This is a genomic window from Vibrio sp. V15_P4S5T153 (assembly GCF_963874485.1).
Lineage (GTDB): Bacteria > Pseudomonadota > Gammaproteobacteria > Enterobacterales > Vibrionaceae > Vibrio > Vibrio anguillarum.
This window is the reverse complement of sequence record NZ_CAWNHR010000011.1, coordinates 880,357-938,027: the sequence shown is the minus strand read 5'-3', so window position 1 is coordinate 938,027 and position 57,671 is coordinate 880,357. Positions and strand designations below refer to the sequence as shown.

Here is a 57,671-nt window from a genome sequence, read left to right as displayed (position 1 = left end):
CAATGTCATTGGAGTGCAGCACGAGACTTTTTATGCTGTCACTGAAGCTGATATTCATTGGACCAACGGTGACAGAATAAAGGCTCACTAAGATTACCAAAACTAACAGCGTTGCATTCACCACATTTTTTGAGAGATGACGTAACAAAATAAGCTCCTTAAGGATAGAGCAATGCGTTTAGACGTTGCACTTCAGCCAAGCTTTTAAGGCCTAACCCGCCGACGAGAGCGTGGCCATCGATGGTGATGATCTGCTTATTTATCCCAGCCGGAGTTGCTACTAACGTCGGTATGGATTGCAAAATGGCGTCTGCTCCTCCGAGTTTTTCATAACTGCGGCCACTGACTAAAATCACGTCCGGTTGCATCTCAATTATCGCTTCCATCGACAGTGGTTTATAAGACGTCACTTGTTCAGCGGCTGGGTTAACCGCGCCAGCCAACTCAATAATGCTGTTTGGCGTGGTGTCACTGCCCGCCACGTTAGCTGCTCTTCCTTCGTGGATAAGAAGAAATAGCACCTTTTTCGGAGTCTTGTGGGTAGATTGATGGTGGATTAACGCCGCTATTGTGCTTTGAACTTGCTGTTTGAGCGCTTTAGCTTGAGGCTTTGCATCAGCGAGCGTCGCGATTTGGTCAATGCGTGCCAACAACCCCTGTGGTGTGGATTCATCATTCACCACCTCGACGTTAACGCCAGCGCCTTTAAGCTGTTGCAATGTGCTTTCTGGCCCCATTTCACTAGAACCAATCAATTGTGTTGGTGCTAAGGCTAATAATCCTTCTGCGGATAATTGGCGATGATAACCGATTTTTGGGAGAGCAAGATCGTTTGGAATTTCACTGGTGACATCGACCGCAACAAGTTTATTTTGTGCGCCTAACGCAACGAGGATTTCGGTCACCGCGCTGCCCGCACTGATAATCCGTTCTTGCGCGCAGAGCCAAGGTGATAAGATGAAGAGCGTTATGGCAACAAGCCAATGAGAAAGAGATTTGTGTGTCATCGTGTTGTACTCATGAAAATCATACGGTTTTTAAAAGCGTGTATGAATAGGCTATTGGGGATGGTCGGTTAATAACTGAGTGGCAGCGATGCCATTGTCTTGCAAGAACGCCAGCAATTTAACCAACTGCTGCACTTCGGCGGTTTTGTCTGCGCCAATCACGATGGGGCGATCACTCGCTTTGCTTTGTTCTAACAACGCCAATGTGAAGTTATTCCAATCGATATACTGCTTGCCATCGATAGCCCAGTAAGGTTCGTGCGCCAGAAGATTCACTGTGATTGACTGCTTGTTCACTTCACTCACGGTGGGTGAGTCGGTTGTTGGCAGTGAAACGTCTAATGACTCAAATTTAACCGCGGCTGTAAGCAGTAAAAACACCATGACAATAAAAATGATATCCAACAATGGCGTTAAATCTGGCATTAATGCGGATGAGTGAGAGTGCGGCGTTTTAATCATGAGGCATTAACCACATCATTATCAGAGACGTCTTCATACTTAGCTACACGCTCTTGTTTGGTGGTGCAATCATGCTGTAAAGAAACACCTTCGAGCCATAAGTTGACATAATTGAGTGTGTGCTCAAGTTTTGCCATCACTCTGTCAGCCCATACGCCAAGCAATTGAGCGCCGGTAATTGCGGGAAGCGCGATCAGCAAACCTGCAGCCGTGGTTCGCATCGCAATGCCTAGGCCATCCGCAAGGTCGTTTGGCGTAATATTGCCAGAAGAGAGCGCCACCCCCTTGAACATTTCAATCAAACCTAACACAGTGCCAAGTAAGCCTAGCAGCGGGCTGATCACACCAATCAAAGATAAAATACGCAGTCCAGAATGCAGTTGATGACGCTTTTCTTGCAACCAAATGCCCGCCGCATCTTCACGTAATCCTTTAGAGAAATCGTGATGAGCAAGTAGCATGGCAACCCCTTTATAAAGCAATGGGCGCTTGCTGGAAAATTCACTGGCTAACGCCTCAATTTGCGCTGTATTGGTCGGTGATATTTGGTTGAGCGCACTACCGATCGCACCTTTTCCAACACCAAGGCTAAGCAGTACTTGGAAAAGCCGTTCAGTAATGATCATTGTCGCAAGTGCTGAGCAGACAAAAAGAGGCCAGGCCATCAGGCCAAGTTGTTGTTCTAGTTGAGTAAGTAGTTCCATTATCCTTCCAATTTAAAACGTACTGGGATTTGCACTCGGTGGGCTATTTTTTCACCGTTCACCACTTGAGGAGAGAATTTCCATTGTTTGATGGCATTAAGAGCCGATTCATCCAGCAGCGCCGCGCCCGACGAAGAGAGCAAAACCTGTTTGATTTGACGGCCGTTTTCGTCTAACCACACCTCATACATAGCGACCCCTTCAATTCCTCGTTTTTGTGCAAGCCTTGGATAAATAGGAGGGGCTGGGCGAGTAACAAAAGATGGCGCATCGACTAATTTCGGTTGATTAGTTGCGCCGCTGCTGCTTGGGGCGGCGGCGGTTTTCGGTGTCGATTCAGCGCTATTTTCATTCTCTGTAGAGGATGTCACAGCTTCCTTTACAGGAGTTTGCACTTGTGCTGATTTTGTCGGTATTTTAGGCACCGGTTTGTCTTTTACCGGTTTTGACAGGCTCTTTTTCTGCACCACTTTTTGCGGCTCTTTTTTTGCTGGTTTGGGTTTGTTGGCTCTCTTTTCTGGAGGTGGGGTTTTTGTTGCTTGCTCTTGTACTACCTGAGCTTGAGGTTGAGCCACAAAGTTAATCGACACTGAGGTGGATTGATTTCCCGCAGGCATGGCAAACACTTTTGATTCGTCATCAACAAACAAGATCGCCGCGTGAATCGCGAGAGATAGACTGCCAGCGACAAGATATCTAGTGAAATTCACGTTGTACTCCATATAAAAACAAAGTGTTCAGAGAGAGGATTATTACTTATCATTCAAATAAGATCAATTATCAATTGCATTATCATTTGCATCAAATTATGATTTTACGAATTAAAGAATGCGCGTAATAACCTCTCATTACGCCTAGGTTTTCTATGAATATTGTGATGAATTTAGATAAATATGATGAATCCGTTTTGGGGGCGAGAACAGACGACCCACTGCGTTTTGCTTTTGGTCAAAAACACTCCGCTCATGCGGGAGGAGTGGCGACTCCCATTGGTGCGGAGCAGCAACCTCGATTATGGCAACAATTAACGTCGCAGAGCAGTGAGCGCGCCAATAAACGCTGTTTATACATCCATATTCCCTTTTGCCGAGTACGCTGCACATTTTGTAACTTCTTTCAAAATGCCGCGAGTCGAAGTTTAGTTGATGATTACTTCTTAGCGTTGATGCTTGAGCTTGAGCAAAAATCCCAATTGGCTTGGACACAATCAGGTTTATTTCATGCGGTTTATATTGGTGGTGGTACACCGACCGATCTCTCAGCGCAACAAATACAGCAGTTAGGCCAGAGCATTCGTCGTCTATATCCATTATCAAATGATTGTGAAATCACTTTAGAAGGGCGTATTAACCGTTTCAGTGATGAAATGTTTGAGAGTGCGCTTGAAGGTGGGTTCAACCGTTTTTCATTTGGTATTCAAAGCTTTAATACTCAAGTTCGCCGCAGTGCAAAACGTCTTGATGATCGTGAAGTCGTGTTAGAGCGCATCACGAATTTGAGTGAAAGAGAAGAAGCACCCATTGTTCTCGACTTATTATATGGCTTGCCTTATCAAACCTTGGACGTTTTCGAGCAAGATTTGCATGACTTCGTCAGCACAGGGGCACAGGGTATCGATTTGTATCAGTTATTAGTTTCAGGTAGCGCACCAATGTTGAATTTGGTTGAGAAAGGGAAAATACCCGCCCCTGCTACCACACCAGACAAAGCCAGCATGTACCAAATTGGCGTTCAATTTTTTGCCAAACACCATTTCAAGTCGCTGAGTGTCAACCATTGGGCGAAAGATAACCGAGAGCGCAGCCAATACAACAGCCTAGCAAAAACCTTTGCAGAGGTGTTGCCAGTAGGTTGCGGCGCAGGAGGTAATGTTGGTGGATACAGCATGATGCAGCATCGCAGTCTTGAAGCGTATATGGAAGCGATGAAACAGCAACAGCCTCCGCTCGCCATGATGATGAAACAACACGCACTAGAGCCTGTCTTTGCCGCGATTAAATCAGGCTTTGACCGGGGCGTGTTAGCGCGTAAAGCCTTACCCAATTTTATGGGATTGGATTGCTTTGACTACCTAACGCCGCTGCTTCAGCATTGGCAGCAGGCAGGTTTAGTTAAACTAGAAGAGGATTATCTAGTCTCCACTTTGGCGGGTGGATTTTGGGCCGTAAGTTTGGCGCAATCATGCATTAAAGTTTTACATAACGAATTTACGGAACGCACGGATTTAACACACAGTGATTCAACACTGATAGCAAACTGGAAATGAATATGGATTTACTTGAACAGAAAGTGGCCTCTTTATTAGAGCAACAACCGACCTTATTGCCGGCAGCGATGGCGCAAGAGTTGAATGTGACTGAATTTGAAGTGGTGCAGGCATTGCCTAAAGAGATGGTTGCGATTGTTGATGGAGCTCAAGCTCAATCGCTGTTGGAATCACTAGCGGATTGGGGAATGGTCACAACGATTGTCCACTCTTTTGGCTCTATATTTGAAGTGAAAGCGCCTTTTCCAAAAGGGAAGTTGGCTCGTGGCTATTATAACTTGATGGGTAAAGAGGGCGAGTTACACGGCCACTTAAAGTTGGAATCCATCCAACACGTTGCTTTAGTCAGCAAGCCTTTTATGGGACGTGAAAGTCATTACTTTGGTTTCTTTAGTGAGCAAGGCGATAACATTTTTAAAATTTATCTAGGCCGAGATGAAAAGCGCGAACTGATTGCAGATCAAGTCGCACGTTTTAGAGCATTACAACAAGACGTTCATTCCAACCAATAATATTGATATAACGATAAGCCCTGAACGCAGTGCGAAAGGGTCGAGGAGAAAGTCATGGATCAGCAGATCAAACAAGAGCGATTACAAGGACGATTGGAACCTGAAATCCAAGAGTTTCGTCAAGAACGTCGTACATTGCAATTGGCTACAGTGGACGCGGAAGGCCGTCCGAATGTGAGCTACGCGCCATTTGTGCAAAACCAAGAAGGTTACTTTGTGCTGATTTCGCACATCGCTCGTCATGCGCGTAACTTGGAGGTGAACCCGCACGTCTCCTTGATGATGATTGCAGACGAAGGTTCATCAAAACAGATTTTTGCCCGTCAACGGTTGACGTTTGACGCCGTTGCGAGTGTTGTACCACGTGAAACGCCATTATGGCAGCAAGTCATTGGCCAAATGCAAGCTCGTTTTGGTGAGATCATTGACGGCTTAAGCCAGCTACAAGACTTTGCTTTATTCCAATTGAAAGTAGAAAAAGGTCTTTATGTGAAAGGCTTTGGCCAAGCGTATCAAGTGTCTGGTGATGACATGGTTGATTTTGTGCACCTTGATGAAGGGCATAAGAAAATTTCCAACGCGTAATCTTAATCGCTCAAGATACATTGGACATTGGAAGAAAAGGCTAGTTATCTAGCCTTTTTTGATAGTGATTTACCGTTGTTACGAGTTAATGATTTATCTGTGACTTCGTGGGATCGTTAATCGAGTATGAGAAATGTAGATAAAACAAAGCCAAGCGTAGAGCTTGGCTTTGTTGCTTGGATGAGAGAACGTTAGAATTGATAATCTACATTTAAACCCCAGTTACGCCCAGGCTGTGATTTGCTATCGATGTTAAAGGTTTCGCCAGTAGCATCTCGACCCGTGAGATCGCTATACAGCCAATATTTTTTATCGAGTGCATTGAATAGACCAGCGCGGATGGTTAGGTCTTGCATTGGTTTATAGTAGGCCGTTAAATCGATAAGTGTATAACCAGCGGCATCTGCATTTGTATTTGATTGCCAGTTCGTCTTACTTGCGACCATCTTAACATTAAGCAGTGCTCCGTATTGGTCGCGATCCAGCCCTAAGCCTACATTACTGGTTAGAGGCGCGACTGAATCTAAAGCATCACCTGTTTTCTTATCTTCTCCCTCAGCATAAGCAATGGCTAGACGGGTGTAAGTCCCTTGTGGGGCATTAAACGCTTTATCTAAGTCAATTCGAGAGCTAAATTCCGCACCATAAATCGTGACTTCATCCAAGTTCTCTTTGGTAAAGATATCCTTGCCACCTTGTTTGCCTGTCTTTGACTGAGTAATAAAATCGGTGTACTCGTTATAGAAGGTGGTGATTTCAAAATTAGTTGAGTCATTTTGACCACGTAGCCCAAGTTCATAGGACAAACTTTTCTCTGCTTTAAGATCTGGGTTCGCATCAATGATTGCCCCCTGATTATAGAAGTAGTAAAGGTCGTAAACAGTTGGTGCCTTGAATCCTTGACTAATTTGACCAAATACCGCTAGGTTAGGATTGACGTGGTAAACAGAACCTAATCGAGCAGTGAATGCGCTGTCTTTATTGGCTTCATAAGACTGAGTGTAGCCAGCATCAACGCTGGGTGTCGCTTCAAAAGAATCGTATCGAAGACCAGCGGTTAATATTAAACGGTCTTGCATGAAGTAGGCTTGGTCTTGTAGGAATAGCCCCCATTGCACGATAGTCGCATCAGGAATGCCAGAGCTACCCGGAGTCGATGTACCTGCATCTAATTTATAGTCAGTATTATCGAGGTCGAAGTCGTTGTTGATGTAGCTGGCACCATAGGTAAATTCATGAAGGTTGCCATTGAGATCTACGGCTTTGGAGAGTTGTCCATCAAATTGAATCGATTGATCTGATGATTCCCGTTCACGTAACCGGCGGCCATTAGATGGCGTTGTGTCGTAGTTCTTAGCGAGAGCGCTAGAATCTTGGAAATTCAATGACCAATCTAAAGAGTCAGCAAGCAGGGTATTCATCAACCATTGATGCTCTATACCGATACGAAGGCGCTCATTGGTATCTTGGTTGTAGTTATCGGTATAGGTAAAGCCGGGCATAATGGAATAACCGTTATAGTTTAGCTCGTCTTCATCATACCGTTTGTTGTAATACTCGGCGGTTAGCCCAAGTCGATGGTTATCATTGGCTTGATAAAATGCTTTTGCCAACAGGTTGCCAAGTTTGGAGTCAGCCGGGTTTTGAGCGCCGCGATCAGGGCCTTCGATTTCTGAACCTGAGCCATGAGTTTGAGTCTCACTGCCATTGGCATAAGTTGCCATCAGTAAGGTTTCAAGCTTATCTTGACGTATTGCCCACGTTAATGTCGTTTTAAATTGCTCGTTAGCGGACGTATAACCAGACTTGATACCGAAGCGTTGCTCATTCCCTTCTGTGACGAGAACGTCTTCTGGATTTTTAGTGCGTAGCAATACCACACCACCTAAAGCGTCGGATCCATAAAGTGTAGACGACGCACCTTTGTTCACTTCAATAGCTTGTAGAGTGTCAATCTCTATTGCGTTTGGATATTTTCGTTGCTCAGTTGCGCCAGGGTTATAAGGTACAGGTTGCTGTACACCATCAACCATCATTTTTACACGGCTTCCATCCATGCCGCGAATATTAAATCCTGCTATTCCAAAGCGGCCATTACCTTCCGCTTCAACACCTGGGGTGGAATTTAGAGCTTGCTGAATATTATCAGCCATTACTTCTGCAATCTCAGAAGAGGAGATACTTTCAATGGATGACGATACATCTTTTTTACTCTGCTCGGTTCGCGTTGCCGAAACAACGACCTCATCGAATCGAGAAACTTCTTCTGCGAGAGCAGCAGGGGAAAGCGCTAGCAATATGGAGGCTGATAGTAGTGTTTTAGTGTACATCTGAGTTATTACCTTATTCATCAATAACAGATTCAAGCTGTGCGCAATGATATTGGATCTAAATGGTAATTACTATCATTTGTATTTATGCGCGGAGTGAAGTGTAAACAGAATTAGGGATATATAGTTTAAATATCAATTGGTTGATATGTAAAACACTTGCTTTACTTAATTTTTCGATGACTAAAGTTGTGACTTTAATCACTTTCTGCTAGTTCAAACCTAGCCAAGCTGCACCACGGATGCCGCTGCTGTCACCATATTTTGCTTGGGTAAACACAATCTGTGCACTATCAGAAAAAACGTAGTTCGCTGTTGCCCGAGGTAGATCAACATACAGCGATGCTACGTTTGATAATCCTCCGCCAAGCACTATCACATCAGGATCCAACACATTAACGATGCAAGCAAAGCTGCGCGCCATTTGATCAATCAATTGTTGATAAAGCTTTGTTGCTTGTGGGTCTTGCTGCTGGTAGCGAGTGATTATTTCGGCTGCATTCCACTCTTGTTGACCAATCAACTGAGCACTCTTTGTTAAGCCAGAACCGGAGATAAAGAGTTCAATACAGTTATCGCGTCCGCAATAACAGTGGCGAGTTGGCCCATCACGTTCACTGGTAAAACTTGGCAGCGGATTGTGCCCCCACTCACCGCATACGGCGTTCGCACCGACCAATACCTGCTTGTTGATCACAATACCGCCACCGCAACCTGTGCCCAAAATCGCGCCAAAGACTACGTTGCCATCTTTGGCGGCACCATCGACCGCTTCAGACAGCGCAAAGCAATTGGCATCATTGGCAATCACAACGTTGCGCTGCAGGCGAGCGCACAGATCGGCTTTTAAATCTCGACCATTTAAAAAAGTGCAATTGGCATTTTTGATAAGCCCTGTCGCTGGGCTGATGGCTCCGGGAAGTCCAATCCCGATTTGGCAGTGAGTTTGCGTTTCGCTTTCGGCCATTGCAACCAGTTGGCATAAGGTACTTAGAAAAAGCTCGTACTCATGTGGGGTAGGGGTTCGGTGTTTAAAGAGGGTGTTTCCTGATTTATCCAGTACGCAAATTTCAATTTTGGTGCCGCCAATGTCGAAACCTATCAGCATGATTTTTCCTTATTTTGGATGTTGAGTGTGAGTCCTGACTATGGAATATAGTCTAATAATCAACGTGTTTTGTCTTTGAACTGAACAAGATAACGTGAAGTGGTGAGATTTTTTCTTTTGATTGCTGAAAATTGTTATATTATAACATTTCTCAGCAAGTGATCTTTTTATTGAAAAGGGGAGTATCTATCCCCATAGTTAGGTCATCAATGGGTCAATTCGAATGCAAATCAATTCAGCATTGCAACAAGCAATTATTCAAGTGAGTGTAGATATGGCGGAAGTACGAGCCAGAGTGGATTTCAAAGTCGGTCTAAAAAGCAATATTGACGCCGAAATACTCTCTTTTAGAGGACTGAAAACAGACAAAGAACATGTTGCGGTCATTTTTAAATCCGCTGATGTTACTCAGGAAACTCCTTTAGTCCGTATGCATTCAGAGTGTTTAACGGGCGATGTTTTTCACTCATCACGCTGTGATTGTGGTGAACAATTAGAAGAAACCATTAATAAAATGGGTGAAGTTGGCGGCATTATCCTCTATTTGCGTCAAGAAGGTCGAGGCATTGGTCTGTACAACAAAATTGATGCCTATCGCTTACAAAGTGCGGGGATGAATACCTATGAAGCCAACAATCATCTTGGCTTTGGTGACGACCTGCGTGATTTCACTGAAGCGGCGCAGATGTTGAAAGCGTTAAATGTGACCAAGATTCGTTTAGTCACTAATAACCCTAAAAAAAGTCGTGAGCTGAAGGAGCATGGTATTGAAATTGTAGAGGTCGTGAATACCGCGGCACATATTAAGTCGGGTAATGAAAATTACCTCAAGGCCAAAGTCTCCCATGGCAAACATAACTTAAAACTATAATTCAGATTTATAGATGATAGCCAAAAACCTCATTTCGGTGAGGTTTTTGGCGTTTTTACCTTGCAAAAAAATGGATAATTTGTATTATCGGCGACTAAAAGTGCAAATGATAATAATTAGCACTACCATAAGATAACGCTCAAATCGCCTCAACAAGGATGCTCCCATGAAAGTTAACACGCCTCTTATTCAGTCAATTGCTGCCTCACTTGCCATCGCAAGTAGTGCGTCATTTGCCGCTACCGTCACTAAGGAGCAGGTGGTCGAACATTATGCCAATATTGCCCATGCCGTGTTTGCTGATTCGCTGACGACCGCTCAATCATTAGAAAAATCAATTGATCAGTTCTTGATGACACCCTCGGCGGCTAAATTGGAAGAGGTGAAACAAGCGTGGTTAGCATCGCGAGTGCCTTACCAGCAGTCCGAAGTCTTTCGTTTTGGCAATGCCGTTGTTGACGATTGGGAAGGGCAACTCAATGCTTGGCCTCTTGATGAAGGGCTGATTGACTACGTCGCTACCGATTACCAATATGAACTGGGCAATGAAGGCGCCAGCGCTAACATCATTGCCAACCAAACGTTGAAAATTGGTGCGACAACGATTGATGTCTCCACTATCACACCAGAGCTGATTGCCAGCTTAAACGAAATCGGTGGCTCTGAAGCTAACGTCGCTTCAGGTTATCATGCCATTGAGTTTCTACTGTGGGGCCAAGATTTAAATGGCACCAATGCGGGAGCTGGTGCTCGTGCTTACACGGATTTTGTCGTGGGTAGCGAATGCACCAATAACCATTGTGATCGCCGTGCTCAATACTTAAAAGCGGCAGCTCAGCTGCTCGTGCAAGATTTGGCATGGATGGAAAAACAGTGGTCTGCGGATGAAAAAGCCAATTACCGTCACGAATTACTTGCGGAATCAGCAGACAATGGTTTGCGTAAGATGCTATTTGGTATGGGGTCTTTATCACTGGGCGAATTAGCGGGCGAGCGTATGAAAGTGGCGCTAGAAGCAAACTCGACTGAAGATGAGCACGATTGTTTCTCGGATAATACTCATAACTCTCATTACTACAATGAACAAGGTATTTACAACCTTTATACGGGTTCTTACCAGCGTCAAGACGGAAAGGTACTAACAGGCCCAAGCCTGAATGATTTAGTGGCACAAAAGGATACACAAGCAGCCAAAGAGATTCAAAAGCAGTTTGACAGTGCGCGCGCTGAAGTCGGCAAATTAGTCACGTCGGCTGAAAAAGATAATCAGCATTTCGATCAATTGATCGCGGCTAACAATCCTCAAGGCAACGCGATAGTCAATGGAGCCATTATGGCTTTAGTGGCTCAAACCGCTTCGATAGAACGTACCGCTTCAGTGATTGGAATTGATAACCTTAATCCAGATACTGCAGACCACGAATTCTAATAATAAGATGAAAAATCCAAGGGCTCAGATGAGCCCTTTTCCACGTTTACACTGAATAAAGATGTTGAGAAAAGCCCAATGAGATCGTTTTTTACCGTCGCGCTCCTAACCTTGTTTGCCAACCCCGTTTATGCCGATGAGGTGAAATCGGGTGGCAAAACCAGTACAACCAAAGCTGGGCCGAATGCTTACTCGCTTCCTGCGGCCAATTTGCCGATGAGCAAACGGCTCGATTTTAGCGTGGGAAACAGTTTCTTTCGTAACCCTTGGGTGCCAGCGCCATCATCTACCGATGCAAGAGATGGTTTAGGGCCGCTTTTTAACACCAATGGTTGTCAAAATTGTCACATCAAAGATGGTCGCGGCCATCCGCCAGAAAAAAATGACACACATGCCGTTTCGATGTTGGTTCGCCTGAGTATTCCAGCGCTGACGGATGAACAAAAAGCGATCTATGCCAAAGAAGGGGGGATCCCCGAACCCATCTATGGTGGACAGTTACAAGATTTCGCTTTGCCCGATCAAAAAGCAGAAGGACAAATCCACATCACTTATCAAGAGATTGCGGTTGCTTTTACGGATGGCCACCAAGTGATGTTACGCAAACCTAATTTAAAAATTACTGAACTTGGTTATGGTGATATGCATCCTGATACCCAGTTTTCGGCGCGTGTCGCCCCGCCAATGATTGGCCTTGGCCTACTTGAAAGCATTGCTGATGCCAGCTTATTAGCAATGGCAGACCCTGAAGATAGTGATGGCGATGGTATCTCTGGCAAAGTGAACCGTGTTTGGGATGTAGAAAAAAAAGATTTTGCCATCGGGCGTTTTGGTTGGAAAGCCGGGCAGCCTAGTTTAATGCAACAGAATGCCGCGGCGTTTAACGGCGATTTAGGATTGACCAGCCGTTTATTCCCCAAAGAAAACTGCACCGAGAAGCAAACACTCTGTCAAACCTTACCTAACGGCGGCGACCCTGAGGTCAGTGACAACATTCTTGATTTTGTCGAATTCTATTCTCAGCATTTAGCCGTTCCAGTGCGTCGCAATGTCGACGATCCACAAGTGAAGCTGGGTCAATCATTGTTCAAACAAGTTGGCTGTGAGAGTTGCCACCGCACTGACCTTAAAACGGTAAAAAGAACGGATCACCCAGCCTTGTCAGAGCAAGAAATCCATCCTTACAGTGATTTACTACTGCATGATATGGGCGAAGGGTTAGCCGATAATCGTCCTGAAGCCTTAGCTAATGGACAAGAGTGGCGTACCCCGCCTTTGTGGGGGATCGGCTATACGCAAGAGGTGAGCGGCCATACTTATTTTTTACATGATGGCCGAGCGCGTAATCTCATGGAAGCGGTACTTTGGCACGGTGGTGAGGCGCAAGGTGCCAAAGAGAAAGTACGTCAATTCAATGCCAGCGAACGCAACGCGTTGATCGCTTTTCTTAATTCTTTATAGGGTGCGAGCATGAAATTTCCTCTGCTATTTTCGATAGCGGTTACCAGTGTACTTTCGGCTTGCCAACCCACGCCGAAATCAGCGCTTGAGCCGCAAAAAAACAATCATGTTAGCCAAGGTGTTTATGAGGTTGAATTTGCTGCGGCGCAGCGTTTTGCTCAACAATCGCACCAGCTTGCTCAATTATTTGATCAGCAATGCCAGCCGGGCGATGTTGCATTGCCCTTGCTGAAAGAACAGTGGCAGCAAACTATTGGGGCGTGGATGTTTTTACAAGGGCAAGAGAGAGGGCCAGCTAAAGCACTCGAGCAAAGTTGGAACGTACAATTTTGGCCAGATAAAAAAGACACTACCGGGCGAAAAATGAGCCTGTTAGCGAGCAGTAGCAAGCACTGGAGTGAGGAGCAGATTGCAAACCAGAGTGTCACAGTGCAGGGGATTGGCGCATTGGAATGGTTACTCTATGACCCTCAATCGCCGCTTCTGAAAAACCAGCAATTAGAAACGGGCTGTATGATTGGACAAGCGATCAGCGCGAATTTGGCGACGAAATCTCATTTGATTGCTGAGCAATGGCAACAGAATCCATGGTTGATGCTGGATCTGAGCGCTTGGCAAGCCGAATACATTGCGCTGCTCTCCAATCAGCTTGATTACAGCATGAAAAAACTGAGCCGCCCCTTAGCCAATATCGGCCAGCCACGCCCTTATTTTTCAGAATCGTGGCGCGCCAAAGTCTCTTTGAATAACCTGCAAAAGAATGTTCAAGCGATGCAAACACTCTATTTAGCAAAAGACGGTTTAGATCAGATGTTGCGGGAAAGAGATCAAGTCGCTATGGCCGAGCGCGTAAAAGCACATTTATCCTTGATGTTGGAAACGTGGCCGCAAACGGCCAGCTTATTTGATTTATTGCAAACGAAAGCAGGCTACCGTGAGGTGCTTGCGCTCTATAACAAGTTCGAACAACTCAATTATTTACTGCATGACGAAGTCGCGGTAGAGCTAGGCGTAGTGATAGGATTTAATGCAACCGATGGTGACTGATCTAACAAGACGTACGCTGCTGAAAGCGGCGTTATTGAGCACTTCAACGCCTCTGCTGCCGCTGGGGTGCGCCACTACTCGTCGTGACGACCCACAACCCGCTTTGATTGGTTGCGCTATTCATAAAGGCTCGCAGTTTCGCGCCGTTGTAGCCGACGCCCAAGGCCAAGCGATTCACCAATTACCTTTGCCTGCAAGGGGACACGGTGTTGCTATCCATCCTACCTTGACGCATGCGGTCGCTTTTGCCCGTCGTCCCGGTGAGTTTTTGATGGTGTTTAACTATCAAAATGGAGAACTCATCAAATTGCAACTGGCGCAACCCACGCGACATTTTTATGGGCACGGCGTTTACTCAAATGATGGTGCGTGGCTTTATGCAACCGAAGGCGAGAAAGCGACAAGTCGCGGCATTATTGGTGTGTATGATGTGCAGCATAGCTACCAAAAAGTGGCTGAGTTCAGTGGTTTTGGTATTGGCCCTCACGAAGTCATTGTGATGCCAGATGGCAGGCTCGCGATTGGGGTAGGTGGGGTGCATACTTTCGGCCGAGAGCCACTCAACGTAGAGAGCATGATGCCGAGCTTGACCTACCTTTCTCATCAAGGAGAAGTGCTTGAGCAACGGATATTGAACGACCACCATTTGAGCATCCGCCATCTTGCTCATGATGGTGCAGATACTGTGCTGTGCGGCCAACAATACCGAGGTCAGCCGGAAGAGTATCCACCTTTGGTAGCGCTACATGACCAAGGTGGCGAACTCATTCCGCTCTTGGCAGAGCCTGAACAATGGGCAAGATTCAACCATTACATTGCCAGTATTGCGGCGACCGACCAATGGATTTTAGCGACTTCTCCACGTGGTAACTGTTACGGTATTTGGTCAAAAGAGACATTGCAACTGGTTGAGTTGGCCTCTTTGCCGGATGCTTCTGGCGTGGTAGTGCAAGATCAGCAGTTCCAAGTCAGTTCAGGAGCTGGCTTGGTCGTTAATTCACCCTATCCTCAACCTGAAATACGCACGCGTAGTAATGTCCAATGGGACAATCACTGGTCTGCCATTGATTACTCTTGCCAAAAAAGCTGAGTAAGCGAACTAAATTTGTTTAATGATAATTCTCATTGCATGAGAGTTTATGAATATATTGTTGATATCGACAACAACGTTTAGCAGATAGCCGTTTCTTTTGCCATACTGAAACGTGAATCAGCGTTGTTGGATAGATCGGAATGAGTAAAAGCATCCTATTTGCTTTAGTATTGATTTTTAGTAGCTTTTCTCTTTACTCTGCCGAGAAGGTACAGCCTTTTGCTGTCTCGCAAGAGAATGCCTCGTTGCAATCTTTTATCCAATATCCGCATTTAGTCGAACGAATTTACCAAGAGAATGAGAATCGGCGCATTTGGCAAGATGAGCAGATTGTTCGTCAATTTGAACATCAATTGGAAGTGATTCGCCGAGCGGGGTTTAGCCCTTTATTTTCACGCCAGTTAGCGCAAATGAAAGCGTACCGGAATCAGCAAGCGTTCAACGAATACGATCTGCTGGCGACCGATACTTTACTTTTGTATTTGAGTTATGCCGAGCAAGCTCCCAAAGTCGGTATGGCTTGGTTCTTTGAACGTAAGCTCAACTCTGCGATTGCTCCACCAAGCCAAGAAGCCTTGTTCGCTCTTCATGTTGCGGTGGAAGTTAACAGTATCGGCGATCTGCTCAATGGTTATGCGCCCAACAACGCGGCTTATGATCAACTGCTACATGCCTATGATTTTCTGCTCAGTACTGAAAATGCAGCGCTCTCGTTGTACAGCCAAAAAGGGTTAAAAAAACCTGGCGATAAGCTCTCACAACGTAGTGTGCTTATTGCCCGCTTATCATTAGTTAATATCGATGTTAGCACAGTGCGTGACGACGTAACTTGGTATGACAACAGCTTGGTCAAACCTGTGAAAGAGTTTCAAGCGATGCACGGTTTAAAAGCTGATGGCATGATTGGCCCCGAGACCTTAAAGTGGTTAAATTTGTCTTTGCAGGCACGCCTGTCTATGTTGGCATTAAATGCAGAGCGAACTCGTTTGTGGCCAGAATCAAAAGAGACACAGATCGTAGTCAACGTTCCCAGTTTTGATATGCGCTACTGGTATTTAGGTAAAGAAGTCTTTCAGTCTAAAGTGGTGGTGGGCCGAGTTTCACGCAAAACGCCACTCATGAGCACCAAATTAGATTCTTTGATCCTAAACCCGACGTGGAATGTGCCACACAAAATCATGGTTGAAGATATTCTGCCGATGGTAAAAAAAGATCAAAACTATTTGCGTCAACACAATATTGATATTGTTTCGAGCTGGCGCTCGAACGATCAAATTGACCCAAGCAACATCAACTGGTCTGCGGTGAATCCGGCCTCTTTTCCCTACCGAATGCGTCAGCAAGCGGGGCAAGATAATGCATTAGGTCTGTATAAATTTAATACGCCCAATCGTAGAGCGATTTACCTACATGATACGCCGAGTAAATACCTATTCAATAATACGTCGCGAGCCTTTAGTTCGGGTTGTATTCGAGTACAAAATGCCGATAAGTTTGCTTCGATGATATTAGAAACCCAAGGTATTAATGGTGATAAATTAACGGGAAAAGAAGGGCCTGCGAATGGCACGATCCCATTAAAGCAGCGCATCCCCGTACACATTATCTATCAAACCGTTTGGTATGAAGGTGGGGAACTGCACTACCGAGATGATATCTATCGTTATGATGCATTCAGTACCAGTAATGGGTGAATGGATACCGCTAAAACAGTGGTCACCTAAGTAAGCAGGGATGCGTCTCTCAATTTACCAAAAAATGACTTAATAAAGATCTCTTTTATGTTCAAAGAGTAACGATGCTGTGGCTCTCTCTTGAGCATTTCGAGCACAATTTATGCATTTGATCTTCACAATGGAGTCCGGTAGTGTCCGGGCTTGTTGAAAATAAATTCAGTTGTGAAGGTATCAAACCTTGTTAGTTTCTCGTCGTCACTTTATAAAATTGGCTGGTAGTGGTGTAGTTGTAGCGGCGTGTGCCCCCCAAATAGTATTGGCATCGTACCCTGAAACCTCTCGCATACTCGCGATGAATAATTTACATACCGGTGAAACACTTGAAACCTGTTATTTCAACGGTGTTCGTTATGTTCGATCTGAGCTTGATCGGCTCAACCATATTTGCCGTGATTTCCGCCGCAACGAAGTCCATCCAATGGACAAAAATCTATTTGACCAAATATCGAAAATTCAATCTCTACTTGGCACTCAAGCGGAAGTACAAATCATCTCTGGTTATCGATCTCCTGCCACCAATGAGATGTTGCGCACTCACTCCTCTGGGGTTGCTAAGAAAAGTTTCCATATGCTAGGCCAAGCAATTGATTTTCGGTTAGATGGTGTTCAGTTGAGTCAAGTACGCGAAGCGGCGATCGAATTGGGCGCTGGCGGTGTTGGTTATTATCCTAGCAGTGATTTTGTGCACATTGATACTGGGCCTGTACGTCATTGGTCATAAGGCTGTTCGTGACTTGTCAAATGAAAGTGTCAATGTCATAGTTCGGCCAACTGCGAATTCGAACAAGGTTTTAGTATGTCGTTAAAGTATCAAGTGGTGCCCGTCACTTCCTTCTCTCAAAACTGCTCTATCGTTTGGTGTGATGACACCATGGAAGGGATCGTGGTTGACCCTGGCGGTGATGTGAAACAGCTCGTGATGTTGATTAATGAACTCGGGGTAAAAGTGGTCAGTTTGGTTCTTACTCATGGTCATTTAGATCATGTCGGTGGAACCGAACCGCTGGCGCAGCAGTTGGGCGGCGTCGATATTATTGGACCACATAAAGCGGACAACTTCTGGCTACAAGGCCTCGAAGGTCAAAGCAAAATGTTTGGTTTTCCACTGACGGAAGCCTTTGAACCTACCCAATGGCTTAATGAGGGTGATGAAGTGAAGTTTGGCCTTCAAACTCTACAAGTATTGCACACGCCCGGCCACACGCCCGGTCACGTGGTGCTGTTTAGCCAGCAAGCGAAATTGGCGTTTGTTGGTGATGTATTGTTTAACGGTAGTATCGGCCGTACGGATTTCCCGCAAGGTGATTTCAATACCCTTATTCACTCGATCAAAACTAAGCTATGGCCACTTGGCAACGATGTGACGTTTGTGCCCGGCCATGGTCCGCAATCGACTTTTGGCCGTGAACGTGCCAATAACCCTTATGTCGCAGATGAAATGCCCCTGTATTGATCTTGATTAGGCTCAGAGTGTTCCTTCTGCGCCCATTAAACCATGTCTTAGTCTGGTTCGGCCGCCGCGAGGTAGCGCCGAATCAGCCCCACAAACGCCTCGGCGTCACGATCCAGATCGTGCGCTGAGATAAAAATATCATAATCAAAAAATTGCCGTTGATAGCGCATCCGATTGGCTAACATTGCCATAAGACCATGATAGTAATTACCGTTTGGCGCAGTGTAAGGTGCGTTGTCGAGTACCAAGTCTTCAAATTGAGTCTCTTTGCGCTGTTGTTTTGCTCCTAAGTAGAGCAGCGCGCGCTGGCTGAGCAAGATCTCACTAGCGATTCTGGGGCATACACTCTCAAGGTAAGGTGAATAATCCTTCAGTTTGATCCCAATCCAAGGCAAAGGTTGGTGCCAACCATGATATTCATAACTGCACACCCCAATGCGGCTGATATTGTTCCATTTTACGACCCAACCTCCTTTAAAGAGATGCTGCTGAAAATGGGTAGCGGTTAGAGTGTAGCTAACTTTTCCTTTCAAAATCAAAAGATAGAAGGTGATTAGAGTCACTGCCAGTGCACTTACTAACAGCAGCGCATGAATAATGTTGGATGAGAACATGACAATGCAAATTGAAGCGATGATACAAGTCGTATTTATCCATTTCACTAAAGGTGATTGCAGAGAAAAGCGCGTATTAGACAAATGTTGGGTGTGCATAAAACAGTGAAACTCCTTCGAGCTACAGCATCGTTGTTGGCTGTTGCGACCTGTATAAATTGTAGTCAGTTACCGCATCAAAATGCGTTTTTGCCCCTCAATCTGTGCTATGCCCTACAAATCGAGGACGATTTTTGATATAAAACGCGCTTCAAATTTTCACCACTGCTTGAAACGCAGTGAAATGGAGAAATATTCGATGAGACTTGCTCATAAGCGTAAGGTGCAGGCAAAATTGCAAAAGCGTATTAAAGCGACTGTTGCAAACTTGATCGCCTCTCAATCAGCAAAGCCTGTAACAGCGCAATCGACCGTAGCAAAAACCGCTGCAACAAAAGTAGTTGTGGAGAAAGCTGCGGCGAACTCTAAAAAAGTGGATGTTGCGTTAACGCCAAAACAGCAACAGGTTTTAGATATCGTCGCTAACCACGCCGAAGGTATGAATCCTAAATCGATCGGCTTAAGTGCTGGTCAAGAAGATGCGAAAGCTGCCGCTTGGGCCACTGGCGCACTCAAGAAACTAGTAGAAGAAAATCTGGTAGTGAAAGAGCAGTTAGCAGGCAACAAAGTTATCTATAAAGCCATTTAATCTGCTGTTCGTTGTGAATGAATTAGCCTCGGTAGCCCCGAGGCTTTTTTACGATCAAATTTTAAAATGCAATCAAAGCTACTCTTCTTTGGTAATAGAGCCAATTTCGAGCATCGGTGCGACATCGATGTTTTCGGCATTCATCATAGAAGATAAACGTTGTACTGATGAGAGCAACAAGCTTTGCTCCCACTCTTGAAGCTGCCTAAATTGTTCGACAAAGCTTTCTTGCAATGGTTGCGGTGCCTTTTCTAGCAGCTTCTTACCTTCGTCCGTTAAATGGGCGTGCACTTTTCGTTTATCGGTATTGCTGCGAATTCGCTGTACGTATCCGTTGCGCTCTAATCTATCCAAAATGGTGGTGGCAGTGGCCTGGCTCATGTTCGTATGATCCGACAATGTGCGGATAGTCACCTCACCAAGGGTTTGAATTGAACGCATTAGAATAAGCTGGGGACCAGTAAGCCCAGCGTCTCTATTCAGTTTTTTAGAGTGCAGATCAATTGCGCGAATAATTTGTCGAATTGAGATCAAAACTTCTTCATGTTTTTCCAAACTCATTGTCCCAAAAAGAAAGTTATTAATAAGCGGGGACCATAGCGCAGTTCTTTTCACTTGAAAAGTAGCATTCGACCTCTTTTGTTTTGGTCTAAGATGATGAGTGTATAAGTTGAGATGTAAAATGATTAGTGCTCGAATGTTTTTGTTTTCGATTTTTACCCTAAATTGGTTGAAGTTTAACCTTTAAGGCTTATTTTTTGCCTTTCATGGCATTTTATGTTGCTTTTTAGTGGATTTTTTCTGTGATTTTGGTAGGGTATTCAGCATATTGAAAAAATAAATTGCTATGAGTACGAAGTTATTTTTGGTTTTTGTCTTAAAATTGTTTCGTTCTCATGGTTATTAATCTCAACTGAAAAATCATGTCTAGATTTCTAGAGAGGTAAAATGACAAAAGGTATTGATAAGTACAGTATCGACAGTACTGACTACACTGTCGGGCAAGATAACGTGCAAAAGTGGGGGTTTGATGTTCATAACCCAGTGTTTGGCTTTAGCGCCGGATTTATTGCGCTATTTTTAGTCGCCGCTTTAGTCGTTGATCCTGAGGTTGCGAAGAGCGTGCTTGATGGCGTTAAATGGAAAATTATTGGCACTTTTGACTGGCTGTTTATTTGGTCGGGTAATCTTTTTGTGCTGTTTTGCTTAGGCTTGATTGTTTCTCCCTTTGGTAAAATACGTTTAGGTGGCCAAGAGGCGACAGCAGACTACTCTTTTATTTCTTGGCTCTCTATGCTGTTTGCCGCAGGGATGGGTATTGGTCTCATGTTCTGGAGTGTCGCTGAACCTGTGGCGTATTTTACCGGTTGGTATGAGACACCCTTAGGTGTTGCAGCCAACACACCCGAAGCGGCTAAACTAGCATTAGGTGCAACCATGTACCATTGGGGTTTACACCCTTGGGCGATTTACGGTGTGGTAGCGCTCTCCCTTGCGTTTTTTACTTACAACAAAGGGCTTCCGCTTTCTATTCGCTCTATTTTTTACCCGTTGCTTGGTGATCGCGCTTGGGGCTGGGCAGGGCATATCATTGATATTCTGGCTGTATTAGCAACATTGTTTGGCTTAGCAACGTCATTAGGGCTGGGGGCTCAACAAGCGGCTAGTGGTATTCACCATGTGTTTGGCATTGATGCCGGAATGGGCTTACAAATTGTCGTGATTACCGTCGTTACTTTATTAGCGGTGGTCTCCGTGGTGCGTGGTATTGATGGTGGTGTTAAAGTCATCAGTAACATCAATATGATCGTTGCATTCTTGCTGCTGATTTTGGTTGCACTGATTGGCTATACCGTAACCTTTTCATCCATTCCAACCACATTAATGGCGTATATTGAAAATATCATCCCACTCAGTAACCCGCACGGTCGAACTGATGAGGCTTGGTTCCAAGGTTGGACAGTGTTCTATTGGGCTTGGTGGATTTCATGGTCACCATTTGTTGGAATGTTCATTGCTCGAGTATCAAAAGGCCGTACTATCCGCGAGTTCCTCACCGCCGTATTATTAGTACCTACTGCTGTTACCTTGATTTGGATGTCTGTATTTGGTGGTTTGGCGATTGATCAAGTCATCAACAATGTTGGCCAATTAGGCGCGAATGGTTTGACCGAAGTGCCACTGGCGATGTTCCAAATGTTTGATGCGCTGCCTTATGGCACCTTACTTTCAGTGATTGCGGTTGTGTTAGTGTTGGTGTTTTTTATCACCTCATCAGATTCAGGGTCACTGGTCATTGATAGTATTACTGCTGGAGGTAAAGTGGATGCCCCTGTCCTACAGCGTATTTTCTGGGCGTTGATGGAAGGCGCTATCGCCGTAGCCTTGTTATGGATTGGTGGCACCAATGCTATTGAAGCGTTGCAGGCTGCGGCAATATCAACGGCGCTGCCATTTACCATCGTCTTACTATTGATGTGTGTGAGCCTACTGTTAGGTATGCGAACCGAATTATCTAAGCACTAATTCAGATATACCCAAGGCTGCTTTAAGTGGGAAGGGTATGGACGTTCAATCATCAAGGCGACTTTTAGTCGCCTTGATGCTGTTTTTTTGACAGTCGTCATGACAACATTAATTAATAACTTTAGTAAAAGCAAAAGGTTATATTGTGTCAAAAATAGATACATAATTAGTGCAACTTATGCGAAATCTGGTTAATATTCGCCACCTTTTCCGCTTCATACATTTTGTAACCCAATGAAATTGACCCTAAAGCAAAAGCTAATCGGTGCCAGTCTTTCTGCCGTCGTCGTTATGGCGAGCGCGTTGACTTGGCTAGCCGCTGATCAACTCTTTGAACAAACTCGAAATGGCGTATATTCGCGGGCAGAAAGCTTGTCAGCTGCCGCTGCGAAAGGCATTTCGGACTGGATTGTGGTCCGTAAAGAGATCTCAACCGCTTTTAATGACTACACCGCTCAAGATGATGTCGTCCCTTTCTTACAGCAAGCTCGCAAAGCGGGTGGCTTTGATGATATTTTCTTTGGTACACCGCAAGGTGAGATGTATCGTTCACACCCTGAGCGTAACCGTGCTGACTATGATCCTCGCCAACGTCCTTGGTATAAAGATGCCGTTTCAGCGAATAAACAAATTATCACCACCGCTTATAAAGACGCGATCACCAATGCACTGTTGGTGACAATTGCAGATCCTGTGCGTCGCAATGGGCAATTTGTCGGCGTCGTTGGTGCCGATGTGTTAATCGATCAGTTGATCCAAGATGTCATCAGTTTAGATGCGGGCAAAAATGCCTACGCGATGTTGATTGATGCGCAAGATGGAACCTTTTTAGCGCATCCAGATAAAAATTTCTTATTAAAACCAGTGTCGTCATTGTCGAAGACGTTGACGATGAACATGATAGAGCAAGCAGTGGCTTCAGGTACCGTTGAAGACGCGTCATTACAAGGTGTTGATAAGCTATTTTACTTCGCCAAAGTGCCGCAAACCGATTGGATCTTTGCTATCCAAATGGATCGTGCAACGGAAGAAGCAGCGCATACATCCTTGCTCATTGACCTAATTGTGACTGCACTTGTGATTACTATCGCTGTGATTGTGATCGTCTCTTGGTTAGTGAGCTTTTTGTTTAGAGATCTTAGCCGAGTATCCAAAGCCTTAGAGGAAATTGCTTCCGGAGACGGTGATTTAACTCAACGTCTTGAACCAAGAAGTGATGATGAAGTTGGGCAATTAGCACAAAACTTTAATACCTTTGTCGGTAATATGCACACCATGGTTTCTAAACTCAGCTTTGTTTCTGCTGCGTTGTCTGAACAGTCAAAACAGACGGCCGCTCAAGCCAAAGAGCGTAGTGCGCGTATCCGTTTACAACAAGATGAAATTAATATGGTGGCTACGGCCATCAATGAAATGGCCGCAGCTACACAAGAGATTGCCGGTAACGCGGATCATACCGCTCAAAACTCTGGCGAAGCGGTAACGGCTTGCGTACATGGTTCGAATCAAGTTTCACAAACACAAGGTTCGATTCAAAACCTGGCCAAAGAAGTTCAAGTGGCCACTGATGTTATCCTTGAGCTGGAAGCACACGGCAAACACATCAATACGATTCTGGCGACCATTCAAAACATAGCAGAGCAAACTAACCTGCTAGCATTGAATGCGGCGATTGAAGCTGCACGTGCTGGTGAGCAAGGTCGTGGCTTTGCCGTGGTTGCCGATGAAGTTCGTGTGCTTAGCCAACGTACACATGCTTCGACAAAAGAAATTCAGCAGATGATCGAAACGTTGCAATCAACGACGGGTAAAGCGGTTGGCATTATGGGTGATAGCCGTATGCTTGCTGGAACCAGTGTAGATGATGCGAACGCCGCTGCAGCAAGTTTGATGCAAATTCATAATTCAGTTGAGCGCATCAGTGACATGGCGACGCAAATTGCCTCGGCCGCTGAAGAGCAAGCTTCTGTGACGTCGGAAATTACTCGCAACACGGAAGGGATCCGCGATGTGTCTAACGATCTTGCACAAGAAGCGCATGAAGCAGCCGCACAAGCATCACAACTTTCTGAGCTTTCGCATCAGTTAGAAAATGAAATTCGTCGCTTTAAGCTGTAAGTTCTAAGCGTAAAAGCAGCAAGGCGAGATGTGATTAAAAAAGAGGAACCTAACATGGGTTCCTCTTTTTTTGCTCGTGTCGATCACGGTACTAAACCTTGAAAGAATCCCTTGAAAGGATAATCAAAAAGTTATAGCCACAACGTTCGGACACTTTGCTGCCGATCAAAATGATGAGCGATTTGTGCTTGGAATAATTCCGCGGTGGCAATAGCATCAACTAAAGCGTGGTGTGGAGTGTACGCTGGTAGCCCATAACGCGCTCGCGCTTGCCCTAAACGCACTGATTGTGGTTTTTGCCCTTTTAACTGGTTCCATAAACCTCCATGTAACCGTTGTTGAATTTGCGTTTCCAATTGCAAAGTATCGATCACCGGGAACTCAATGCCTTCACCCAATCGCACTTTTAATGCTTGATTGAGAAAGCTACGTTCAATATGACGGTAATGAACCACAACAATTTTTCCAGATAAGGCCTTCAGTATCGACTCCTGCACTTCTGCCAAATCTGGCGCATCTAAAATATCGTTGTGTGTGATGCCATGGATAACCACCGAATCCTCTTTTAACGCTTGGCGTGGCCGAACTATCCAATGTTTAGAGCGGTTGAGATAGATACGGTTTAAGGTAAAAGGCACCAAGCCAATGGTGATAATGTCATCATGCTGCGCACTTAACCCGGTTGTTTCCAAATCTAAAGCGACAAACTCTATTTCATCGATTGGCGTGCAACCCTTAGCAATCGGCCTTGAATAAAAATCTTTGAGTAACGGATGGTTAACCAACGACTGCTTATTGGCATATTTTGCTACCCAATCGATGCTCGGTTTTTGAAACCATTGTTTAATCATCACTCTCACTTAAAGTTATTGCTGGCTTGATAACGGAATTTCAAGAAATTTTGCGCATTGCTTAGGATTTGAAACGCATCTTTTAAGTTACGTCTTTCAAAATCAGATAGGTTTTCTGGCTCGATATTGTTATCTGGCTCTATTTCTTGTTCAACGTCAGCCGCTTGGTGGCGAATGCGTACCATCGCGATAAACTCCATTGCATCACGCAGATCTTGCGCCCGTCCTTTGGGTAGAATTCCGGCTTCAATGATGTCATCCAAACGTTCAAACGAGTTGGTAGAACGTGAACCGACAGCCAATGCATGCACACGGATTAAATCCGCTAACGGTGCAGTGCCGCGACGTTTTAAATTGATGGTGTTATTGTGTCGTCCATCTTTTTCCATCACAAAGTCTTTGAAAAACCCCAATGGTGGCGTGCGGTTCAGCGCATTTCGTGCAAGGCATGCAAGAAATCGATTATTTTTGCGTGCTCGACGGACAATAAACCCATTCAGTTGTTCTGCCCATTTGGTCCTGCCACACACCCCGTATAAGTCAAAAAAGATGGATGCATTCAATAGCGCCTTAGGGTTAGGGTTATCTATCCAATCGGCAAAGCAGGCTTCCCATTCTTTACGAGTCATACGCCACATCGGGTTGCTGGCCATAATGTCCCCCGTACAGTAGCTGTAACCGCATTGATCTAAGCTGTCGCAGACAAATTTGGCGAACGCTTCGAAATAAGCACCATGCTGTGTTTCTTCATAGCTATCATCCAAAATTAAAGCGTTATCTTGGTCCGTGACAATTAACTGTTCGTCACGGCCCATAGAACCCAAGGCTAAAAAGCAGTATGGAATAGGCGGCGAGCCTAGTAATTCTTCAGCAAGTTCAATGATTCTTTGTTTAAAGCTACGGCCAATCACTGACATCGCCGTGCCGATCATATGTGAGTTTGCATCTTCATTGACTAAACGAACAAAACTGTCTTTGACTTGGTGCGACAGTGTGGCTAACTCTTCAACGCTTTGTTGCTGGAAGATGCGACTGACGAGCAGCAATGAGTTTTGTGATTCGTAGCGAACAATGTCGGTCGCTTCAATGATACCGATCGGCTTTTTTTCTTTGAGTATAGGAAGATGATGAACATTGTACCGAAGCATTTTTAGCATGGCCTCATAGACATAAGCATTATGATCTAATGAGATAACCTCCGTTGTCATCACTTCCGTGACGAGGTGATTAGGATCGATGCCAACGGCTAATACACGCGTGCAGAGATCTCGGTCAGTCAGGATGCCGATTACTGGGCTGTTATCGTCGTCACTCTCTTGCAAAATATCAGGGTCAATCACCAGCAGTGAAGAGATACTCTCTTCCGCCATCTTGATCGCCGCATGTTGAATGGTTTCTGTTTTGTAAACGAAAGGGGCTTCTCGGCTGAGTAAGGTTCGCACTTTCGAGGTGGTGAGATCATTCTGCTCTGTTTTACTCAGTACGGCTTGGCGAAGGCGTGCGTTATCTTGCACTTCAACGAAATCAGCAAAGGAATCATAGTTGTCATATAAATCCTGAAACCTTGCCTCTGGAATACAATAAACCAGCGTATCTTCAATCGCTGTGACCGGAAAACGAACACGGTTATTGGTCAATAGCCCCATTTGACCAAATAAACCGCCTTCGGTTAGGCGGTTGTATAATTCGCCTTTGCGACGGTATACCTCGACGACGCCGCTGCGGATCAAATATAAGTCTTGGATATGATCACCAAAATGAATGATGGGTGTACCTTGTCGAAAATAGGAGATTTCTACGCTCTGCGTCACTTCGATCAGTGTTTCTTCAGGTAGTTCATTGAACGGTGGATACTGAGCAAGGAAGTTCTTGATTTCAATTAATTCTGCTTCCATGGAGGCTTCCTTGTGTTTCGGAATTCATATTGTGGGATTCTGACGTCGTGAGCCAGCTAAACGATGTAACTTGTCAAAGGGATCCGGTTACATCGGTGGCATTGGACATAGGATTCAGAGAGTTATAGTACATGAAAAGAACGTGCTTTGCAGGCAAGAGGGGAAAGTGTACGCGCTTTGAGGTGAATCAAGTGTCATTTCAGTGAATTGAAGATAAAAAAATAGCCGACAAGTGGCGGCTATTGTTGTCTATTTCTTATCATTATCGATTATAGAACCGCTGCAATACCTTTGCACAGTGGGCCCATATTCGATTTCGTCATGCCTGCCACACTGATACGGCCGGAACCGACGATGTAAATTGCCAATTCATCTTTCAGACGAGCAACTTGTTCCTTGTTCAAACCAGAAAAAGAGAACATGCCATTTTGACGTTCAATAAAGCTAAAATCAGCCTTCACACCTTCTGCTTTTAGGGTGGTAACAAACAGCTCACGCATCTCTTGAATACGTTCACGCATTTCCGTCACTTCGTTTTCCCATTCTGCGCGTAGTTCGGCGTTGTTGAGGATATAAGTAACGACCGCAGCACCGTGCGCTGGTGGATTTGAATAAATGGAACGAATGATCGCTTTGATTTGTGAGAAAGCTGTTTCAGCGACATCTGTTGAGCCAGCAACGATGGTAAACGCACCCACGCGCTCATTGTACAAACCGAAGTTTTTAGAGAATGAGCTCGCTACTAAGATCTCTTTATTGTATTTCGCAAAAGTACGTAGGCCCTGTGCGTCTTCTTCAACACCTTTCGCAAAACCTTGATAAGCAAAGTCAAACAGAGGAAGAAGCCCTTTATCAGCGACTAATTTTGCTAACGTTTCCCACTCTTTATCGGTTGGATCAATGCCAGTTGGGTTGTGGCAGCACCCGTGTAGAAGAACAATATCACCCGCTTGAGCTTGCTCAAGATCGGTAAGCATCGCTGCGAAATCTTTATCTTTCGTTTCGGCATTGTAGTACGAATACTGCGTGGTTTCTAAACCAGCCGCATTAAAAACACCGTGATGGTTTGCCCATGTTGGGTTGCTGATCCACACTTTCACGTCGCCGATTTGACGCTTAATAAATTCACCAGCTACACGCAGTGCACCAGTACCACCCGGCGCTTGCGCCGTTTTTGCGAGCTTTTGCGTCACAATCTCAGATTCATCGCCAAACAGGAGTTTTTGTACCGCGAGCCCATATTCAGCAGTACCTTCAATGGTGAGATAAGATTTGGTTTTTTCAGACTCAAGCAACGCCGCTTCCGCTTTCTTTACTGTCGCAAGAACAGGTGTTTCACCTGCTTCATTTTTGTAGATACCAACACCGAGGTTAATTTTTTCAGTGCGAGGATCTTTTTTAAACTCTTCGGTTAAACCAAGAATAGGGTCAGCCGGAGCTGCGACAACTTTTTCAAACATAATCATCATCCATGTAAAGTGTTAGAAGGGATTTTAGAAACATAAAATTAAGGTATTTATACCTTTATGAAATATCCGTTACAACACACAAAACAGAAAAACTGAAAATAATTTGTGTTGGCTAAGAATCATGAACAAAAAGGCGATTTTTTTAAAAAAACTCTATCATCCACCGTTTTCAGGCGGGGAGATTAAATAGGTTTTACTTTGAGAAGTAGTCAGCTCAACGGCAAAATTCATCATCAAATACGATATTTTGCCATTGAGCGGAGGAGCTACTGTAATAAGAGATTAATGTTTATCCTGATGGCGAGCGGCAATGGCGACAAATTGTTGTTCAACGCTCAAAAAAGCCTCTACGACTTGTGGGTCAAAATGTGTCGCTTCGCCCTGTAGGATGATGGCTTTTGCTTCATCATGAGAAAACGCGGGTTTGTAAACGCGCTTTGAGATGAGCGCATCATATACATCAGCCAGTGCCATTAAACGGCCTGAGAGTGGAATCTCTTCCCCTTTGAGTTGTTTTGGATAGCCCGAACCATCCCATTTTTCATGGTGAGTGAGGGCGATTTCTTTTGCGATTGCTAAAAAGGAACTTGTGCCAAGGTGCTGCTCGGCAATCGACAGCGCTTGTGCGCCGATCTCAGGGTGCCCCTTCATAATAGTGAACTCATCATCGGTGAGCTTGCCGGGTTTCAGTAGGACGGCATCAGGGATACCGACTTTGCCAACGTCGTGTAATGGGGCTGATTTGTAGAGTAAATCAATATAAGTGGGCGTTAATAAAGGCTGATATTTCGGTTTTTGGCTTAGATATTGCGCGAGTACTTTGACATATTCTTGAGTACGTAAAATATGAGCGCCAGTTTCATTATCGCGAGATTCAGCTAAAGCAGCTAGGCTAACGATGGCGACATCACGCGTGGTTTTTACTTCATCCTGTGAGTTTTGTAGGCTATCCAACATTTGATTGGTCAACCAAGCCACAGAACCTAACTCGTTATTTTCAAAAATCGGTAAGCGTTGCGCTATATCACCTTGAGTTACTTGGCATAGCGAATGCTCTTGAGCGTGCAATATTTGCTTCATCAGCTTTCCCCACTGCCAGAGGATAGCGATTACATAACCGCCCAAAACCAAAGAAACATAAATAAACTCTTTAATAATACTTATCTTGCCATGTCCATTGATTAAACTGGCAGGATTATGTTCAAGCCAAAAAAGATCTTTCACCGCGACCATGGTGAGTGTGGCTGTCAGAGTGATGATCATCAGCATCATTAACCCGATCATCTGCTTAACAATCGAATGCCTTTCACCTTGGAGTTGTTGACGATTCAATTGTACTGTGTGCTGGCGATATTGAGCTCGTTTAGCGATGAGTTGTAATAAGCTTCCGGTAAAGAAACCAAACAGTGTTAAACCAAACAGGACTTTTACGTTGCTATCGATGGTGAATTGATAGCGCTGATTGTAGTAAAGGGATAGTGGAATGCTGACAAGAAAAAACAAAACACTATCGAGCTTCGCATACTGTTCTGTTTTTGCCCACTGGTGGTGAATAAAGAGATATCGACGCATTACCCATGCACAAAATACACTAATCGTCACATGGGCTGTGATTTCTAATGCGCTTAAACTGGACAACATTGGACAGATTCGTCCGCCATAGGTGGCAAATAGCAGCGCAGCTAAGAGGTAGAGCATTGCGGTGAGTTGGCTGTTGTTTCGCTTGGTATTATTCATGAATTTGATTTCATTACAGTATGTGATGCTTAAGTTTAGGTGATTAAATTCGTTCAATGTTGTGTTTTCGTGATTAACCGATGTGCGGAGGATCAGAAAAGCGATGGATTCTAGTGATGTATTTCTAGGAAAGATAGCTAAATAAAATAAAGCCAATGTGATCCGATCAGTGTGTCATGTTATGAGTACAGAGGAGAGGGCTCAATGACGTTACTCAGTTGTGTGATTCATAGAGATGGTTTCAATTTTCTTAGCTGGAGATCGAGCTTGCAATTCTGCTCTTGAAACCTCTCTTTTCTGATCTGGTAGTGCTGAGATACCCCTTCAGACAGAGGTGTTTGATCAGAGGTCTCAGTAATCCTGTCTATCGGTGTTAGACCCTTTAACGAGCAGTGAGGCCGTTCCCAGTTGTAGTAGTGTTGCCATTCAGCTAGTAGCAGATCCAGCTCTTCCAGCCTCACAGAAACATCTATAGTTGGATAGAACTCACTTTTATCTGTTTTCTGTGAGCGTTCAACTTTGCTATTCAAATGAGGCGAACCTGGCTTGTTGGGGCGAAACTTGATTCCATAAGTCATAAGTTGTTTCTGGACTTTCTCTGCAAAGAATTCACGCCCTCTGTCCGTCTGAATGCTCTGGATAGGAAATGGCATCTCCTCTACTACGCATTCAATAAAGTCGACTGTATTTGCTGCTGTGCGCCGAGAGTAGCACCTCAGAACTCGATAGCGAGAGCAGTCATCGATAGCTGTGTACTGGTAGAGTCCAGGTGCTATTTTACAGGTGTCCATCTGGACTCTATCACCAGGGATTGGGCGCTCGTATCTTTGGAAATCTTTTTGGCGTCGGTAAGTTACGATGGGTTTGACTGATGCTTCGGACAAAACTTTATGGAGTGTCGTTGTGCTTAGGTGTACTTGGTGAAGTCGGATTAACTCTGTTTGTAAACGCCTCGCCCCTAAATTGCGTTTCTCACGCATCTCAAGGATCAATACTCTTAGTTCATCAGTGATCTTGGCATCTGGAGAAGAATGAGAGCGTTTGCTCTAATACCGTTCACTTAAAGTGAGCGGTATTGTATTTTCTAGGGTATCAGCTTGGCTTTTTCTTCACGACTCTAGGGAAGGCTCTTTCTCGCCTTGGCTCAAGTATTAAGCTCCCACTCATTGCATAGAAGTTTTGGAGTTGCCTAGGTATGGCTCCCGGTGACGAGTAGGGAAGTCCCACTATTAGGTAGGCGCATGATGTGGGTTAAGGCTCCATTGAAGCTATTACGCGCTTGCGGATTACTCTTCAGTTTTATCAGCTTATCTTGTCGGCCAAAAGACTGAACGACTTCATAAATCAGCCCTTTTTTCATCGGGATAAGCCAATGGCGATTGATGCCGTGCGAACGCCATGCTTGAAGTAAACCTAGGGAGTAAAAGCCTTTGTCGAAGAGCGTTAAGCTGTTATCGGGGGTCGTTTCGATAAGCTGCTCTGCCAGCTTCATTTCATTGACGGTATAACAGTCAAAAGCACTGCCTGTGATTAAATGACTGCTCAGCTCCATCTGACAGACCATGCGCACCTGTGGGTACTGTGTTTCTTTACCATCCCGATTAGTGGGCTTAGCAAACGCTTCAGCATTGTCTTTCGAGTCTTCTGTTCGCCATAAAACCCCATCAACACCCAGTAACGTAAGTCCGTTCCAGTTTGGTAAGTTAGCCTGTTTGAACCAATGACTTTGCGTACACTCAAAGAGCGCTTTAGCCGCTGATTCACCAAGATTTTTTCTTCGCTGTGTTAATGCACTTGGAGCAACAAATGGCTTACCTGTGCGGTCAACAATATCGAGCATGTTTACAATGTCAGCCATGGATTTATCGTTATAGATAGCCATGCCAACCAGTAACCATGCCATCTACTCTAAAGTGAGCTTTCGTTTTCTTAGAGTAACGGTATCAGTAAGCTCATAAGCACTATTGATGAGCTCAATGGGCAAGAGGTCTGCGAGTGTTTCAACTTGATTGGGTTTATAACTGTTGATGATATCGAGGGCTTGAGAAACGTGCATAAAAAAATCCGATAAACAGGGTCTATCGGATTTTTACATAAAGGTAGGATCATTCAACTGATCTGCCGATTAAAGTCTTAACTGATCGGCATTAGGGCGTTTGCTCTGGCTTTCCAGACCTGTGATTCCACGCTGCTTATACCGCTTCATCTATTTACGTAATGTCGGTCTAGAAATACCACAGCGTCGACATACGAGACCTGCATCACCACATCCCTCATACATTTTTAGCCACTGTAATCTTTGTTGGATTTCTCTGTCCATAGACATCCAGTATAGTTGAAAGGATGTCTATGAATCATACAACTAAAGGTACATTTTGGCCAAATCTGCAGGTTCTACTTCTTTACCCTCTAAGCTTGCATTCCAGTTGGTGCCAATTAATACACCATCTTCGTCAAGGGTAATCAACCAATCTTCTACGAAAATATCGAGAGGGATTTCTAACACTTCGAAGTCAGACCACTCTTCAACGTTGTGAGTTTGTGCATCTTCTTTGGTTGACCAAAAGGGCATAACTTCACTACTTTCAAATTCTGTCGAGTCGCATGCCAGCCAACCATCTTCATTTTTTAAGCCCCATACTAGTTGGGTCTCTTTTGTTTGTTCAATAAACAATTCTAAGTTTGCTTGAAGGTCAGCAGTTAATTTGCTCATTATCTTTATCTCATAAGGTGATGACGCGCAAGGATAGCATTTTGTGCTAGTAAACTCATTACAATTTTAGACAGAAAAAAGGGGCGAAAACGCCCCAATCCTCGATAAATATCGATTTCAACGCTCGCGTTTGGTGAAAATGGTCCACTCTTCTTTCACCGAACCTTTGTGGCCGACGACAGTAGCGACAACTTTTCTATTCATCGCATGGCTAATATCATCATCACCATTTTCTGTCAGTTCAGTATCACCAAAACCAACAATACGGACACGAGTATGGCTAATGCCGTAACTCACAAGCGCCTTCTCGACATTATAAGCTCGGTTTTTCGATAACTCTAAGTTATAACCTGGATTCCCAACCTTACTGGCATAACCTTGTAATTCAATCGAAGCTGAAGGGTATTGCTTGAGAAAATTGGCCATTGACCGTATTTGACTTAGAAACACAGGGTTGACTATTGCTGAATCATTCGCAAACAGAATTCTAAGCTGGAGTTGCTCTTCGGTTTTAATGAAAGTGCCACAACCATCATTATCGATCTCTGACTTCAATGGTGTTTCGGGGCACAAATCTCTGGCATTAATCACGCCGTCAAAATCATCGTCACGTAAATCGTCTATTTGATCAGCGAGTGGCATATCAATGTATGGATAATCATCTCTAGCAGATGAAGCCGTCGAGGTGATAAAGAGTAAGCTCGCTATCATTGGCCATAAGTATTTCAACATGTTAGTACTCCACCGCATCATGCCACTCTTTGGGTGTATCCACTCTCAACGAACTCAACAATGACCCAGTTGCATTCATAACACGGTATTTTGCATACTGTTCATCGTATTTGGCATCGAGATAACCTTTTCTTGCTTCGAAAAGCTCATTTTCAGTATTCAACACATCCAATAGTGTTCGCTTGCCGAGCTTATATTGTTTTTCATAAGCAATAACCGTATCTGAAGCAGAATCAACATGATCGGCTAAAAATTCTTTTTGTTGTAATGTCAAATCAAGAGCGCTCCAAGATAAACGCAACCCCTCTTCAACACTACGATAAGTCCGATCTCTTAAATCTTTCGCTTTGTTCATTTGGTAGGCTGCACTGTCGGTGCGCGCAGAATCTGAACCACCATTGTACAGGTTGTAACGCATCCTAATCATGGCCGAGAATTCATCGCTGCTACCTTCTATCCCACCGGCATCATCACGCCATGTTTGTGCAGCTTCGAAAGATAATGTTGGGTAATTTGTTCCCTGAGTTTGTTTATATTGAAACTTTGCAGAATCAACATCGGCTTGCGCTACTTTGATGACCGGGTGATCTTGGTAGGCCTTTTCTAAAGCGTCATCAACGGTAAAAGGCAAAGCAGAATGGTCTGCTCTAGGGAAAATTAAATCTTGAGGAGGTTGACCTACCAACCGTTTAAACTGGGTATGTATATCAAACAGATTATTCTGTGCAGCTAAAAGATTGCCATGGGCTTTAGCTAAACGAGCTTCAACCTGAGAAAGATCAGCGGTTGAACCAATGCCTGATTCCACACGCTTTTGTATATCACGATATATTTTCTTATGTACTGAGAGGTTGCTTTCAGAAAGTGTCAGTATTTCAAACGCTTTCGTTGCATCGAGATACACCTTAGTGACCTCTAATGCGATATCTTGAGCGTCAGCTAAGAGTTGGAAACGAACCGATTCGGCATCAGCCGAAGTACGATCAATATCGTTTAAAGTCGAAGAACCATCCCAAATCAGTTGGGTTAAGGTAATGGTGGCTTCTTTACGGGTAAGTTCATTTTCAGTACCAGAGGCTAAATCAACCGCTTCGTAGCCAATACCAGCATCGAGATCGATCCTTGGAAGGTAAGCACCAGAAGAGGCTTCGCTATTATAGCGCTTACTCACATATTCGTTATATGCACTTTTAATATTTGGATTGGTTGCAAGCGTTATTGACACCGCTTGCTCAAGAGTCTGGCTATATACAGAGATCGGGAAGCTGAGTGCGATGGCGTAGCTCAACGTTTTCATATTCATCCAATTCACTTGGGCACTCCTCTAGGGACTTCTACTTCTTTTAAGCCGCAATAGTACGGCATTAGCTGTTGCATTATCGAGACGCTTGATGGAAAAACGCAACAAAATAACATTAAATTCTTATCAGTAAACAGTAACATATTCATTACATTCGTGATTTTAGCAAAGAATCATACACTAAATCATCAATTAACATTTATTAAACATTGTTGATTGTTTTTATAATAAAGTACATCTTTAGTGTGATATTGATTCAAACTATAAATGTGTGACTTAAGTCTCCACCTACGTCACATAAGAAGGTGTAAAAATGGTTTTTCCTTTGTATTACAGGTGTTAAATGCTAATTTATTACCATTAGAAATGACAAATTACGTAGCAAAGATGTAGGAATGTAAACAGTCGCATCGTTGTGAATTCGGAAGTTATTAGAGGCATTATATGGAACTTGGTTCTTTTTCTTTAGGTACAACATTAACTTTCGGTCAGATGATCGTTGTGGATGCAAATGGCAATGTACGGGTGCTTCAGCCAGGAGAAAAAACCTTGCCTGGTGAAATAATCATCAGTGCCAGTAACGCTACCCAAGACGATGTAGGCAATAATAATGATGTACAAATGTCAAGAGTTAACGCCGATGGTCGCAACGTAGACATAACCAATGACATCAATGAAATTTTCGCAGCATTAGAGCAAGGCCAAGACCCAACACAGCTAGGCGAAGATCTTGCAACTGCAGCGGGTGAATCGAACGGTTCAAGCCCGACGGGTTCAGTCAGCATCGCTCGCGACGCTTCGGAAACCATAGCCGCAACAGAATTCTCCACGTCAGCACTCACCGCGCTAGGCCTCTCTGAAACACAAAGTTTAACGCTATTAGAAGGCTATTCTCAAAGTGTTTTAGGGTCAATTGTGACGGTCGGCTCTGTAGATGACGCGAAGAACGACGTCCTCAATACCGATGAAGACACCGCGGGCAGCATCAACGTGCTGGATAATGACACCTTCGGTGACAACGCGAGTGTGACTGGCGTGACTCAAGGTGCGAACGGCACCGTGACCTTCAATGCTGATGGCACCGTGACCTACACACCAAATGAGGACTACCACGGCAGCGACAGCTTCACTTACACAGTGACGACGGCGGCGGGCAATGTTGAAACGGCGACCGTGAATGTGACGGTCGGTGCGGTGGCGGACGGACCAATACTTGACATAATAAATCCTAGTACTCTCTCCGAGGAAGGCTTATCTGGTGGACTTCAAGATAATATTGGATCCTCAGATACAAGCGACGCAGTTAAGGCATCTGGCACCATCACAATTGATGATGTAGATAGCGATTCCGTAGAGATCACTCTTTCGGGCCCGGAGGGCATCACGTCGGGAGGTATGGAAGTCGTTTGGGAATGGGATGCTCAAAATCACAAGCTGATAGGCTCTACATCTGGGAGTGATTCTAAATCCGTTATTGAAATCGAGCTTACTGCTCCTAATGCAAGTGGCAAGGGCGAGTGGAACTATACGGTCACTTTACTCAGCCCTGTCGACCATCCAGATGGCTCCCAAGAAGATACACTGAGTTTAGATCTCGGCGTATTTGTTTCAGATGGGCAAGCCACAACGGAAAGCAAACTATCTATCATCATTGAAGACGATGCACCTAGTGACCATGCGATGGATCCAGTTTCTGTCACAGCAACTGACATCCCTGATGTGTTAACTGGCCAGTTTGATCTAACGAGTTACCGTGGTAATAGGGCCACGATTGACGGTGGTCAATTTACTATTACTGCAAAAGGATTCTCTTCAGCTTTATCATCCACGTTAGTTGGTGCAAATATTAATGGTGACAATGAAGGTATCGGCGTTAGTAGTAAGGATTCTCCGTACCATAACCTTGCTAATGAAGTTGATTTTCGTAAGTTTTCAGATGGCAGTTCAGCATCCGAAGAGTTGGTTATTAAACTCGATCCTAACACGGTAGCTTATGGTGCGAAAATTGAGTTCAGCAAAATGTTTGGCGGTGAGGGCGAAAGCGGGATTGTTGAGTTTTGGCGAGATGGAAAGCTGATTGCAACTCAAAGTTTTACCTCTGATGAAAACCGTGGAGATTACGCTAAAGACTTTTCTGTGCAGCAGGGTGGCTTTGATACGATGGTTATCAAAGCTACTGATAATGGTAACTCGTTCAATCATAAAGATAATAGTGACTTTACCGTTAAAAATATCGAGTTTCTTGGTTCGGATGCGCCGCAGCCAATTGCTTATGGTTCTGGTGTCGTTGAACCGCAATGGGGGGCCGATGGTCGAGGGGCACTGCAATTAGTTGGCCTGGATGAATCTGCGACACTCAAAACGGTTACTGGCTCTGACATTACTGTTGGATTAGTAGGAGCAAATACTCTTACTGGTAAAGATGCAGAAGGGCATTTAGTCTTCAAACTCGAGTTTACACCGACAACGGGAAAATGGGAGTTTTACCAGTATCAAAATATACAATCGCCGTTAGGTGATGGAGATATTGATTTCCAAGTGAAAGTTACTGATGCCGATGGTGACAGTGCTGTGCTTGGTTTTGCGGTCAAGCCTGTGTCTCCACCGGTTATTGGTGAATTGACGCTCAATGTTTCTGAAGAAGGATTACAAGGCGGGATTGCGGATGACGCATCTATCACTGGTTCACAAGACACGACTAACCAGACCTCAGCGGAAGGGCAGCTTAATATTGCGAACACCTCTGAGCTTTCTATGGGGATCCCGGTTGGTACTTACACTTCTAATGGTGTAGCTATTACCTGGAACTTATCTTCGGATAAACAGAGACTGATTGGAACGGTTGCTGACAATAAAGTGGTCGAAATTACCGTAGATAACCAAGGCAAGGTGACTAGTCAGTTGCATGCTGTATTCGACCACACGAATAATGGTGGAGAAGATGACCTTGTGATTGATATTCCCATTGAAGCACAAAATTCAAGTGGTATTTCGAGCACAAGTACAATCACCATTGTTATCGAAGATGATGCCCCTATCGCTAATGCGGATGTTGCTTCAATCAATGTATTAGCCGATTCATTTAATTTTAACGGTGTTTCGGCTAAGTGGAGCAATATCGCAGGTGGTTCAAATATTACAATTTATGATTCGCGCGATGCTGACCCTGATTTAGACCAAGTACGCTGGGGAACGAGTGCAGGGTATGGGCAATCAGGGTATGGTTTTATTGATAACGATAGTGGACTGGCTGGAAATATAGCTCTCAATGAGCTAGTCCAACTAGGAACCTTTACTCACTATAATTACCCTATCTATGACTCGATTACGGGGGCAACACTAGATGTAACGTTTTCAGTAACCGATGCTTATGGTCGAGTAACGCCTGTGACGATTACGGTGAATTTTGCCCATAACGAAACACCAAATAATCAGTCTGATCCAAGGGATATCATTACTATTGAAAGTCAATCTGTGACTTTTGAATTTGAAGGTAAGATGTATACAGTTGAAGTCTTAGGTTTTGTTGATAAAAACGGTAATGTTATCAACTCGATAAAGACAGACGAAAATGCATCCAACCAGTTTGACTTGGTGGCAAAGATTGTTGAAGGAAGTGGTTACCATTTGCCAAGTGCTTTAGGTAATGTAATGCATAACGATTTGCACGGTGCCGATGGATCATTGACTGTCATAGGGTGTGTGAATGGAGAAACATCAAGCAGTATTAATACCGGTGTTGGCACTAAGGTTATTGGTTTGTATGGCGAGCTGATTCTGATGGCTGATGGTAGCTATACTTATCAAGTGACTGAGGATGCCTCTAAGATCCCCCTCAACGCACAGGAAGTTTTTAGTTATACTGTGAGAGATAATGATGGTGATGCTGCCAATAGTACTTTAACGATTTCGGTCAACGCTGTAGATAAAAATGGTGTACCCGTAGGTTTACCATTGACGGTTGAAGGCAATGATTTAAATGACATGATAGTTATTAGAAATGGTGAAAACTCACGGCACCCAGATAGATTCGATGTTGCTTTCGGGGGTAATCTTTTGGGTACGGTACGTGATATTCATGGCAATGAAAACCATATTTACGCGGGGAAAGGTTACAATAATGGCTCTCAAAACCAAACTGTTAGCAGCGGGTCGGGGAACGACCATATTGAGACTGGCTCTGGAAATGACGTCATTTATGCAGGAATGACGGGATCTCATGGTTACGGTAGTGATGATGATTTGGAGCTTTCAGCGTCTGATATTGCCAATCATCACGTAATGACAGGCAATCTTTCTGGCGCTGATTCAATGTTAGATAGTGATGGATTGTTATTATCAAACGATGTAGCAAGCCGTAATGCTGATGTTGTCAATGGCGGTAGTGGTAATGATCGAATATTTGGTCAATCTGGCTCTGATATCCTTTTTGGTCATACCGGTGATGATTATATTGATGGTGGTTCTCATAACGATGGTTTGAGAGGCGGTGAAGGTAACGACATCCTCATTGGCGGCCTTGGTAACGATATTTTAACGGGTGATAGTGGCGCAGACATATTCAAATGGGTTGAGATGGAAACCGCGACTGACCGCGTCACGGACTTCCATCGTTCGGAAGGGGATTCGTTAGATTTCTCTGATTTGTTTGAAGACATGTCCAAAGACGAGATCACAGTATTACTTGATGGGCTGAGTAGTGCAGATCATCAAGGTGTTGTGGACGATGTATCTATTCGTGTTACAGGAAATGAACATGAATCGCACCTAACGATTGTTAAGTCGGGTCAAACATTGACCGTGGACTTTGATGGTGCGTCAGCTGCGGATATCACCAGTAGCTTGATGGATAACCTAAACCATTTAAAGGACTAAAATAACGAAAACCGGAGCTTGATAAGAGCTCCGGTTTTTCTTGCTGTCTATAAATACGGCTTACAAGACCTTACAAGCGAACCCTTTTAGATAAAACCCTTCAGGGTAGGCTGAATCTGTTAAGTGGTCAGCGGCTTGCTCGAACCTTTCAACAAATTTAACGCTGCGACCTGCATCAAGCGCCGCATCCGCAATGATTTTTTGGAAGAGATCTGTGCCCATAAGGCCAGAGCATGAATAAGTGAGTAAAGTGCCACCGGGTTTTAAAATTTGCATTGCCAACATATTGATGTCTTTATAACCATTTGCACCAGAGGTCAGGTTATTTTTACTCGATACGAACTTAGGTGGATCCATGATCACAACATCAAACAGCGTTCCTTGATCACGGTATTCTCGCAATAATTTGAAAACATCGGCATTCAAAAATACAGCGCGTTTTTTGGAGATATCGAATTGATTGATCTCTGCATTGTATTTGGCGGTATCTAATGCAGGTTGTGAGACGTCGGCATTAATTACACGTTTGGCACCGCCTTTAAGAGCGTACAAACCGAAGCCTCCGGTATAACAAAAGCAGTTAAGGACATCTTTATCCTTTACATATTTTATCGATTTCTGGCGGCTGTCACGTTGGTCTAGGTAAAAGCCTGTTTTGTGTCCACCAACAATATCGACGCTAATTTTTACGCCATTTTCTTCGATAATGACTGATTTTGGCGGCTCATCGCCATGCAGCACGCCCATGCGCTCTTCCAAACCTTCTTTTTTACGAACGGCAACATCTGAACGTTCGTAAACATGGCACTCTGGGAAAACGATTGTCAGCGCTTTAACAATATTCGTTTTATGGTATTCAGCCCCTGCACTAAGCAGTTGGCATACTAGATAATCTTGATACTTATCGATAGTAATACCTGGCAACCCATCTGATTCTGCTGCAATCAGCCTAAAGCCTGTAAGACCATCTCGTTCAATAATCTCCTGGCGAACTAACAGTGCATCTTCGAGCCGTGTCACAAAAAAATCGACATTGATCTCCTGCTTCTCAAAGCTCCAAACGCGAGCTCGAATTTGAGAAGTAGGGGAATAGGCTGCTTTTGCTAACCACTGATTATCATGAGTATAAACGTCGACGGTCTCTCCAAGGCTAGGCTCACCTTCTACCTTGCTGATCCCTCGGGAAAAGACCCATGGATGTTTACGGCGCAAAGATTTTTCACGGCCTTTGACTAGATAGATTGCAGCTGTCATACATTACTCGATGAATATTCAAAATGGGGGCGTATTTTCATAGAAAAGGTAATGGAAAGCAAACAAAGAGCGAGCGTCATACGTAAATAAAGGAAATTGTTTGGGGAGAGTGTCTATGGGATGTACATCAAATTAACCCATTGCCATTTCTTTCATTATGGTGAAGACGCATTTTAGTAGATAAATGATTGAGTATTTAAACATAGAGAGGGATCCAAATGGCTCAACAGTGCGACAAGTTTATCGTGACAGGTAGGGTCCAAGGGGTTGGTTTTCGTTATCACACCGCTCATCAAGGACTAAAGCTAGGCTTAACAGGCTATGCTAAAAATTTACATAACGGCGAGGTTGAAGTCATCGCCATTGGGAATAGTGAAAATTTGGAGCAGTTTTATCAGTGGCTTCAACAAGGCCCCAAAACGGCGAAAGTAATGTCTGTGTCGCGTGAATCACTTCTTTCTTATACTGAAAAATATAGCGGATTCGAAATACTTTAAAAGTAGCAACGCTTTGTACTTTGTATGGTTAAGTTGCTTGGGGCTTAGTTTCGCACTACAAGCATTTGGCAGGTTTTGGTAACCCAGCAAGTTTAGTTGCTTGTTTGGCCGGGCCTTTTTTAAAGAGTTTGAATAGATATTTGCTATTGCCTTTTTCCGGACCATGCGCTTTTTCCATCGCTTTGACTAACATACGCACTGCGGGTGAAGTATTAAACTCTTCATAAAAGTGGCGCACGAACAAAATGACTTCTAGATGAGCGTCGGTTAACTCGATATCTTCCTGACTGGCCAGTGTCTGGATCATTCCTTCTTCCCATTGGGTATGGTCTAGGAGGTAACCCTGAGAATCAGTTTCGACGGTTTTACCATTGTATTCAAACATCTTTATTACTCGATTAAAAATCCGCGTTTAGGGTAGCGTAGTGAATGTGTGATCTCAACTGTTTAGAAAGCAAAAAGCCCGCAAGCTGTGGCTTGCGGGCTCGTTTGGACAAAATATCGACGTGAATTAGTCGTCGTTCATAATGCCTAGAATAGCCAATAAGCTTGTGAACAAGTTCAGAATATTTAGATACATTGAGATGGTAGCACTAATGTAGTTTGTCTCTTCACCTCGTACGATGCGGCTTGTGTCAAATAGGATAAAACCAGAAAACACGAGCGCCGCGATGCTGCTGATCGCAAGTTGGCCAACGGTAGAACCAACAAAAATATTAATAATCGCCGCAACGATGACAATAATTAGGCCTGCCATTAAAAAACTTCTCATGAACGAAAAGTCTTTTTTAGTCGTAATGGTATAAGCGGATAAGCCCATAAAAACAAGGCCAGTAAGACCGAGTGCCTGAGCAATAATGCTAGAGCCATTCGGGATTGCCGCATAGTGATTAAGCATTGGGCCCAGAGCACCGCCCATTAATGTGGTGAACACAAATGTCCACACTATACCAGAAGAAGAATTAATGGCTTTAGGCATCACGAAGAATAGAATACCGATTGCTCCCAACTGCATAGCGAGTGCCATGAATGGTGAAATCTGCATTGCCATTGTTGCCATCGCAGCAATAGCACTGGTGATAAGAGTCATTGAAAGCAAGAAGTAAGTATTCTTCAACACTTTATTAGTTTGTAGTGTGCTCTCTAAGCTAGCTGAGCGAGTAAACATAGGGCTGTTCATAATCTTCCTCGTAAGGGTTTATGTTTGTTTGTACATTTATGGGGCTGAATGAGCTAAAAAGCAAGCCCTGTATCGTATTTGTTTTGTGTAAATTTTAATAAAAATAGTCACTTAGATGTTAAAGAATGTGTAACACCATGTGTCTATGCTCATACACAAAGAGAGAGGTGATGTTCACCTCTCTCTTTGTTGGTCGTTAATCCATTAATGATGGAGAATTTGAGAGAGAAAATTGCGCGTTCTATCGGATTGAGGATTTTCAAAAAATTCAACAGGGTTATTTTCTTCAATGATCTCACCAGCATCCATGAAAATAACGCGATCGGCCACTTCTTTAGCAAAGCCCATCTCATGGGTAACACAAAGCATCGTCATGCCTTCTCCTGCAAGTTCAACCATAACATCTAATACTTCTCGTACCATTTCCGGGTCAAGTGCAGATGTTGGCTCATCAAATAACATAATCTGTGGGTTCATGCACAATGAGCGTGCAATCGCAACTCGTTGCTGCTGACCGCCAGAAAGTTGACCGGGATATTTGTCTGCTTGATCAGGAATCTTTACGCGTTCCAAGTACTTCATCGCAACCGCTTCAGCTTCTCCTTTAGGCATCTTTTTTACCCAAATTGGAGCGAGTGTACAGTTTTCTAACACGGTTAAATGTGGAAAAAGATTGAAATGTTGGAAGCACATACCGACCTCGCGTCGCACAGCTTCGATATTTTTAAGATCTTCCGTCAGTTCGTTGCCCGCGACGACGATTTGTCCTTTTTGGTGCTCTTCCAAGCGGTTAATACAGCGAATCATGGTCGATTTCCCTGAGCCTGAAGGGCCACAAATAACGATCTTTTCGCCTTTTTTAACGGTAAGATTGATGTTCTTTAGTACATGAAATTCACCGTACCATTTATTCATATCATTAATCTGAATCATGATTTCTTCAGAAGGTGCGAGGTTGCGTTGCTGCGTCATAATACGTCCTTGATTTGTAGTTATCGTTTGTGACCAGTATGGAGTTTGTTTTCAAGCCATATCGAATATCTAGACATAGAAAAGCAGAACACCCAGAACACTAACGCGACAAATATATAACTTTCAGTAGAAAAGCCTAACCAATCCGGATCGGTATTGGCAGCTTGTCCAATACCGAGCACGTCAAACATCCCGATAATGAGTACTAAGCTGGTATCTTTAAATAGGCCAATGAAGGTATTAACGATAGATGGGATCGTGATCTTCAGTGCTTGCGGCAAAATAATCAAACCGACTTTTTTCCAGTAACTTAAACCTAACGCATCGGCGGCTTCGTATTGACCTTTAGGTATCGCTTGTAAACCACCACGAACCACTTCTGCCATATAAGCCGAACTGAACATAACCACCCCAATTAATGCTCTAACCAATTTATCCGTTTCTGAGCCTTGCGAGAGGAACAGAGGCAGCATAACGGATGCCATAAACAAAACTGTAATCAGTGGCACACCTCTCCAAACCTCGATGTAAACGGTACATAGGCTGCGAATAATGGGCATCTCGGAACGTCGGCCCAACGCCAGTACAACGCCAATCGGTAACGAAACAACAATCCCAACTAAGGCAATGATCAGCGTAACTAATAAGCCTCCCCACTTATGCGTTTCAACCACTTCTAGGCCGAAAAAGCCTCCATAGAGTAACGCCGCGATAAGAAATGGGTAAATGTTGACAAAAAACAACCAAATCCACGTTTTTTTCGGTGTATTTTCATAGGCGAGCAACGCACTAAAAATAGCAAGAGTGAAATAGAAGAGGCGAGGTCGCCAGAGCTCAGCTTCTGGATAAAATCCATACATAAACTGATCCCAGCGTACGCTAATAAACACCCAACACGCCCCCTCCCGGGTGCAATCACTACGTTGTGTGCCTACCCAATCGGCATTAATAATCGCCCAATCGACAGTATGCCAAACAAGCCAGAAGGCGAAATACCCTAAGATCAGTGTAACGATGGAATTGAGTGCGTTATTAAAAAGATTTTTGCGCAGCCACCCAATGAAGCCAACGGTATTGGCTGGCGGTGGCAAGTTAGGTTGAAACTGATGTACTTTCATCTTATCTCTCCACCAAAGCAACTTTACGGTTATAGATATTCATTAATGCCGATGTCGTTAAACTGAGAGTGAGGTAAACACCCATAGTCATCGCAATAATTTCAATCGCTTGACCCGTTTGATTGAGCGTTGTGCCGGCAAAAACAGAAACCAAATCAGGGTAGCCAATCGCCATCGCTAATGATGAGTTTTTGGTTAAGTTCAGATATTGGCTGGTGAGTGGTGGAATGATGATGCGCAGCGCTTGAGGAATGACCACGAGTTTTAATGTTTTTGAACGAGATAATCCTAATGACATTGCTGCTTCGGATTGACCATGGCTCACCGCATTAATGCCAGAACGGACAATTTCGGCAATAAATGCGGCCGTATAAATACTTAGTGCAATCAGCAGTGCGGCTAACTCAGGGATAATACTGATGCCACCTTGGAAGTTGAACCCTTGCAGTTGTGGATACTCTGCTGACACTGGACGGCCCATAGCAAAGTACACAATGACAGGAAGTAGAATGCACAAGATAGCCGCAATTCTACCCATAGGCGTCTGCTGACCTGTTAAACGCTGTTTGTTTCGAGCCCAAATGCCAATAATTAAGGTGGTTAGTAAGCCAGCAAGAAAGGCAATAAAGATAAATGTGCTGCCACTTTCGAAAATGGGAGCAGGGAAGAACAGACCACGTACATTGAGAAAAATAGAATCCCCTAACTGCATGCTTTGCCTAGGCGATGGTAGAGCCTGTAACACGGCAAAATACCAAAAGAAAATTTGCAGTAATAAAGGAATATTACGGAAGATTTCTATATACACAGCAGCAAGTCGACTGACTAACCAGTTAGAAGAGAGACGGGCAATACCGATAAAAAAACCTAAAAGGGTGGCAAATACAACGCCTAAAAAAGAAACTAGCGCGGTATTGAGCAAACCTATGATAAAAGTTCGTCCATAACTAAAGGTTTCATTGTATTCGATCAAAGTAAGGCCAATCCCAAAGCCAGCTTCTTGATCTAGGAAGTCAAACCCCGTGGCAATGCCTCGAGAACTTAAGTTAGAAAGTGCATTGGTCACAATGGTGTAAAAGAAAAAAAACAGAACGAGAACAGCAATAATTTGAAAGGCGACTGAACGAAAAGTAGGATTGTAGAACAAATTTGCGCTTTTAGCCGAGGGAGCCCCTGAGCTAGCCGCAATAGTTTTAGTAGGTTTCATACAACTATAACCTCAAATCCATTTTTCCAAAAAGGCGGTTAAAACCGCCTATTTGGGATTGTGTGACTATTAACGAAGTGGTGGAGCGTACATAAAGCCGCCAGCATTCCACAACGCATTCGCACCTCGTGCGATTTGTAGTGGAGAACCTTTACCTACAGTGCGTTCAAAACTTTCACCATAGTTACCGACTTGTTTTACAATTTGGTATCCCCAATCATCGCGAATGCCCAAACCTTTACCCTTAGGACCGTCCAGGCCAAGTATGCGTTTGATATTAGGATCGCTAGATTTAAGCATTTCATCTGCATTTTTTGAGGTAATACCGTACTCTTCTGCGTTAACCATCGCATTGAGAGTCCATTTCGCCACGTTAAACCACTTGTCATCATCTTGACGAACAACGGGCCCAAGTGGTTCTTTAGAAATGATTTCAGGTAATACAACCGCGACGTTAGGATCAGTTAAGTTCAAACGTAGCGCATACAAACCGGATTGGTCGGTTGTTAGAGCATCGCAACGGCCCGCGTCAAAACCTTTTGAGGTTTGCGCTGCTGTATCGAATACCACAGGTTTGTATTTCATGCCCGTGTTGCGGAAGTAGTCCGCCAAGTTCAGCTCAGTAGTTGTACCGGATTGGACACAAACCGATGCCCCATCAAGCTCTTTTGCACTTTTCACTCCTAGGTCTTTTTTCACCATGAACCCTTGACCGTCATAATAGTTTACGCCGACAAAATTAAGGCCGAGTGCTGCGTCGCGTTGGAGCGTCCAGGTTGTATTGCGCGAAAGAACATCGATTTCACCTGATTGTAGGGCGGTAAACCGTTCTTTTGCTGTGAGTGGAACATATTTTACTTTCGATTTGTCACCAAGAACTGCTGCGGCAAGTGCCTGGCAATATTCAACATCAATGCCTTCCCATTCCCCTTTTGAGTTCGGGTTGGAAAAGCCTGGTAGACCAGTGCTCACACCACAAGTAATAAAACCTTGCGAAAGTACTTTATCTAAAGTGCTATCTGCTGCTGAAGCTGTCGTCGCCATCATGGCAGTAGAAGCTGCTACAACAGAAGCAAGAACAGTGAGTTTATTCGCCATTTGTATCCTTCCTGTATGATCCATGTTAAACCAGGTGACACCTGATACAACGTACTAAAAATGTTGTTGTGTAGCTTTCCAAGTTGTATTTGCATGCAATCGCACATTTACAAATCAACCGTTTATAAGCGTAGGTAATGATTTGTATTTTCTCAAATTAGTAATTTGAAAGATTTTTGATTAGATTCACAAACCTAAGCTGCAGCTAGAATGAACAAATGTTGCACGATTGTAAATAGTGCAACCGTGTTCAATAGTGGGGCAACAGAATAGAAGCAGTATATTTCTCTTTTAACGTAAAATTAACAATTGTGTCATTAGTATGTTGTCAGGATTTTCAACTGTATAATGGCGAAAATTTGGTTGATAATTATTTGGCTGCATTTAATTAGTGTCGCAGATGCCCTATTTTTGGTAGCATCAAGCGAATAGTTATCTAGATTATTCATGGAATGAAATGCAGTATTTTCCTCTGTTTTTGAATTTATTGGGCAAACCAGTGCTGGTTGTGGGTGGGGGCGAAGTCGCCTGTCGAAAAGTAGAAGCATTGATTCGAGCTGGGGCTCAAGTCACCGTCGTATCACCTAAGATTGAACGTTATCTTTTAGAACTGGTAGAGCAGAATCGTTGCCAATGGGTTCAAAACTTTTATTCATCAGAACTATTAACGAAAGAATACTGGCAGGTATGGGCCACAACGGATAATCCGTCGCTTAATCACCAAGTGCATAAAGATGCAAGAAAGACAGGTGTTTTGGTCAATGTTGTCGATGATCAACCATACTGTGATTTTATCACGCCATCGATGGTCAACCGTGGGCGAATTCAGATCGCAATATCCAGTGGTGGTGCATCACCAGTGTTGGTGAGAAATATCCGAGAAACATTGGAAGCGGTTCTTCCGCAAAATCTCTCGTTGCTTGCTGATTTCGCTGCCTCCAAGAGAAATTCAATTAAACAATCACTCAATTCTGTCAGTGCTAGAAGAAAGTTTTGGGAAGTCTTTTTAAGTGATTCCAAAACAGAAAATGCAGTAAGCCGTGAAGAATTAGAGCGTTTATACCAACAAGCTCTCTTAGTGCCTATAGAAGAATCAGCACAATGTACATGGATAAGCTGTGGCGATGATGTTGAAATGCTGCCGATCAAAGCGCTACGTTACATGCAAAGGGCAGAGGTGGTTTTTTATGAACAACATTCTCCTTTTGAATTGATTGATCTTGTTCGCCGTGATGCTGAAAGGGAAAGTTTTAAGAATGCCGCGCAACTTGCAGAAAAGCTTGAGCAAGCAAAGTCTGATTGCAAAAGAATATGTGTTTTATTGCCTATAAACACAACAGAGTACGCTTTGCTTGTAGGGAAAGACTTAATGTTGTAAAAATAGTGCCATAGGTTATTGTTTTATCGGATTATGTTGCAGACCGAGCCTGATAAAACGAAGATGACTCAAAACTGAAGAGCTTATGTACTATGTATAAATCGATGCCACGTTCGTTCAAATCCTTCCTTGTGGTTAGCATTGTGAGTTTGGTTTCTATTTTTATGTCGTTACAATGTCACTCAAAGCTGCAAGAAGCTGAGTTCTGTGCAGATGATTATTTGAGCTGTAATATTAATAAAAGCGATGCCTCATTTCTCAATTTATATTATGATTCTTTTGAGCGTCCTGAAGTTATCAAAAACTCTTTTACGGATTGGCGACAGTGGTGGTCACCTCAGGCAAAAGCTCTCTATATATTTTCACAAAATAATTTAATACAATTTGCGGGAATTACTCCTCTAGTTACTGAGGAAGCATTGGCTATTGGTCGTCAATACAATATAGACTGGATTATTGCGGAGGCTTATTTTTATGAAGAACAGGAATTATATTCATCACAACAATTAATTCAATCTGAATCCTTACTCAATGATGTTCTAGAGATGGTTGAGCGTATTGGATATAATGGGTTGAAAGGGCGAGTTTATAATTTATTGGGTAATATTTCATTTGATCAAACCAATTTAAAGAAGCCTTAAAATATTATCAAATTGCTTATCAATTATTTGATAGGAATAAATATGCTATACAAATGTGCATAATTCTAAACAATATATCGACTGTGTATATTCATACGGAGGATTGGAAAAACGCTGATATATATAGTAAGAGATCTTTGAAAGTATACCAGAATAATAATTTCTCTAACTCACTCACCGAAGCTATTTTATATACTAATGCCAGTGTGATAGATACAGCGCTAGGACGTGAAGAATCTCAGCAGCGCAATGTTGAACTTGCTTTTGATAGAGCGATGAAAACAGGTTCTAAACAGTTGCAGTTTAAGACTATGGTTAACTTAGCCGATAATTTATTAAATCAAGGTGAGACAGAAGATGCCTTAGATATTATGATTCGATGTTTATCTCTTGCTAGGGAAGAGTCTAATCCCTTATTTACCGCATACTGTCAAGAGAGTTTAGCGGAAGTCTACCTTGCAAAAACTCAGTTAGAATTGGCTATCTTGAGCGCCAAAGAAGCGGTAGGAATTTATACAGATCACAATAATGTGACAAGGATAATATATGCTACTGATATTATTTCAAGAATTTATGAACAAAAAGGTCGGTATGATGAAGCATTGTTTGAATATAAGAAAATGGCAACATTAGAAAAAAAACTTATCCTTCAGTCTAGAGAAAAAGAGGCATTGAGTCTAAAAAATCAATTTGACAGAAAACTCGACGAACAAGAATTATTGCTATTAAGTGCTAAGAACGATATACAGAAGCTGCAGATACAAGCTCAGGAATTTAGGGAATGGTTGTGTTTTTTGTTATTTATTATTATTAGCTTTTTATCTTTAATTAGTTATCGGAAGTATAAAAAATTTAAAATCAAACACTCAACCTTACAGCAGGATCATGCAAAGTTAGAAGTTGAATCTACACATGACCCACTCACGGATTTGTATAACCGAAGATATCTTGATACTTGGTTTTCTTATCAGGAAGAAACAACTAATAATAAACCACATTTATTAGCCATAATTGATGTCGACTATTTCAAAAAAATAAATGATCAGTATGGTCATGAAGCGGGGGATGAAGTGTTAAGGGAATTATCTACCATTCTGAAACAGCAGCTTCGACCTGAAGATCTACTTATGAGGTGGGGAGGTGAAGAGTTTGTGATGATCATTAGTGCACCAGAAGCTCATATTAAAGAAGTCTTGGAGAGAATTCGTGCTCAAGTCGAACAAACATCATTTTACTGGGCAGGGCAGCGGGTTCCTGTAACTGTTTCCATTGGAGCAATTGCTGAGAAGTCGGTGTCTAAGTTGGCGTTGTCGTGGCAGAGTGCAATGGAGAGTGCAGACCAAGCGTTATACCAAGCGAAGTCAGAAGGAAGGAATCGATTCATTGTAAATGACAGTTATCAGTGATTGAAAAGCCACCTAATGAGGTGGCTTTGATATTTTATTCGTGGTGCTGTTAGTCTCGGAAATTGTCATACTGGAATGGCTGGCCCATATCCGATTCACGCATTAGAGCGATCACTGATTGTAAATCATCCCTCTTTTTACCCGTTACTCTTACTTTTTCACCTTGAATGGATGCTTGGACTTTGAGCTTGGCATCCTTAATGGCTTTTACCACTTTCTTGGAGGTTAACGAGTCCAGTCCTTGTTTAAATTGGACATCTTTAAACCAGCGCTTGCCGGAATGTACGGAATCTTTCGCTTCCATCGCTTTGGCATCAACACCTCGTTTAGCGAGGTTACCACGTAAAATATCCATCATTTGACCCAATTGAAAATCATCTTCTGCAGACAGTTTTACAACTTCATCTTTGAGTTCAAATCCAGCTTCTACATTACGAAAATCAAAACGAGTAGAAAGCTCTCGGTTTGCATTATCGACAGCATTACGAAGTTCAACAGTATCGACTTCTGAAACGATATCAAAAGAAGGCATGGTGTTTCCTTATCTATTGCTTAGTATTTACTTTAAGTTACGGCGGTCAGTGATCGCTTGTGACAGCATATCCAGCATAGTTGCTGTGTCATCCCATCCTAAGCATGGATCGGTAATCGATTGACCATAGGTGAGGTTATTTAAGTCATGCATTGGCTGATTACCTTCGATAATGAAGCTTTCAGCCATAATACCAGCAACGAAATCCTTACCTGTACGTATTTGTGTGCAGATGTCGGCCGTTACATCTATCTGTTTTCTATGCTGCTTTTGGCAATTCGCGTGGCTAAAATCTACGATGAGGCGCGGGGCTAAGCCGAATTCGATCAGTTGCTCGCAGGCTGCAGATACGGAGTCAGCGTCATAGTTTGTCCCTGTATCACCACCGCGTAAAATAACATGGCCAAAGGGGTTACCACTGGTACGATAAACGGTCATACGGCCATTTTTATCCGGTGAGTAAAAGTAATGCGATGCTTGGGCCGCACGAATGGCATCAATAGCAATTTTGATGTTGCCATTCGTGCCATTTTTAAAACCGACAGGGCATGACAGTGCAGACGCCATTTCTCGGTGTATCTGAGATTCCGTAGTACGCGCACCAATAGCTCCCCACGTAATGAGATCTGCGATGTATTGCCCGGTGATCATGTCTAAAAATTCAGTCGCAGTAGCAAGGCCTAGCTTGTTGATATCTAATAATAATTTCCGTGCTTTATTGAGCCCTGTTTCCAGTGCATATGAACCATCCAGATTGGGATCCGTAATCAAACCTTTCCAGCCCACAACGGTACGTGGTTTCTCGAAATAGGTACGCATGACGATAAACAGTTCATTTTTATATTGGTCTTGGATCGCACTCAAACGTTGAGCGTAATCCATTGCTGCTTCAGTGTCGTGTACTGAACACGGACCGACAATGACTAACAAGCGATCATCGTGACCAGTCAGAATATTTTCAATTTGACGGCGTGAGTTTGCGATGCGCTCTGCTACGTCGTCTGTGATCGGATGCGCATTTCCAAGCTCTGCCGGAGTCGGCATTGGGCCCAAGGCTTGAGTTCTTAATTCATCTGTTTTTAATGGCATGGTAAAGCCTGTACTCTTATTGCGAAGCGGTAAAGATAACGGAATTGGCAATAGGAATAAACTCCAAAACGGAAAACTTATTGCTTATCATCTGTGAGATGAAATTTTATTCATAAATTCATCATAAATATTTACTTTTACTTGAATTAATACTCGGCTATGGGTATTTTCCTGAGCAAGATAATTAAAAATGTAGGGAGTAATGAATGAGTTTGGCACAACATGATACGATCCACCCTCAGTTGATCTTAGGTGATGCCCTTCCAGCGGCAATTGAATCAAGTGGAAATGCCCAGCATTTGTATGTATCGCTGTCCGACATTATTTTAGATTCGTTGTTTTATCATCCTTCGATTGAGCAACATTTTGCGAATCTAACCGAACTTGAGCAAGGCTCTTTGCAATCCATTCTTGATGACAAAGCGGTGGCGGAGCACTTTACGTCAACCATTGTTGATAGAGTAGTAGCAGCGGTTCAAAAAAATCACACTACGATTCGTGTCTGTTTGAGCGATGCAGATAGTTACACTTATAAAGCGTTGATCGGTGGAAGTGTTGAAACGGATGAAATTAACCCAGCGATGGGAGTGCGTGGCGTATCGCGTTTTTCTTCCAACCAGTATGCGAAAGCGTTTAGTTATGAATGCGCTGTGATCAAAGCATTGCGCAAGCAAGGATTGAACATCGAAATTGTGGTGCCATTTGTTCGAACATTAAGTGATGCGGCTACGATCATTGACCGTCTGGCAGAGCAGTCTTTACCTCGGAGTTTAGATGGTTTGAAAGTGCTTTATTCTTGCGATGTTCCATCAGCGGCATTGTTGGCAGAGCGTTTGATGCACTATTTTGATGGTGTGGTGATCAACGTCGATAACTTAACACAATACACCTTAGGCATTGATAAAGAGAATCCCGAACTTTCCCATTTGTTTAATCCAGAGAGTGAGGCGGTCATCACGCTGCTCGATTTAGCATCAAAAGCGGCACGTCATGCGAATAAGCCGATTTTGGTCGTCACCCAAGCACTCGCAAGTTATCCAAAGCTGCAGGAGCACTTAGCTGAAAGTGTTCAGGCTGATGTTGTGGTAAAAATGTAATGATCTGATTTGGGCGCAGAATAGCTGCGCTCAACCCTAACTTTTTGTAACAACTTATTGACATTTCGCGGCGTATACCTTGAACTGGTCCGACAACCATATTGAAAAGGTCAAGCCTCATGCTCTCCCCATTAACAAAAGCGAATCTTTACTTAAATCTGTTTGGTTTTTTAAAAGTGCCATTGATTTGGTCCTGCAGGCCAAAGATTTTAGTGCTAAACGAACGCTCTGTAGAAATTCGAATTCCACTGAAACGTCGCAATAAAAATCATTTAAATAGTATGTATTTTGGTGTGTTAGCCGTTGGTGCAGACGTAGCGGGCGGTTTTATGGCAATGCATAAAGCACAACAGCGTGGCTCCAAAGTATCGTTGGCGTTTAAAGCGGTTAGTGCGGAGTTTTTAAAAAGGCCGGAGGCGGATGTCCATTTTCATTGCCATGATGGCCAGCTAATAGACAGTATGCTTGATGAAACTATCGCGACCGGAGAGCGAGTCAATCAGACAGTAAAGATCATTGCAACCTGTCCTTCATTGCATGGTGACGAGCCTATGGCGGAGTTTCATCTTACTTTATCGTTAAAGCGTATTGGTAAATAAGGCTGAATTAGAGACTACTCGCTTAATTCTATCGGTTCAATGTCGACAATCTTATTTCTATTTAAAACAATTTTCCAACGGTAGTAGCGGGGCTCTTCTTTATGGTTATCTTCTTTGATAATCAAGTTGAGCAAGTGCCGTTTTTCTACGGTTTCTCGACTCACTTGACCACCACTTAACTGATAAATGCGATTAGAGCCTTTGTCCATCAAACGGGTAATAGGGCGTAGATCAATGTGTAAAGTTTCGCGTGTTTCCTCATAGCCACTCATGAAGCGTGAAGTTGACATGGCCGTTTCTGAGCGATAGTGAAGTACCTGTTCCTCCCTTTGAACAATGCGTTTCTTTCGAATTGTTTTGATTCGGTCTGGTAATTTACTCAGGTTGGTATAATCAAGCCATTCAATTTTGTAACCCACAGATTTTCCGGTCGTTGGGTCTATGTAACGACGCTTCCATTTAGGTTTTTCTTTACGGATCCAGCGCCACAGCATATCGCGTAAGTCATCTTTAAAGATCTCGCGTAATGCATAAACAAACGACATAGCGATGATAAAAGAGGCGGTGATTTCCCCCCAATAGTCGCGAGCTGTAATGGCGATGACGGTGACAAACAGCATTACAAGCCCAGTCGCGATGCCTTTTACGGCACGCTTCATGTTATTACCTAAAGAGGTGACGTGTTCATTAAGCACAATGGGATGCTCGATTAAACGGCGTAGTAGGCGCATCTTGTTACTCAGCCGAGTGATGTCTTCCCCTGCCTTTGCCGAGTTGTAATTGTTAAGTTTACGATGTGCCTGTTCTTTTTCAACCAGTGTAATTAGACGCTCTTTGATGGTTTTATATTCACCATCGCGGTTCATGTGTGCGACTAGGGAAAGAAACTTTTGCTCAGTATACCAAGATAAATAGTTATCAATATTGGCGTAATAGCGTTTTAAGCTCTCTTCATAAGGAATGCTGCGGCGCAATCTTTTCAAAATATCTAAAGAGAGTTCAATGACACTATCAACTTCATCTGATGTGACGGTGTCACTCGTCGTATTGAGTTGTACTACAGCTTTATCTAGAGCGATAACATACTGATAAGCAAATAAACTCAAACTGACTCGATACTGAGTAGAAGAGAGATGGCCTCGTTGTGCAAGTCGGCTGTGCACTAAGGGCAGTAACGTTTTATCACTATAATACGCACGCTCTTGGTGGATAAAGCTATAGTAAAAGTCAGATTCAGGAAGTATTTCGGGTGTTAGACCTAAATCACCGGGAATGAATAGGTAAATGTCTAGATCAAGTTCTTTGCTCTGAGACATGGCATGTGAAATTTTAAGCGTGATGGTATCTTGCTTATCGACATTAACCAAAGAAAGCTCCTGAAAAAATGCTTATTTTTCCCTTGAATGCAGGAAAGGATAACAGAGATCACGTATAATCTCTGCAAAATTGAGGTGAGACATAGTAAATGATTAACGTTGGTCAAATAAACAGTTTAGAAGTCGTGAAGATTGCTGATTTCGGCGTATTTTTGGATGCTGAAGATTTTGGAACCACTTTACTGCCTAAACGATTTACCCCAGATGAGGTTGAATTGGGGCAGAAAATAGACGTATTTTTGTATTTCGATTCAGACAATCAACTTGCCGCGACGACTGAAAAACCGATTGCAAAAGTAGGCGAGTGGGGATTGATGAAAGTTCAGGGTGTGAATAGCACTGGTGTTTTTGTTGATTGGGGTCTGAAGGGTAAAGATTTATTGGTGCCTTACAGCGAACAGCGTGCTCGTTTTAAAGAAGGACAAATGATTTTAGTGTATGTCTACACTGATAAGGCTTCCGGCCGCATCGTAGGCACAACTAAATTCAACAAGTGGCTGGACAAAACCCCTGCAAACTATACGCAGAATCAGCAAGTTGATCTATTAATTGCAGAACACTCAGAACTCGGATACAAGGCCATCATCAATGGCGAGCATTGGGGGATGATTTTCCCATCAGATGTGTTTGGTAAGTTGTTTATTGGTAAGACCTTAAAAGGCTACATCAAAAATATTCGTGAAGATGGAAAAATTGACCTAGCTCTGCAAAAAATTGGCGTAGCAAAAATGGATGAGCTAAGCACTAAGATCATAGAGTTACTTGAGAAAAAGGGTGGTTTTCTTCCATTAAGTGATAAATCGACACCAGAAGCTATTTTTTCGATGTTCCGTACCAGTAAGGGAACCTTTAAGAAGAGCATTGGTGGTTTGTACAAGCAGGGAAAAATTACCATTGGGGAAGATGGAATTCATCTTGTATAGCTGAGGCGTTCACCTCCTGTTGCAATCTATTTCCCTTAACGATCAAAAAAAGGCCCAAAACTTTTCCGTTTTTGGGCCTAGGGGAATGGCCCTTCCGAGCCTACGCTAATCATTAAAATAGTCGTGTTTGTGCTTCCCCATAAGTATAGTTGTTATCGCTAGAATTGCGCGTATTTTCTAGGGTTTTTCCCTATATTTTGGCATTTTAAAACAAATTTTTATCTTTAACGAGTTCTCTTGGTAAACCATTTTTTATGCGGTTTCCTACCCATTTCCCTAGGCCAATCACATCGTTACCGAGTTTAACCAGCACTTCGCCAGTGCCAGTTTGTAGTGTTGGTCTGACATCTCTGCCCATGTACCAATCTCGCGCTTCTTCAATCGATAGTGTGATGCAGTTTGATTCGTTACCAGTCGCTAATGATGTAGCGACTTGATGTTGCCAGCGATAACCTTTTTTATGTGTTTCAGCGATTTTTATCCCCATGCGAGAGAAGCGGAATTTGCCGAGCATAGGTTCCAGTGCGTTTGGAAATAACCATACATCATTATCACGTAGCCAGACACTGGTATTATCGGGGATCGCAACTTCAAACGTTTTCATGAGTTGAACCGTGATCTCTTGTGTGAGTTTAAGGTTGGCTTTCGCAAAAGGAAATTGACCTAAGCGTTTGTTGACTTCAGGGTGGGGTATAGAGCTAAGTTTACGGATTTTCGCAACAAAAAAACCTTCACAATCATAAGTTTGAGGGAATATATGCAAAAACCCTTCGTCTGTAATAGCTGCTTTTGCATCTTCAAACAATGAGCTAAGGGAAACAAATTCAACTGATTGTGGATATTTTTCTTTTAGATGCAAGCACACTTGTTGGTTCTCTTCTGTGCTCAATGTACAGGTTGAGTAGACCATCACACCGCCGGGCTTTAAAGCTTGAAACGCACTTTCAATCAAATCTTTTTGTGTTGTGGAAATCGACAATACAGATTCTTTGCTCCAGTTTTTCATCGCATCAGGATCTTTACGGATGGTACCTTCTCCTGAGCATGGCGCATCTATTAACACCGCATCAAATTGTTCCGGTAACCAACCGCCAAAGACTCGACCATCAAAATTGCTCAGTGCACTGTTACGTACACCACAGCGTTCGATATTAGCATGCAGCACTTTAACACGGCTGGCTGAAAATTCGTTGGCGACTAATACGCCTTCATTTTCCATACACGCCGCAATTTGCGTTGTTTTTGAACCCGGAGCCGCCGCCATGTCGAGTACTGAATTGAACGATTCATCGCCAGTGAACAGAGCGGACACCGGCATCATAGAACTGGCTTCTTGAATGTAAAAAAGCCCTGCCATATGTTCGGCTGTGTTACCCAAAGGTACGACAGACTCATCGGCTTCAATCCAAAAACCCGTGTTACACCAAGGCACTGGTGATAAAGCCCATCCTTTTTCTACGGCGCGTTGACAAAAGCTATCAACAGAGATTTTTAGCGTGTTGACTCGGATACTTTTACGCAAAGGACGCTGGCAAGCTGCAATAAAATCACTCATCGTTAGATGTGTGGGCAGTATCGCTTCAATTGTCGCAAGAAAAGGTTCAGGTAGGGTTATATTGGCGTGCAAAGCAGTATCTCGTCTGGGAGTTGAGGCCGGATTATATAAGAATCGTGATGAGATCAAAATAATAAAAAATGCAGCCGATCAGCTGCATTTTATTG

Annotated in this window: 49 protein-coding genes and 3 pseudogenes (1 of these 52 running past the window's edge); 22 read left to right on the top strand and 30 right to left on the bottom strand. The window is 43.6% G+C overall.

All coding sequences use genetic code 11. The annotated features are described in order from the left end of the window. The 5 genes from AACT42_RS06165 to AACT42_RS06145 all read right to left on the bottom strand — a co-directional run. On the bottom strand, positions 1-58 hold the start of the coding sequence (locus tag AACT42_RS06165) for a FecCD family ABC transporter permease (protein WP_232471681.1). 887 nt of this gene lie to the left of the window's left edge; only the first 58 of its 945 coding nucleotides appear in the window; the start codon lies at positions 56-58; its stop codon lies beyond the left edge, outside the window. Positions 59-158: 100 nt separating this feature from the next. Beyond that, positions 159-1,007, bottom strand: coding sequence for a heme/hemin ABC transporter substrate-binding protein (locus tag AACT42_RS06160; RefSeq protein WP_094131784.1), 849 nt, complete (start codon positions 1,005-1,007; stop codon positions 159-161). A gap of 51 nt (positions 1,008-1,058) precedes the next feature. Further along, positions 1,059-1,469, bottom strand: a complete 411-nt coding sequence (locus AACT42_RS06155; protein ID WP_013856733.1) for an ExbD/TolR family protein — start codon at positions 1,467-1,469, stop codon at positions 1,059-1,061. Beyond that, positions 1,466-2,173 carry a MotA/TolQ/ExbB proton channel family protein gene (locus AACT42_RS06150; protein ID WP_013856734.1) on the bottom strand — a complete coding sequence of 236 codons (708 nt, stop codon included), beginning with the start codon at positions 2,171-2,173 and terminating at the stop codon, positions 1,466-1,468. Before AACT42_RS06150 ends, AACT42_RS06155 begins: the two co-directional genes overlap by 4 nt. Continuing rightward, on the bottom strand, positions 2,173-2,883 hold the full coding sequence (locus AACT42_RS06145) for an energy transducer TonB (protein ID WP_094131785.1): 711 nt from the start codon (positions 2,881-2,883) through the stop codon (positions 2,173-2,175). Before AACT42_RS06145 ends, AACT42_RS06150 begins: the two co-directional genes overlap by 1 nt. A gap of 155 nt (positions 2,884-3,038) precedes the next feature. Here AACT42_RS06145 and hutW point away from each other — a divergent pair, with 155 nt between their 5' ends. From hutW to hutZ, 3 genes are read left to right on the top strand one after another with little or no spacing between them, the layout of a single operon-like run. After that, positions 3,039-4,439 carry a heme anaerobic degradation radical SAM methyltransferase ChuW/HutW gene (gene hutW, locus AACT42_RS06140; RefSeq protein ID WP_094132597.1) on the top strand — a complete coding sequence of 467 codons (1,401 nt, stop codon included), beginning with the start codon at positions 3,039-3,041 and terminating at the stop codon, positions 4,437-4,439. 2 nt (positions 4,440-4,441) lie between these two features. Then, positions 4,442-4,951 (top strand): heme utilization cystosolic carrier protein HutX, encoded by a 510-nt coding sequence (hutX, locus tag AACT42_RS06135; protein WP_064625324.1) that lies wholly within the window; start codon positions 4,442-4,444, stop codon positions 4,949-4,951. 54 nt (positions 4,952-5,005) lie between these two features. After that, complete coding sequence (hutZ, locus tag AACT42_RS06130; protein WP_013856737.1) at positions 5,006-5,536, top strand: heme utilization protein HutZ; 531 nt, start codon at positions 5,006-5,008, stop codon at positions 5,534-5,536. 191 nt (positions 5,537-5,727) lie between these two features. Here hutZ and AACT42_RS06125 read toward each other — a convergent pair whose 3' ends face one another. Both AACT42_RS06125 and AACT42_RS06120 read right to left on the bottom strand, forming a co-directional pair. Further along, positions 5,728-7,866: a TonB-dependent hemoglobin/transferrin/lactoferrin family receptor gene (locus AACT42_RS06125; protein WP_094133546.1), complete on the bottom strand. Its 2,139-nt coding sequence runs from the start codon at positions 7,864-7,866 to the stop codon at positions 5,728-5,730. A 211-nt stretch (positions 7,867-8,077) separates the two neighbouring features. Next, positions 8,078-8,974, bottom strand: a complete 897-nt coding sequence (locus AACT42_RS06120; protein ID WP_047691821.1) for an ROK family protein — start codon at positions 8,972-8,974, stop codon at positions 8,078-8,080. Between the two features lie 223 nt (positions 8,975-9,197). On the opposite strand from AACT42_RS06120, the gene AACT42_RS06115 reads away from it, so the two are divergent. The 8 genes from AACT42_RS06115 to AACT42_RS06080 all read left to right on the top strand — a co-directional run bounded on the left by AACT42_RS06115 (position 9,198) and on the right by AACT42_RS06080 (position 18,064). Beyond that, a complete protein-coding gene (locus AACT42_RS06115; RefSeq protein WP_013856740.1) occupies positions 9,198-9,845 on the top strand; it encodes a GTP cyclohydrolase II in 648 nt (215 codons plus the stop codon). 166 nt (positions 9,846-10,011) lie between these two features. Further along, complete coding sequence (locus AACT42_RS06110) at positions 10,012-11,274, top strand: imelysin family protein (protein WP_094133547.1); 1,263 nt, start codon at positions 10,012-10,014, stop codon at positions 11,272-11,274. Between the two features lie 78 nt (positions 11,275-11,352). Beyond that, positions 11,353-12,735 (top strand): di-heme oxidoreductase family protein, encoded by a 1,383-nt coding sequence (locus AACT42_RS06105; RefSeq protein WP_094133548.1) that lies wholly within the window; start codon positions 11,353-11,355, stop codon positions 12,733-12,735. Positions 12,736-12,744: 9 nt separating this feature from the next. Continuing rightward, entirely contained in the window at positions 12,745-13,782 is a 1,038-nt protein-coding gene (locus AACT42_RS06100) for an imelysin family protein (RefSeq protein WP_094133549.1), read from the top strand. Further along, entirely contained in the window at positions 13,772-14,872 is a 1,101-nt protein-coding gene (locus tag AACT42_RS06095) for a DUF1513 domain-containing protein (protein ID WP_176429085.1), read from the top strand. Before AACT42_RS06100 ends, AACT42_RS06095 begins: the two co-directional genes overlap by 11 nt. A 143-nt stretch (positions 14,873-15,015) precedes the next feature. Continuing rightward, positions 15,016-16,569, top strand: coding sequence for a L,D-transpeptidase family protein (locus AACT42_RS06090; RefSeq protein ID WP_094133551.1), 1,554 nt, complete (start codon positions 15,016-15,018; stop codon positions 16,567-16,569). Between the two features lie 220 nt (positions 16,570-16,789). Then, complete coding sequence (locus AACT42_RS06085) at positions 16,790-17,332, top strand: YcbK family protein (RefSeq protein WP_017044782.1); 543 nt, start codon at positions 16,790-16,792, stop codon at positions 17,330-17,332. A gap of 75 nt (positions 17,333-17,407) precedes the next feature. Next, positions 17,408-18,064: an MBL fold metallo-hydrolase gene (locus tag AACT42_RS06080; RefSeq protein WP_019282382.1), complete on the top strand. Its 657-nt coding sequence runs from the start codon at positions 17,408-17,410 to the stop codon at positions 18,062-18,064. 47 nt (positions 18,065-18,111) lie between these two features. Here AACT42_RS06080 and AACT42_RS06075 read toward each other — a convergent pair whose 3' ends face one another. Continuing rightward, a complete protein-coding gene (locus AACT42_RS06075) occupies positions 18,112-18,777 on the bottom strand; it encodes a DUF2982 domain-containing protein (RefSeq protein WP_017050560.1) in 666 nt (221 codons plus the stop codon). 199 nt (positions 18,778-18,976) lie between these two features. Between AACT42_RS06075 and AACT42_RS06070 the strand changes: the two genes are divergently transcribed. Next, a complete protein-coding gene (locus tag AACT42_RS06070) occupies positions 18,977-19,366 on the top strand; it encodes a hypothetical protein (RefSeq protein ID WP_026027541.1) in 390 nt (129 codons plus the stop codon). A 78-nt stretch (positions 19,367-19,444) separates the two neighbouring features. On the opposite strand, the gene AACT42_RS06065 is transcribed toward AACT42_RS06070, so the two are convergent. Next, the gene (locus AACT42_RS06065; RefSeq protein WP_010320725.1) at positions 19,445-19,921 is read right to left on the bottom strand and encodes a MarR family winged helix-turn-helix transcriptional regulator; all 477 of its coding nucleotides are present in this window, start codon (positions 19,919-19,921) and stop codon (positions 19,445-19,447) included. A 393-nt stretch (positions 19,922-20,314) separates the two neighbouring features. Between AACT42_RS06065 and AACT42_RS06060 the strand changes: the two genes are divergently transcribed. Both AACT42_RS06060 and AACT42_RS06055 read left to right on the top strand, forming a co-directional pair. Further along, a complete protein-coding gene (locus tag AACT42_RS06060) occupies positions 20,315-21,892 on the top strand; it encodes a BCCT family transporter (RefSeq protein ID WP_013856751.1) in 1,578 nt (525 codons plus the stop codon). Positions 21,893-22,126: 234 nt separating this feature from the next. Continuing rightward, entirely contained in the window at positions 22,127-24,010 is a 1,884-nt protein-coding gene (locus AACT42_RS06055; protein WP_094133828.1) for a methyl-accepting chemotaxis protein, read from the top strand. 131 nt (positions 24,011-24,141) lie between these two features. On the opposite strand, the gene AACT42_RS06050 is transcribed toward AACT42_RS06055, so the two are convergent. The 10 genes and pseudogenes from AACT42_RS06050 to AACT42_RS06005 all read right to left on the bottom strand — a co-directional run bounded on the left by AACT42_RS06050 (position 24,142) and on the right by AACT42_RS06005 (position 34,719). After that, positions 24,142-24,861 (bottom strand): 3'-5' exonuclease, encoded by a 720-nt coding sequence (locus AACT42_RS06050; RefSeq protein WP_202599516.1) that lies wholly within the window; start codon positions 24,859-24,861, stop codon positions 24,142-24,144. A 5-nt stretch (positions 24,862-24,866) separates the two neighbouring features. Beyond that, complete coding sequence (locus AACT42_RS06045; protein WP_013856754.1) at positions 24,867-26,756, bottom strand: putative nucleotidyltransferase substrate binding domain-containing protein; 1,890 nt, start codon at positions 26,754-26,756, stop codon at positions 24,867-24,869. A 269-nt stretch (positions 26,757-27,025) separates the two neighbouring features. Next, on the bottom strand, positions 27,026-28,216 hold the full coding sequence (locus AACT42_RS06040) for an amino acid aminotransferase (RefSeq protein WP_088717991.1): 1,191 nt from the start codon (positions 28,214-28,216) through the stop codon (positions 27,026-27,028). A gap of 291 nt (positions 28,217-28,507) precedes the next feature. Further along, on the bottom strand, positions 28,508-29,962 hold the full coding sequence (locus tag AACT42_RS06035) for an HD domain-containing phosphohydrolase (RefSeq protein ID WP_094133826.1): 1,455 nt from the start codon (positions 29,960-29,962) through the stop codon (positions 28,508-28,510). A gap of 227 nt (positions 29,963-30,189) precedes the next feature. After that, positions 30,190-31,008 (bottom strand): annotated as a pseudogene (locus tag AACT42_RS06030) (DDE-type integrase/transposase/recombinase); the annotation flags it as partial. A 46-nt stretch (positions 31,009-31,054) separates the two neighbouring features. Next, a pseudogene (locus tag AACT42_RS06025) lies at positions 31,055-32,018 on the bottom strand (IS4 family transposase). Positions 32,019-32,171: 153 nt separating this feature from the next. After that, positions 32,172-32,282, bottom strand: a pseudogene (locus tag AACT42_RS06020) (IS481 family transposase); the annotation flags it as partial. A 42-nt stretch (positions 32,283-32,324) separates the two neighbouring features. Then, positions 32,325-32,675 carry a DUF2750 domain-containing protein gene (locus tag AACT42_RS06015; RefSeq protein WP_013856942.1) on the bottom strand — a complete coding sequence of 117 codons (351 nt, stop codon included), beginning with the start codon at positions 32,673-32,675 and terminating at the stop codon, positions 32,325-32,327. A gap of 117 nt (positions 32,676-32,792) precedes the next feature. After that, complete coding sequence (locus AACT42_RS06010; RefSeq protein WP_017042438.1) at positions 32,793-33,428, bottom strand: OmpA family protein; 636 nt, start codon at positions 33,426-33,428, stop codon at positions 32,793-32,795. After that, positions 33,409-34,719: a TolC family outer membrane protein gene (locus tag AACT42_RS06005; protein ID WP_013856940.1), complete on the bottom strand. Its 1,311-nt coding sequence runs from the start codon at positions 34,717-34,719 to the stop codon at positions 33,409-33,411. The genes AACT42_RS06010 and AACT42_RS06005 overlap by 20 nt, the downstream gene beginning before the upstream one ends. Before the next feature lie 432 nt (positions 34,720-35,151). On the opposite strand from AACT42_RS06005, the gene AACT42_RS06000 reads away from it, so the two are divergent. Continuing rightward, positions 35,152-39,582, top strand: coding sequence for a retention module-containing protein (locus tag AACT42_RS06000; RefSeq protein ID WP_094183104.1), 4,431 nt, complete (start codon positions 35,152-35,154; stop codon positions 39,580-39,582). A 60-nt stretch (positions 39,583-39,642) separates the two neighbouring features. Here the strand turns inward: AACT42_RS06000 and AACT42_RS05995 are convergent, their stop codons facing one another. Then, positions 39,643-40,836: a class I SAM-dependent methyltransferase gene (locus AACT42_RS05995; protein WP_088732374.1), complete on the bottom strand. Its 1,194-nt coding sequence runs from the start codon at positions 40,834-40,836 to the stop codon at positions 39,643-39,645. 218 nt (positions 40,837-41,054) lie between these two features. Here AACT42_RS05995 and yccX point away from each other — a divergent pair, with 218 nt between their 5' ends. Then, on the top strand, positions 41,055-41,333 hold the full coding sequence (gene yccX, locus AACT42_RS05990; RefSeq protein WP_029388310.1) for an acylphosphatase: 279 nt from the start codon (positions 41,055-41,057) through the stop codon (positions 41,331-41,333). Between the two features lie 55 nt (positions 41,334-41,388). On the opposite strand, the gene AACT42_RS05985 is transcribed toward yccX, so the two are convergent. The 6 genes from AACT42_RS05985 to AACT42_RS05960 all read right to left on the bottom strand — a co-directional run bounded on the left by AACT42_RS05985 (position 41,389) and on the right by AACT42_RS05960 (position 46,908). Beyond that, positions 41,389-41,718 carry a TusE/DsrC/DsvC family sulfur relay protein gene (locus AACT42_RS05985; protein ID WP_017041982.1) on the bottom strand — a complete coding sequence of 110 codons (330 nt, stop codon included), beginning with the start codon at positions 41,716-41,718 and terminating at the stop codon, positions 41,389-41,391. A 126-nt stretch (positions 41,719-41,844) separates the two neighbouring features. After that, positions 41,845-42,513, bottom strand: coding sequence for a Bax inhibitor-1 family protein (locus AACT42_RS05980; protein ID WP_010318447.1), 669 nt, complete (start codon positions 42,511-42,513; stop codon positions 41,845-41,847). A 204-nt stretch (positions 42,514-42,717) separates the two neighbouring features. Next, positions 42,718-43,485, bottom strand: coding sequence for an amino acid ABC transporter ATP-binding protein (locus AACT42_RS05975; RefSeq protein ID WP_013856933.1), 768 nt, complete (start codon positions 43,483-43,485; stop codon positions 42,718-42,720). A gap of 20 nt (positions 43,486-43,505) precedes the next feature. Beyond that, on the bottom strand, positions 43,506-44,603 hold the full coding sequence (locus AACT42_RS05970) for an amino acid ABC transporter permease (protein WP_026028006.1): 1,098 nt from the start codon (positions 44,601-44,603) through the stop codon (positions 43,506-43,508). Position 44,604: 1 nt separating this feature from the next. Next, positions 44,605-45,810: an amino acid ABC transporter permease gene (locus tag AACT42_RS05965; protein ID WP_088728833.1), complete on the bottom strand. Its 1,206-nt coding sequence runs from the start codon at positions 45,808-45,810 to the stop codon at positions 44,605-44,607. 69 nt (positions 45,811-45,879) lie between these two features. Beyond that, the gene (locus AACT42_RS05960; protein ID WP_026027113.1) at positions 45,880-46,908 is read right to left on the bottom strand and encodes an amino acid ABC transporter substrate-binding protein; all 1,029 of its coding nucleotides are present in this window, start codon (positions 46,906-46,908) and stop codon (positions 45,880-45,882) included. 457 nt (positions 46,909-47,365) lie between these two features. Between AACT42_RS05960 and AACT42_RS05955 the strand changes: the two genes are divergently transcribed. The 3 genes from AACT42_RS05955 (at position 47,366) to AACT42_RS05945 (ending at position 50,333) form a co-directional block, all read left to right on the top strand. Continuing rightward, a complete protein-coding gene (locus AACT42_RS05955) occupies positions 47,366-48,286 on the top strand; it encodes a precorrin-2 dehydrogenase/sirohydrochlorin ferrochelatase family protein (RefSeq protein ID WP_094133182.1) in 921 nt (306 codons plus the stop codon). Between the two features lie 143 nt (positions 48,287-48,429). Further along, positions 48,430-48,927 carry a hypothetical protein gene (locus tag AACT42_RS05950; protein ID WP_254918746.1) on the top strand — a complete coding sequence of 166 codons (498 nt, stop codon included), beginning with the start codon at positions 48,430-48,432 and terminating at the stop codon, positions 48,925-48,927. A gap of 137 nt (positions 48,928-49,064) precedes the next feature. Next, the gene (locus AACT42_RS05945) at positions 49,065-50,333 is read left to right on the top strand and encodes a tetratricopeptide repeat-containing diguanylate cyclase (RefSeq protein ID WP_254918704.1); all 1,269 of its coding nucleotides are present in this window, start codon (positions 49,065-49,067) and stop codon (positions 50,331-50,333) included. A gap of 49 nt (positions 50,334-50,382) precedes the next feature. Here AACT42_RS05945 and AACT42_RS05940 read toward each other — a convergent pair whose 3' ends face one another. Continuing rightward, entirely contained in the window at positions 50,383-50,865 is a 483-nt protein-coding gene (locus AACT42_RS05940; RefSeq protein ID WP_094131840.1) for a YajQ family cyclic di-GMP-binding protein, read from the bottom strand. Positions 50,866-50,892: 27 nt separating this feature from the next. Next, positions 50,893-51,954, bottom strand: coding sequence for a 3-deoxy-7-phosphoheptulonate synthase (locus AACT42_RS05935; RefSeq protein ID WP_094131839.1), 1,062 nt, complete (start codon positions 51,952-51,954; stop codon positions 50,893-50,895). A gap of 206 nt (positions 51,955-52,160) precedes the next feature. Between AACT42_RS05935 and AACT42_RS05930 the strand changes: the two genes are divergently transcribed. Together AACT42_RS05930 and AACT42_RS05925 are read left to right on the top strand one after the other, a co-directional pair. Continuing rightward, entirely contained in the window at positions 52,161-53,051 is an 891-nt protein-coding gene (locus AACT42_RS05930; protein WP_094131838.1) for a putative PEP-binding protein, read from the top strand. Positions 53,052-53,170: 119 nt separating this feature from the next. After that, complete coding sequence (locus tag AACT42_RS05925) at positions 53,171-53,650, top strand: PaaI family thioesterase (protein WP_017047658.1); 480 nt, start codon at positions 53,171-53,173, stop codon at positions 53,648-53,650. 14 nt (positions 53,651-53,664) lie between these two features. On the opposite strand, the gene AACT42_RS05920 is transcribed toward AACT42_RS05925, so the two are convergent. Further along, entirely contained in the window at positions 53,665-55,017 is a 1,353-nt protein-coding gene (locus AACT42_RS05920; RefSeq protein ID WP_069212045.1) for a hypothetical protein, read from the bottom strand. 98 nt (positions 55,018-55,115) lie between these two features. Here AACT42_RS05920 and AACT42_RS05915 point away from each other — a divergent pair, with 98 nt between their 5' ends. Next, entirely contained in the window at positions 55,116-55,949 is an 834-nt protein-coding gene (locus AACT42_RS05915) for a CvfB family protein (protein WP_094131837.1), read from the top strand. Between the two features lie 205 nt (positions 55,950-56,154). Here the strand turns inward: AACT42_RS05915 and rsmF are convergent, their stop codons facing one another. After that, entirely contained in the window at positions 56,155-57,576 is a 1,422-nt protein-coding gene (gene rsmF, locus AACT42_RS05910) for a 16S rRNA (cytosine(1407)-C(5))-methyltransferase RsmF (RefSeq protein WP_202599493.1), read from the bottom strand. Positions 57,577-57,671 lie beyond the last annotated feature (95 nt).

Bases quoted from the DNA above. Each gene is read 5' to 3' on its own strand.
- AACT42_RS06160 (WP_094131784.1), bottom strand. From the start codon at position 1,007: ATGACACACAAATCTCTTTCTCATTGGCTTGTTGCCATAACGCTCTTC.
- AACT42_RS06155 (WP_013856733.1), bottom strand. From the start codon at position 1,469: ATGATTAAAACGCCGCACTCTCACTCATCCGCATTAATGCCAGATTTA.
- AACT42_RS06150 (WP_013856734.1), bottom strand. From the start codon at position 2,173: ATGGAACTACTTACTCAACTAGAACAACAACTTGGCCTGATGGCCTGG.
- hutW (WP_094132597.1), top strand. From the start codon at position 3,039: ATGAATATTGTGATGAATTTAGATAAATATGATGAATCCGTTTTGGGG.
- hutX (WP_064625324.1), top strand. From the start codon at position 4,442: ATGGATTTACTTGAACAGAAAGTGGCCTCTTTATTAGAGCAACAACCG.
- hutZ (WP_013856737.1), top strand. From the start codon at position 5,006: ATGGATCAGCAGATCAAACAAGAGCGATTACAAGGACGATTGGAACCT.
- AACT42_RS06125 (WP_094133546.1), bottom strand. From the start codon at position 7,866: ATGTACACTAAAACACTACTATCAGCCTCCATATTGCTAGCGCTTTCC.
- AACT42_RS06120 (WP_047691821.1), bottom strand. From the start codon at position 8,974: ATGCTGATAGGTTTCGACATTGGCGGCACCAAAATTGAAATTTGCGTA.
- AACT42_RS06115 (WP_013856740.1), top strand. From the start codon at position 9,198: ATGCAAATCAATTCAGCATTGCAACAAGCAATTATTCAAGTGAGTGTA.
- AACT42_RS06110 (WP_094133547.1), top strand. From the start codon at position 10,012: ATGAAAGTTAACACGCCTCTTATTCAGTCAATTGCTGCCTCACTTGCC.
- AACT42_RS06105 (WP_094133548.1), top strand. From the start codon at position 11,353: ATGAGATCGTTTTTTACCGTCGCGCTCCTAACCTTGTTTGCCAACCCC.
- AACT42_RS06100 (WP_094133549.1), top strand. From the start codon at position 12,745: ATGAAATTTCCTCTGCTATTTTCGATAGCGGTTACCAGTGTACTTTCG.
- AACT42_RS06095 (WP_176429085.1), top strand. From the start codon at position 13,772: ATGGTGACTGATCTAACAAGACGTACGCTGCTGAAAGCGGCGTTATTG.
- AACT42_RS06090 (WP_094133551.1), top strand. From the start codon at position 15,016: ATGAGTAAAAGCATCCTATTTGCTTTAGTATTGATTTTTAGTAGCTTT.
- AACT42_RS06080 (WP_019282382.1), top strand. From the start codon at position 17,408: ATGTCGTTAAAGTATCAAGTGGTGCCCGTCACTTCCTTCTCTCAAAAC.
- AACT42_RS06075 (WP_017050560.1), bottom strand. From the start codon at position 18,777: ATGCACACCCAACATTTGTCTAATACGCGCTTTTCTCTGCAATCACCT.
- AACT42_RS06070 (WP_026027541.1), top strand. From the start codon at position 18,977: ATGAGACTTGCTCATAAGCGTAAGGTGCAGGCAAAATTGCAAAAGCGT.
- AACT42_RS06060 (WP_013856751.1), top strand. From the start codon at position 20,315: ATGACAAAAGGTATTGATAAGTACAGTATCGACAGTACTGACTACACT.
- AACT42_RS06055 (WP_094133828.1), top strand. From the start codon at position 22,127: ATGAAATTGACCCTAAAGCAAAAGCTAATCGGTGCCAGTCTTTCTGCC.
- AACT42_RS06050 (WP_202599516.1), bottom strand. From the start codon at position 24,861: ATGATTAAACAATGGTTTCAAAAACCGAGCATCGATTGGGTAGCAAAA.
- AACT42_RS06045 (WP_013856754.1), bottom strand. From the start codon at position 26,756: ATGGAAGCAGAATTAATTGAAATCAAGAACTTCCTTGCTCAGTATCCA.
- AACT42_RS06040 (WP_088717991.1), bottom strand. From the start codon at position 28,216: ATGTTTGAAAAAGTTGTCGCAGCTCCGGCTGACCCTATTCTTGGTTTA.
- AACT42_RS06035 (WP_094133826.1), bottom strand. From the start codon at position 29,962: ATGAATAATACCAAGCGAAACAACAGCCAACTCACCGCAATGCTCTAC.
- AACT42_RS06015 (WP_013856942.1), bottom strand. From the start codon at position 32,675: ATGAGCAAATTAACTGCTGACCTTCAAGCAAACTTAGAATTGTTTATT.
- AACT42_RS06010 (WP_017042438.1), bottom strand. From the start codon at position 33,428: ATGATGCGGTGGAGTACTAACATGTTGAAATACTTATGGCCAATGATA.
- AACT42_RS06000 (WP_094183104.1), top strand. From the start codon at position 35,152: ATGGAACTTGGTTCTTTTTCTTTAGGTACAACATTAACTTTCGGTCAG.
- AACT42_RS05995 (WP_088732374.1), bottom strand. From the start codon at position 40,836: ATGACAGCTGCAATCTATCTAGTCAAAGGCCGTGAAAAATCTTTGCGC.
- yccX (WP_029388310.1), top strand. From the start codon at position 41,055: ATGGCTCAACAGTGCGACAAGTTTATCGTGACAGGTAGGGTCCAAGGG.
- AACT42_RS05985 (WP_017041982.1), bottom strand. From the start codon at position 41,718: ATGTTTGAATACAATGGTAAAACCGTCGAAACTGATTCTCAGGGTTAC.
- AACT42_RS05980 (WP_010318447.1), bottom strand. From the start codon at position 42,513: ATGAACAGCCCTATGTTTACTCGCTCAGCTAGCTTAGAGAGCACACTA.
- AACT42_RS05975 (WP_013856933.1), bottom strand. From the start codon at position 43,485: ATGACGCAGCAACGCAACCTCGCACCTTCTGAAGAAATCATGATTCAG.
- AACT42_RS05970 (WP_026028006.1), bottom strand. From the start codon at position 44,603: ATGAAAGTACATCAGTTTCAACCTAACTTGCCACCGCCAGCCAATACC.
- AACT42_RS05965 (WP_088728833.1), bottom strand. From the start codon at position 45,810: ATGAAACCTACTAAAACTATTGCGGCTAGCTCAGGGGCTCCCTCGGCT.
- AACT42_RS05960 (WP_026027113.1), bottom strand. From the start codon at position 46,908: ATGGCGAATAAACTCACTGTTCTTGCTTCTGTTGTAGCAGCTTCTACT.
- AACT42_RS05955 (WP_094133182.1), top strand. From the start codon at position 47,366: ATGCAGTATTTTCCTCTGTTTTTGAATTTATTGGGCAAACCAGTGCTG.
- AACT42_RS05940 (WP_094131840.1), bottom strand. From the start codon at position 50,865: ATGCCTTCTTTTGATATCGTTTCAGAAGTCGATACTGTTGAACTTCGT.
- AACT42_RS05935 (WP_094131839.1), bottom strand. From the start codon at position 51,954: ATGCCATTAAAAACAGATGAATTAAGAACTCAAGCCTTGGGCCCAATG.
- AACT42_RS05930 (WP_094131838.1), top strand. From the start codon at position 52,161: ATGAGTTTGGCACAACATGATACGATCCACCCTCAGTTGATCTTAGGT.
- AACT42_RS05925 (WP_017047658.1), top strand. From the start codon at position 53,171: ATGCTCTCCCCATTAACAAAAGCGAATCTTTACTTAAATCTGTTTGGT.
- AACT42_RS05915 (WP_094131837.1), top strand. From the start codon at position 55,116: ATGATTAACGTTGGTCAAATAAACAGTTTAGAAGTCGTGAAGATTGCT.